Origin of the sequence: Aeromicrobium sp. Root344, from assembly GCF_001425755.1 — a bacterium.
GTDB lineage: Bacteria > Actinomycetota > Actinomycetes > Propionibacteriales > Nocardioidaceae > Aeromicrobium.
On the sequence record NZ_LMDH01000001.1, the window covers coordinates 3748279 to 3803718 of the forward strand.

A 55440-nucleotide genomic window follows, 5' to 3' on the forward strand; every position below is an offset into this window, starting at 1 on the left:
GGTCACTGCATTCGCCGCGTCGTCCAGGCGGCGCAACGCGGCCAGCGCGACCTCACGGTCGGTCGTACGCCACATGTCGGGCAACGAAGCAGCCAGGAACGATCCGTAGCGCGCCGTGACGATGCGTGGGTCGAGGATGGCGACCACACCCTTGTCGGTGGCCCGCCGGATCAGACGGCCGGTCCCTTGGGCCAGCAACAGTGCGGCGTGGCTGGCGGCGACGCTCATGAACCCGTTGCCGCCGCGCTTCTCGACCAGGCGTTGGCGGGCGCTCATCAGCGGGTCGTCCGGACGGGGGAACGGCACGCGGTCGATGATCACCAGTTGGCACGTGTCGCCCGGCAGGTCGACGCCCTGCCAGAGGCTGAGCGTGCCGAACAAGCAGGTGCTCGGTGTCTCGGCGAAGCGGCGGGCGAGCTCGGGCAGCTGGGCGTCGCCCTGGCACCAGATGTCGATGTCGGGCAGCCGGGTGCGCACCTCCTCGGCGGCCTTCTCGGCGGCGCGGCGCGAGGAGAACAGGCCGAGCGTACGTCCGCCGGCGGCCTCGACGAGTGCGGCGATCTCGGCGAGCTGTGCCTCCTCGAGCCCGTCACGCCCCGGCAGCGGCAGGTCGCGAGCGACGTAGAGCATGCCCTGCTTGCGGTAGTCGAACGGTGAACCGACGTCGAGCGAGCTCCACGAGTCGTCACCCGGCGCGAGTCCCAAGGAGCGCGCCACCGGGTCGAAGCCGCCACCCAGCTTGAGCGTCGCGCTCGTCAGCACGACGGTCTTGTCGGCGAAGAGCTTGTCGCGCAGGCTCGCCGACACGTCGATCGGCGCGATGTGGAGCTGCTTGTTGCCGCGGTTGTCGCTCATCCACAACACTTCGGTCTCACCCTTGGCGGCCATGCGCTCGGCGATCTTGCGAATGTCGTCGACCATGCCGCGGGCCTGCTGTCGCGCGGCGTCGGGCTCACCCTTGTCCTTGTCCTTGTCCTTGGGGAACGCCGAGAGGCAGGCTCGCGCGGTGTCGCGCACGAATGCCAGGACCTCCTGCAGCGGCTGCGGCGGGTCGTCGATGCGGCCTTCCTCGGTGCGGGCCAGCACGTCCGCGAGCGCGTCGGAGGCGTCGGTCAGGTCGTCGGCCTCCTTGCCATCGACCTGCGCACGCGCGCGTCGGGCGGCCCGCTCGACCACGACGGGGTCGAGCTCGTCGGTCGACGCCTGGGTCACGCGGGCGGCCAGCTCGTGCGCCTCGTCGACGATCACGGCGTCGTACTCAGGGAGCATCGGCACGCCGTCGATCGCGTCGATCGCCAGCAGCGCGTGGTTGGTGACCACGACCTGCGCGGTGTGCGCGTCCTCGCGAGCCCGCTCGGCGAAGCACTCGAGGGCATGGGCGCAGCGCGAGGCGCCGAGGCACTCGCGGTGATTGACGCTGACCTGTCGCCACGCGCGTTCGGTGTGGGCGGGGGCGGCGTCGCGGTCACCCAGGTGCGAGCCCTTGGCCTGCTCCTCGGCCCACTCGCGGAGCTCGAGCACCTCGGCACCGAGCGATCCTTCGGGTACGTCCACGAGCGTGCCCTGGTCGTCCGGAGCGCCCTCGCGTACGCGGTGCAGGCAGGCGTAGTTGCTGCGTCCCTTGACCACCGCGTGGTGAGGAACGACGTCGAGGGTCGCGCGTGCGGCGTCCTTGAGCGCGGGGATGTCACGCTCGACGAGCTGGTGCTGGAGGTTGAGCGTCGCGGTCGCCACGACGACGCGCTTGCCGTGCAGCAGGCTCGGCACGAGGTAGCCGAGCGACTTGCCGGTGCCGGTGCCGGCCTGGACCAGCAGGTGCTGGCCGCTCTCGAGGGCGTGCTGCACCGCCTCGGCCATCTCGATCTGGCCCGGCCGGTCCTCTCCCCCGACAGCCTCGACGGCGGCATGCAGGACCGCACGTACGTCAGGAGTGGAGGGCATGCGGCAAGGCTAGTCGCGTCGACGACCCGCCCCTGACGCGCGTCCACAGGCAACCTCGGTGGCTCAGGGGCGCGGTAGCGTCTCGGCATGCCTGACGTCATCCTCCGTGCCGCCACCGCCGACGACGTCGAGGCGATCGCCGGCGTCTGGCACCGCGGCTGGGCCGACGGGCACGCCGGACACGTGCCAGCCGGACTGCACGCGCACCGCACGCCAGCGCACTTCCTCGGGCCTGACGCCGTCGCGCACACCCCTCACGACCGTCGCGGTCGCCGACGACCAGGTGATCGGGTTCGTCACGGTCCACGAGGACGAGATCGAGCAGGTCTACGTCGACGCGTCAGCCCGAGGCTCGGGGACGGCTGCCCTGCTGCTCGATCACGGCGAGCAGCTCGTCGGCGCCTCGTACGAGCGGGCGTGGCTGGCGGTCGTGGCGGGCAACGCACGCGCGCGCAGGTTCTACGAACGGCGCGGCTGGGTGGACGCCGGACCGTTCGACTACTCCGCCGAGACCGACGACGGCACCTTCACCGTGCCGGCCCTGCGCTACGAGAAGGACCTGCGGCGTCAGACGGCGTAGGGCTCGAGCTCGCTGGCCAGCTGCCCGTGGACGCGGGCCACGACGTGCGTGCCGTCGGACTCGTGGTCGAGCGACTCGATCTCGCCCTGCGTGTGGATCTGGTTGAGCAGGTCACCGCGGGCATAGGGCAGCAGCACGTCGACGTGGGTCGCGGGCTGCGGCAGGTCGGCCTCGATGGCGCTGAGCAGCTCATCGATGCCCTCGCCCGTGCGGGCGCTCACCACCACGGCGTGGGGCTCGCGGGCCAGCAGGTTCTTGATCACGAGCGGGTCGGCGGCGTCGGCCTTGTTGATCACGATGATCTCGGGCACGTCGAGCGCGTCGACGTCGGCGAGCACGCTGCGTACGGCCGCGATCTGGCCACCGGGATCGGGGTGCGAGCCGTCGACGACGTGCAGGATGAGGTCGGACTCGGCGATCTCCTCGAGCGTCGAGCGGAACGCCTCGACGAGCTGGTGCGGCAGGTTGCGGACGAACCCGACGGTGTCGGACATCGTGTAGACGCGGCCGTCGGAGGTCTGCGTGCGCCGCGTCGTCGGGTCGAGCGTCGCGAACAGCGCGTCCTCGACGAGCACGCCGGCATCGGTGAGCCGGTTGAGCAGGCTCGACTTGCCGGCGTTGGTGTAGCCGGCGATCGACACCGACGGGATCTCGTGACGCTTGCGATTGGCCTTCTTGGTCTCGCGAGCCTTGCCGAGTTCCTTGAGCTCACGACGCAGCTTGGTCATCTTCATCTGGATGCGCCGGCGGTCGGTCTCGAGCTTGGTCTCACCGGGGCCACGGCCACCGATGCCCTCGCCGCCGGCGGCCTGGCCACCGGCCTGCCGGGACAGGTTGCCGCCCCAGCCGCGGAGGCGCTGGGTCTGGTACTGCAGCTGGGCGAGCTCGACCTGCGCCTTGCCCTCCTTGGACTTGGCGTGCTGGGCGAAGATGTCGAGGATCAGCGCGGTGCGGTCGACGACCTTGACCTTGCAGCGGTCCTCGAGGTTGCGCAGCTGGCTCGGAGCGAGGGCGCCGTCGCAGATGATCGTGTCGGCGCCCGTCGCGACGACGGCAGCACGCAGGTCCTCGACCTTGCCGCTACCGATGTAGGTCGCGGGGTCGGGCTTCTGCCGGCGCTGGATCAGGGCGTCAAGCACCTCGGAGCCGGCGGTCTCGGCGAGCAGCTTGAGCTCGGCGAGCGAGTTGTCGGCGTCCTCAGCGGTGCCTTCGGTCCACACGCCGACGAGGACGACGCGCTCGAGGCGCAGCTGCCGGTACTCGACCTCGGTGATGTCCTCGAGCTCCGTGCGCAGGTTGGCGACGCGCCGCAGCGAGTTGCGCTCCTCGAGCTCGAGCCCCTCGGTGCTGCCTACTTGTTCGGTCATGCAATCCAATCCATGGTGCCCTGCGCGACGATCTCGGCGGGGCCGGTGAGCACGATGTGGTTGTCGGCGTTCCAGGTGACGTGGAGCGTGCCGCCGGGCACGTCGACCCGGTAGGAGGTCGGTCGCTCGGCGCCGTCGGCCACGGCTGTCGCCACGGCGACGGCGCAGGCACCGGTGCCGCAGGAACGCGTCTCCCCCGAGCCTCGCTCGTGCACACGCATCGCGACGTGGCGCTCGCCCTGGCGGACCACGAACTCGATGTTGACGCCTTCGGGATAGACCGACTCGTCGTAGTCAGGTTGGGTCAGCAGGCTGCCCGCGTCGTCCAGCTGGTCGACGAAGGCAACGGCATGGGGGTTGCCTGTACGAACATCCTGCGCCTCCCAGGTGTTCCCGGCCGCACTGACCTTGGAGACACCGAGCACCTCGGGCGTGCCCATGTCGACGCTGAACAGGTCATCGGCGCAGGTGATGGTCTTGTCGCCGCCGCGGGTGCCGACGACGATCGGCCCCGCCGGGTCGACGAGGCCCTGCTGGACGAGGTGCAGCGCGAACACCCGGATGCCGTTGCCGCACATCTCACTGACTGACCCGTCGGCGTTGCGATAGTCCATGAACCACTCGCCAGCTGACGTCTCGCCGAGCGCCTCGGCGCGGATGACGCGCATGACGCCGTCGGCGCCGATGCCGCGCCGACGGTCGCAGAGGGCGGCCACGAAGGCACCCTCCAGCTCGCCATGGATCGTGCCGTCATGGTCCGGGAGCAGCACGAAGTCGTTCTCCGTGCCGTGCCCCTTGAGCCATGGAAAAGTCATGGGTTCCAGTCTACGTGGACACAGGGATGCGGCGTCCTTTCGACAGGCTCAAGGACCATAGGGCCAGGACATCAGGGCCGGATGACCGCCAGCGCTTGGTCGACGAGGTCGTCGGCGTCGTACGGCAGCCAGTGGATCCGCGGGTCCTTGCGGAACAGACGATCCTGGCGCCGCGCGAACTTCCGCGTGCCCGTGACCGTCGCCTCGCGCGCCTCGTCCTCGCTCATCTCGCCTCGCAGGAAGGCGAGGATCTGCTGATAGCCCAGCGCCCGGCTGGCCGTGAAACCGTCCTCGAGCCCGGTCGCCCGCAACGCGCGAACCTCGTCGACGAAGCCGGCAGCCCACATCGCATCGACCCGTGCTGCCAGGCGTACGTCGAGGACGGGGCGCGGGACGTCGAGGCCCAGCATCGTCAGGCCGCCGAACACCGACTCGTACGCCGGCATCGTCGCGACGAACGGCTCCCCCGTCAGCTCGATGACCTCGAGTGCCCGCACGAGCCGTCGTTCATTGGTCGGCAGGATCTGCGCCGCCGCTGCGGGATCGCGCGCTGCGAGCTCGGCATGGAGGGCTTCTGCGCCACGGGTGGCGAGCGCGGCCTTCCACCGGTCCCGTACGTCCGGGTCGGTGCCGGGGAAGTCGAGCCGGTCGAGGATCGCACGGACATACAGCGCCGACCCACCCACGACGATCGGCGTGACGCCGCGCCGATGGCAGTCCATGATCGCCGCACGGGCCCAGGTCTGGAACTCCGCCACCGCGGCGGACTGCGTCACGTCCAGCACGTCGAAGAGGTGGTGCGGTATGCCGCCGCGTTCGGCGACCGAGGGTTTCGCGGTGCCGATGTCCATGCCGCGATAGAGCTGCATCGAGTCGGCGTTGACGATCTCGGCACCGCCGAGGCGCTGCGCGAGCGCGACGGCCAGCGACGACTTGCCGGACGCGGTCGGTCCGACGACGGTCACGACGCGTTCGGACACAGACATGGGCAAAGTCTCGCAGTAGTGTGTGGAACCACGCGGGGGCGGCCGTCCCCCATTTCTCATGAAACAAGGAGGGAAGCCATGGGTTTCCTCGACAAGTTCAAGAAGCAGGCCCCTCAGCTCAAGGAAAAGGCAGCTGACCTGGCCAAGAGCCAGAACGACAAGATCGACGCCGGCATCGACAAGGCGGCCGACGCGGTCAACAAGGCCACCAAGGGCAAGTACGAGGACAAGATCGACGCCGCCGCCGACAAGGCTCAGGACGGCGTCGACAAGCTCGCCGAGGACGGCAAGTAGCTAGCTGAGCACCCAGTCGGCGACCCAGTAGCCGACGCCGAAGGGCGCCACGTCGACGCGCAGGTTCGCGACGATGTCGGCGCCCTTCGCCAGCTCTCCGAGGGTTCGCAGGGCCGGCACGCCCGCAGCCCACAGCTCAGCACCCAGCTCGACGTCGAGGGCGGCCAGCGCCTCCGCGTCACCGGCCGCGAGCGCAGCGGCGATCGAGGCGTCGAACGCCTCCGCCCGCTCGTCGAGGAAGCCCGGCGCCGTGGTCGACCGCTTCGCACTGCCGTCGGCCATCACCAGGAGCGCAGCACCGTCGGCATCGGGCACGCCGGTCGAGTACGTCCGCGGGCCCGACCATCCAGCCCGATCCAGCAACCAGGCTCCCACGGCGAGGCTGAGCGGCAGGTCCGAGCCCGGCCCGCCCACGTGGAGGTCGAGGCCGTACGCCGCGAACGTCCCTCCGGCGGACTCATCGGAGTCCGCCGCCAGGTCGCCGGTGCCGAGCACGACGATGCGCTCAGCCCCACGCCCGAGCAGCACCGACACCGCGGCATCGCACGCGGAGCGCAGGGCCGCCAGGTCGTCCGCCGCTCCTGAGGCAATCGCCGGGATGATCATCGGCGGGTGCGGGCACACGGCAGCTGCGAGGATCACGGGTCAGAGGCTACCCGGCCGTGACACGATGGGACCGTGTTCGACTCCCGGGGACTGCCTGACTACCCGCCCCCGCACAACGCCTGGCAGTTTCCGCCGCCCAAGGTGTCGCCACGGTGGAAATGGGTCGCGATCGGCGCGTCCGTCCTCGGCCTCGTCGCCGGCACGACCTTGCTGGTCGTGACCATCGCGGTCGGCTCGTCGGGCATGGAAGGCGTCATCGACGACCCTGACCTGATCTCCGTCATCGAGTCCCGGTGCGACACGATGACGACCAGGGTCGAGTCGCAGCCGATCCACGGCACCGCTCGTCAGCAGGGCGAGTCGATCCTGCGGCAGAATGTCGCGATCAGGGACATGATCTCGGGCATCACCGCCACGGCCGGGCCCAAGCTGCTGGCCGACGACCCGCCAAGCACCCAGTGGCTCGCCGACTGGAGCTCGCTGTCCGAAGCGCGCGAGACGTACGCCGAGGCCCTGATGGCCGGTGAGGCCGCGACGCTGGAGCTGCCGACGGACGATCGCGGCAGGGACATCGACGTACGCATGGAGGACGCGTTCCTCGACGGCTCGACGTGCCGGGTGCCCGAGGTGCTCGTGAACCCTGAGCCCGACGACGCCTCAGGCGTCTGAGCTCAGGCGCGCGCGGCGGCCTTCGCGGCCTGCTTGAACGCCCGCACCTTGGCCAACGAGTCGGCGTCGACCACGTCGGCCACGGAGCGATAGCCCTTCTTGCCGTAGTCGCCGACGACCGTGGTCCAGCCCGCCGGCTTGACGCCCAGCTGCTTGGCCACCAGCGCGGTGAAGATCTTGGCCTTCTGCTCCCCGAACCCCGGCAACGCACGGAGCCGCGCCATCAGCGCCTCGCCCGTGCGCGCCTCGGTCCAGATGCGTGAGGCGTCGCCGTCGTACTCCTCGGCGACGACCTTGGCCAGGGCCTGCAGGCGTCCGGCCATCGACCGGCCGTAGCGGTGGATCGCCGGCGGCGTGGCGCACAAGTCGGCGAACGCCTCGGGATCCGCGTCGGCGATCGCGGACGGGTCGAGCGTGCCGAAGCGGTCCAGCACCTTGGCCGGCCCGGCGAACGCACGCTCCATCGGGAACTGCTGGTCGAGCAGCATGCCGGCGAGCAGGGCGAACGAGTCGTTGGTCAGGACCTCGTCGGCGTGCGGGTCCTGGGCGATGCGGATGGCCATGCGCTCATCCTCGCACCTGCCGTGGGCTCCGTCACGATCACTCGAGCGGCTGGGTGACCGACAGCATGACGAGCGGGATCGTGACGCGGAGCAGGTCGAGGTCGAGCGGACGTCGTTCGATGAGCGCCTCTCGCAGCGCCGTGTCGTACGTGCCCATGATGATCGCCGAGGCGTGACTCGCCTGGACTGTCAGCTGCAGCCCGAGGTCGCGCAGCACCGCGACCATGATCGCCTCGAACTGCGCCCGGACCTCACGCCATGCGTCGTTGAACTCCCGGCCGACGGCATCGTCGCGCACGCCGCGCAGCTCGAACTCGGCGTGCACGAGATACCACTCGCGATCGGGCGGCTGCAGCTTGAAGAACCGGTCCATGATGACGCCGACCGCCTCGACCGGATCCATGCCGGCGTACGACTGCGGGTCGGCCGCCTCGCGCAGGATCGCCATCATCAGCTCGCGCTCGCGCCGGAACAGGGCGAGGACGAGATCGTCCTTGCTCGTGAAGTTGGAGTAGAACGCGCCGCGGGTGAAACCCGCCTCGTCGCAGATGCGCTCGACCGACGCGCCCTGGATGCCTTCGGCGGCCAGCACCGCGCGGGCAGCGTCGAGGAGCCGCTCGCGGGTCGCGGCGCGCGATCGGGGTGTGGCGGGTGCCGTGTTGCGGGTCACGCTGCACACTCTACTCGATACATTGCTGTATCGGATACAAAAGCGTATCGTCGCAGGTGTGTCGACCTCCCTGTACGCCCTGGGCCGCTGGGCCTTCCGCCACCACCGCCGCGTGCTCGCCGGCTGGGTGGCGATCCTCGTCCTCGCCGGCGCCGCCGCGCTCGGCCTCGGCTCGGGCACGCAGAACTCGTTCGACATCCCGGGCACCGAGTCGCAGGACGCGATCGACTCCCTCGGGCGTACGTTCCCCGAGCTGAGCGGCGCGGGCGCCTACGTCGTGGTGGTGGCGCCCAAGGGTCGTACGGTCGACGACCAGCGCACCAAGGAGCTCGTCGGCGACGCCATCGCGGGCATGAAGAAGGTCGAAGGGGTCAGCGAGGTCGTCTCGCCCTACTCCGACCAGACGTCGATCGGCATCTCGAAGGACCGCACCGCCGCGCAGGTCCAGGTGCAGTTCGACCGGGAGCTGACCGCGGTCACCGACGAGGAGCGCTCAGAGCTCGTCGACACCGGCGATGCGCTGCGCGACGCCGGCTACACCGCGTCGTTCGGCGGCGACGTGTTCGCCAACACCGGGCCGCAGCTGTCGATCATCGAGGTCATCGGTGTCGTCATCGCGTTCATCGTGCTCTATCTGATGTTCCGTTCGCTGCGGGCGGCGGTCATCCCGATCGTCACGGCGCTCCTGGGCGTCCTCGTGACGAGCGCCCTGACGATCGCCGCGACAGGCTTCATGACGATCTCGGCGACCGCTCCCCTGCTGGCCCTGATGATCGGGCTGGCGGTCGGCATCGACTACGCGTTGTTCATCGTCTCGAGGCACCGCGAGCAGCTCGCCGAAGGACTCGACCCCGAGGAGGCAGCGGCGCGCTCCGTCGCCACGGCCGGCTCGGCCGTCGTGTTCGCCGGTCTGACGGTCATCATCGCCCTGCTCGGCCTCGCGATCGCCCGCATCCCTTTCCTCACCGTCATGGGCGTGATCGCCGCACTGTCGGTCGTGGTGGCCGTCGCCGTGGCCCTCACGGTGCTCCCGGCGTTGCTCGGCCGTGCGGGCGGCAAGCTCTCGCCCAGCGCCGCGCACCCGCCGGGAGGGTTCTCCCGCCGCTGGGTCGCGATCACGACCCGGTTTCCCCTGATCGCGATCTCGATCGTCGTGGTGGGCCTCGGCGTCATGGCGATCCCGTCCCACGCCCTCCAGCTCGCCCTGCCGGACAACGGCACCGCCCCGGCCGGCAGCACGCAGCGTCAGGCGTACGACCTGGTCGACCGGCACTTCGGCCCCGGCTACAACGGACCCCTGCTCGTCAGCGTCGACATCATCTCGACCACGGACCCGCTCGGCGTCGTCGACGACATCGAGGCCGACCTGCGCCGCATGCCCGGCGTGGCGGCGATCGGGCTGGCGACTCCGAACCGTACGGCCGACACCGGCATCATCCAGGTCATCCCGACGACCGGCGCCACCGATGAGCGCACCACCAACTTGGTCCGCGAGATCCGCGACCGCGAGCCGCAGTGGAAGAAGGAGCACGGCGTCGACGTCTCCGTCACGGGGCTGACCGCCGGTGGCATCGACGTCTCCGAACGCCTGCAGGCAGCGCTGCTGCCGTTCGGGCTGGTCGTGGTAGGCCTCTCGGTGCTGCTCCTGCTGATCGTGTTCCGCTCGCTCGTCGTGCCGCTCAAGGCGACGCTGGGCTTCATCCTGTCGACCGGGGCGTCGTTCGGTGCCGTGGTGGCGGTGTTCCAGTGGGGCTGGCTCGCCTCAGCGGTGCACCTGGAGCAGACCGGTCCGCTCATCAGCTTCCTGCCGATCATCCTGATGGCCGTGCTGTTCGGGCTGTCGATGGACTACGAGGTGTTCCTCATGTCCCGGATGAAGGAGGAGTACGTCCGCACGGACGACCCGCACCGCGCCATCGCCGACGGGTTCGTCGGCAGCTCGCGCGTCGTCACGGCGGCGGCGGTCATCATGCTTGCGGTGTTCGCGGCGTTCGTGCCCGAGGGCGATCCCAGCATCCGGCCGGTGGCGTTCGCGCTGGCGATCGGCGTGTTCGTCGACGCGTTCTTGATCCGCATGCTGTTCGCGCCCGCCGTGCTCGAGCTGTTCGGCCGCAGGTCGTGGACGCTGCCCGCCTGGCTCGACGCCCGGCTGCCGCACGTCGACGTCGAGGGCGAAGGGCTGCATCGCCGCGTGCAGCTCCAGGCGTGGCCACGGCCCGACTCGAGCGCTGCCATCACCGCCGCCGGCGTCACGGCCTCGGGCCCCGAGGGCACGATCTTCAACGACGTCTGGGTCGAGGTCGACACCGGCGACTGGCTCGTCGTGCACGGCCCGAGCGGCTCGGGCAAGACCGCGCTGCTCCTCACGCTCGCCGGCCGGATGGCGTTCGACTCCGGGCGTCTGCGCATCGCCGGTCACCTGCTGCCGCAGGAAGCTGCTGCCGTACGCCATGCCGTCGCGCTGGCCGAGCTCCTCGGGGTCAACGACCTCGAGGACAACCTGACGATCGACCAGCACATCGCGGAGCGACTCTCGATCCGGTCGTTCGGCCTCTGGGTCTCGCGCAACCGCATCACCCCCGTCCTCGCCGAGCTCAACCACGCCCTCCAACGCGCCCACGAGGAGGCCGGGCTCACGTACGACCCCGTGCCCGGCACGACGATCGTGTCGACGCTCACGCGGCTCGAGCGCAAGATGCTCGGCGTCGTGCTCGCACTGACCGAGGACCCGCAGATCGTGGTGGTCGACGACGTCGACGACCTGCGCGCCGCCGAGGACATCGAGCTGCTCTGGGCCGCACTGGCCTGGCTGCTCGAGGAACGTCGCGTCACGCTCGTCGCGAGCGTCCAGTCCGCCTCGTCCGCCCCCGAACCGACCAACCGGCTCCACCACCTGGAGCTGGACACCTCCCGCACCCTCCGCGAGTTGATGCTCTGATGATCCCCTCCCCGACCCTCCCCTGGTTCGAGCTCGCCCGGTTCCGCCGCAGCAAGCTGACCCGAGCCGCCGTCATCGCGGTGATGATGGTGCCGCTGTTCTACGGCGCGCTCTACGTCTGGGCCAACATCAACCCGACAGGCCACCTCGACCACGTACGCGCGGCGGTGGTCAACGAGGACAAGGTCGTCGAGATCACCGGACGGGACGGCAAGAAGCAGCCCGTGGCGGTCGGCCGGCAGCTCGCCGGCAACCTCGTCAGCAACGACGACAAGGACAACTACGACTGGGTGCTCACCGACGCCAAGGACGCCCAGCGCGGCTTGGCGAACGGTCACTACAAGGCCGTCCTGACGATCCCCGCGACCCTGTCGAAGGCGGCGACCTCGACCAGCGGTGACCCCGCTGAGGCCGTGCAGGGCAAGCTGGACCTCCGGACCAACGACGCGGTCAACTACATCAACGGCACGATCGCCCAGACGATCCTGCGGGCCGCCAAGGGCGCGCTCAACGCGCAGGTCACCGAGACCTATCTCGACAACGTCTACCTCAGCTTCTCCGACATCAAGATGGCCCTGTCCGACGCCGCCGACGGAGCCGGCAAGCTCTCCGACGGAGCCGGCAAGCTTGCGACCGGGGCCAGCGACCTCGCCGACGGCAACCGGCAGCTCGCCGACGGCGCGCGCCAGCTCGACTCCGGAGCCCGTCAGCTCTCTGGCGGCCTGTCCCAGCTCGACGCGCGGACGTCCGGGCTGCCGGGACAGACGCGGCAGCTCGCCGACGGCGCCCAGCAGGTGTCCGGCGGGGTCGCCCAGATCAACACGCTCGTGCAGGGCTTCGCCTCGCAGGTCAAGGGCTCGACTGATCAGCTCGTCAGCACCCTGCGCAACGCGGCCGCACAGTGCCGCGCGGCCGCTGAACCCGACCCGCCGTTGTGCGCACAGCTGGATGCTGCGGCCGATCGAGCCGGCGACCTCGCCTCGCAGGCGGACGGCTATGCCGGTCAGACCCAGAAGCTGGCCGACGGCGCGGCGCAGGTGGCCGCCGGCAACGCGAAGCTCGCCAACGCCGTGCCTCAGCTCGTCGAGGCGATCGGCAAGGCGTCCGGCGGTGCCAAGCAGCTGACGACGGGCACCTCACAGCTCAGTGACGGCGCATCGGACGCGGCCAAGGGAGCCGACCAGCTCTCGGGCGGTGCCGATCAGCTGTCAGCGGGTGCGCTCAAGCTGGTCAACGGGCTCGACGACGGCAGCAAGCAGGTGCCGGACTACGACAAGTCCGAGCGCGAGAAGCTCGCCCGCACGGCCGCCACACCGATCACGGACGCGCCCGAACGGGTCAACCCGGTCAAGAACTACGGCGAGGCCCTCGCGCCGTACTTCATGGCCCTCGCGCTGTGGGTCGGCGCGATGGCGATCTACCTGCTGCTCCGGCCGCTGTCGGCACGCGCCATCGCGTCGACGACCGGCAGCATCCGCACGGCCCTGGCCGGGTATGTGCCCGGCGTCGTGCTGTCGTTCGTGCAGGTCGTGCTGCTGCTCGCGGTGCTGCTGGGCGTGCTCCGGATCGACGCCGCCAATCCGGCGCTGCTGCTCGGCGTCGCGCTGGCCACCGGTGCGGTGTTCACCGCGATCAACCAGATGTTCGTCGCGCTGTTCGGGGGTGCCGGGCGGTTCGCCGCGCTGGTCTTCGTCTGCCTGCAGCTCACGGCGGCCGGCGGCACGTATCCCATCGAGACCGCTCCCCCGTTCTTCAACGTGCTGCACGGCCTGATGCCCATGACGTACGCCGTGCACGGCTTCCGCGCCGCCACGGCGGGCGGCGGGACCGGCGTGGCGACGGACTTCGTCGTGCTGGCGCTGATCACGGTGCTCGCCTTGTCGGTCACCGTGCTCGCGGCTCGACGGCGGCAGACCGTCACGATGACGAGGCTGCACCCCACCCTGCAGGTGTGAACCGTCAGCGGAACGCGTCGGCGGCGGCCTGGATGCGCTGCACGTAGGTCGACCAGTCCGTCTCGCTCGTCGCGGTGTCCGAGCCCGTGCGCCCGTCGATCAGCTCACGCACGATGTCGGCGTGACCACCGTGCTGTGCGGTGTCGGTCAGGACCCACACGAGCAGGTAGCCGAGGGTGGTGTCAGGCGACGGCCAGTGCGGCACGCGCGCAGGTGCCTCGATGTCGAGCGCCTCGATCGTCGCGTCGCTGTGCGCGCAGGCCCGGTGGTAGAGGCCGAGGATGTAGGCACTCGACTCGTCGGCCGTGGCCCACATGTCGGCGCCTTGCCACACCGTGCCGTCCTCGTTCCAGGGCAGGATGTCCGGCGGTGGCCGGTCGAACGAGTCGCCGAAGTAGACGTGCTCGACGCCGACCAGGTGCTTGATCATCCCGAGCAGGTTGGTGCCGGTCGGCGACATGGGCCGGCGCATGTCGTACTCGCTGAGGCCGTCGACCTTGGCCAGCATCCCCGCTCGGCTCGCCTTGAGCTTGGCGTGCAGGTCGTGCTTGATCCCCGTCATGTGCCCCATCCTGCCCCCGGCCTACGACAACGGGCCGCCCCGAGTGCTCGGGACGGCCCATCGTCATGCGTACGACCTAGGGCCGCAGCATGTGGGTGTTGGCCTTGATCAGCAGCTTGCTGATCTGCGACTGCGGTGCTGCCTGCTTGGCGGCCGTCTCCGGTGTGGGGGTCGGCAGTGCCTTGCAGTACTTGTCCGCGTGGTTGCCCGACGTGCGCCTCGGACGTACGCCCGTGAGCAGGTAGTCCGCGATCGTGTTGTCCACGCACGCGTTGCCGTTGAGCGAGTTGGCGTGGGTCGTGCCACTCGTCACGGCCACCAGGCTCGCCTTGGCGAAGCGCTTGCGGACCTCGAGGCTGCCCGGGTAGGGCGTCGCCGCGTCGAGCGTCTCCTCGATCATCAGCATGCTCTTGACGCCGAGGTCCTTGATCCGCATCGGCACGTGCGCCGGGGCGGGCCAGTGACGGCAGCTCTCGTTGTACCAGGCGTTGGACCACGTCTCGTAGGGCGCGATCGCGTTGATCGCCGAGTTGTCCTTGTACCAGGTCGTCCACGACGTCGGCCAGGCCACGTCGGTGCACTGGACACCGAGGTAGACCGCGTAACCGTTGTCGTCGCCGTAGCCGGTGGCGTCGAGGAACGCGCCGTCGAGAGCGTCCACGTCGTTGTTGTTGATGAACGACGAGAACACGTCAGCCAGGTCGGTCCACGTCGACTGGTAGTAGCCCGCGTAGAGGAACGCGTCGGTCCACTCGGCACCGCCGAGCTTCTTGTCGGACGGTCCGACCGGGTTGGCGTAGAGGGCGTCCCGGGTCTTGTAGAAGAGGTTCTTGACGCCGGTCTTGGTCGTGCCGAGGTGATAGGCGTCGTCGTGCTTGGCGATCCAGGCGAACCAGATGTTGATGTTGCGGTCGAACGCCACGTCCTGGTCCAGGTTGTCGCCGTACCAGACACCGCGCGGGTCAACCGTGCCGTCGAAGACGACCCGGCGCAGCTGGTTGGGGAACATCGAGGCGTACACCTGACCGAGGTAGGTGCCGTAGGAGAAGCCGTAGTAGTTCATCTGGCTCCGGCCCAGGCGCTGCCGGATGCGGTTCATGTCCTTGGCGACGTCCTTGGTCGTCATGTGACGCAGGATGCCGGCGCTGTTGTTGGCCGCGCAGTCCGTCGTGTACTTGTTCGTGATCGACGGCCACGGGTCGGAGATGTTGTAGGTGCTCGTGCTGGGCACGTAGTTGGGGCGGTTGTAGCCCGCACCGGGGTAGGTGGGGTTGCACGACACGGCAGGCTCACTCGAGCCGACACCACGGGGATCGAAGCCGATCCAGTCGTAGGCACCGCCGACGTCCTTGCCGTGACGGTCGGGCACGTACTTGCCGAGGACCGAGAGACCGAGACCCGAACCGCCGGGACCGCCGGGGTTGACCAGCATGATGCCTTGGTACTGGCTCGCCGGCACGGTGTGCTTGACGCGGGAGATCGCGATCTTGATCTGGGTGCCACTGGGCTTGGACCAGTCGAGCGGAACCGAGATCTTGGCGCACTCGGCGCCCGCGTTCTTGAGCGACGTGCTCGAGCACGCGCCCCAGGAGACCGGAATGGTCGAGGCTGCTGTGGCCACCGAAGCGGTCTTGGCCGTGGCCACCGAAGCGGTCTTGGCCTGTGCCACCGTCGGCACCGCGAGCGTCAGCACGGTCAGCGAGATCGCCGCAGCCGTACAGAGCAGGGTCTTGCGCATGTAAACCCCCGATAAAGGAAGTCTGCTCGGTCGAGCAGAAGTTTTCCCATCCTGCTCTCGATCGTTGTCGGGCGCAACGGTCTGTACGTGTCGATTGTGAGTCGGTTCGATGACCTTGTCCACAGCCGATCCCAGCCAGCGACTGCCTGGGGTCAGATCGCGCATGCCTCGGCGGGCGGCAGCGGGGCCGGGACGCCGAGCGTTGGCATGCCGAGACCCACCGATCGAACCTCGGTCCTGCCCTGACGCGACTCCCATGCATCGCCCGCGGGCGTACGCCTGAAGGAGATCGGGACGTCGTCGCTCACCAGGTGGTGCGGCGCGGCGTAGGTGATGCGGACCTCGACCATGTCGCCGGGCCGCACGGCATGGTCTCCCGGCACGAAGTGGACCAAGCGGTTGTCGCGGGCCCGGCCGGTGAGGCGATGTGTGGCGCCGTCCTTCTTGCCTTCGTGGTCGGCGACGAGCAGCTCGACGACCTGGCCCTCCTGCTTGCGCGCCTCGTCCCACGCGACCTCGTTGACGACCTCGATGAGCCGGTCGTAGCGCTCCTGCACGACCGCCTTGGGCAGCTGGTCGGGCAGGTCCGCGGCCGGCGTGCCGGGGCGCTGCGAGTACTGGAACGTGAACGCGCTGGTGAACCGCGCCTTGCGCACGACCTCCATCGTCTGGAGGAAGTCCTCCTCCGTCTCACCCGGGAAGCCCACGATGATGTCGGTCGTGATCGCGGGGTCCGGCATCGCCGCACGTACGCGATCGATGATGCCCAGGAACTTCTCCTGGCGGTACGACCGACGCATCGCCTTGAGCACGCGGTCGGAGCCCGACTGCAGCGGCATGTGCAGCTGCGGCATGACGTTGGGCGTCTCGGCCATCGCGGCGATGACGTCGTCGGTGAAGTCCTTGGGGTGCGGGCTCGTGAAACGTACGCGCTCGAGTCCCTCGATCTCGCCGCACGCTCGCAGGAGCTTGCCGAACGCCTGCCGGTCGCCGAACTCCACGCCGTACGAGTTGACGTTCTGGCCCAGCAGCGTCACCTCGACGACGCCGTCGGCGACGAGCGCCTCGATCTCGGCGAGGATCTCGCCGGGGCGGCGGTCCTTCTCCTTGCCGCGCAGGCTCGGGACGATGCAGAACGTGCACGTGTTGTTGCAGCCGACGCTGATCGACACCCAGGCGGCGAACACCGAGTCGCGCTTGGTGGGCAACGTCGACGGGAACACCTCGAGCGACTCGAGGATCTCGACCTGCGACTCCTCGGCGATGCGGGCCCGCTCGAGCAGCACCGGCAGCGAACCGATGTTGTGCGTGCCGAAGACGACGTCGACGTACGGAGCGCGCTTCGTGATGGTGTCGCGGTCCTTCTGCGCCAGGCAGCCGCCGACGGCGATCTGCATGCCGGGGTTCTGCTCCTTGACCGACGCGATGTGGCCGAGGTTGCCGTAGAGCTTGTTGTCGGCGTTCTCGCGCACGGCGCAGGTGTTGAACACGACCAGGTCAGGCGTGCCCTCCTCGGCCTTGGCATAACCGGCCGTCTCCAGCAGTCCCGACAGCCGCTCGCTGTCGTGGACGTTCATCTGGCAGCCGTACGTGCGCACTTCATAGGTCTTCGTCATGACTGGTCAATCGTACGTGGAGGGCGGTTTGGGGTGGGTCTCGCCGGGTAGTCCTCACGGCGAGCTATCCGCTCACCTCGCCCGATGAGAGGGAGACCATGGCCAGCAACGAACCGCTCGATCCGCAGCGCCGTTCCGACGACGGAGACACCCGCGATCTCGGAGACCTGCGTGTCTCCACCGGCTCGCAGTCGGCGTACCTCACGATCGAGATGATCCTCTACGTCCTCGCGGTGCTCGGCGTCTTCATCACCTCGGCGATCATCGACGAGGACGGCCCCGGGCCTGGCTTCAGCGCTGCGCAGGCGTGGTTCTACGTCACGCTGCTGACCGTCGGATTCCTCGTCAGCCGCGGGCTCGCCAAGATCAACTGGCGCGGAGGCAACAACCGCACGTTCTGACCCGCCTGGCCGCTCAGGCCGGAGTCGGCACGACGTCGTTCGCACCGCCTGCGTCAGCCGGAGGCAGTACACGTGTCTCGACGAGCTGGTGGCACAGCGCCTTGAGCTTGATGTTGTGGTGCTGGGAGTAGCGGCGCAGCGTCGCGAAGGCGCGATCGGCGTCGATCTCGAAGCGTTCCATCAGCACGCCTTGCGCCTGGCCGATGACCGTTCGTGTCTCCAGCGCCTCGCGCAGGCCCTCCTCGCTCCGGGCGTAGCCCAACGCCAACGCGCCCTGGCGCGCGAACAAGGCCACCAGCGCGATGTCCTCGGGACTGAACGTCGCTTCCGACGTGCCGTAGAGATTGAGCGCGCCGATGCGTCGGCCCCGGGCATGCAGCTCGGCCGACAGGACACTGTTGAACCCCAGGGCGCTCGCCTTCGGGCCCCACTCGGGCCACCGTTCGTCGGTCGCGAGGTACGACGACACCACGATCTTGGAGTCCGCCGCGGCGTCGACGCAGGGACCCTGCCGCAGCTCGTACTGGATCCGGTCGGCCTCGATCACCGACTGATGAGTGGCTCCCACCGTGGAGTACGCCCGTCCGCCCGACTTCACGAGCGTGATGCCGCCGTAGGCCGTGTCGATCGCCTCGACCGCGAAGGCCACGATCTGGTCGACGGTCTCGGTGACACCTTCGATGTCGGCCAAGGACTCGGCGAGGCTGGCGAACACGCGCGGATCGTCGATCGGCATGCTGCACCTCCGTCAGGCGCGCCGCGACTGCAGTGCCCCCTCGCAGCATAGGGCCGCGCGGGGGCACTGGCAGAGGAACGCGAGCTAGCCGGTGATTCGCTGCACGAGGCCCTTGTGGACCTCCGACGGGCGCTCCTGCTCGCCGGCAAATGCGCTGATGACGACCAGGGCCCCGGTCACCGCGGGCACGGCCCACTGGAGCAGGCGGAGCTGACGCTGGGCGGCCGCCACCTCAGGCGGTGTCGCCGCCGCTGGCTGGGTGCCGGACTCCGCCGGTACGCGGGTCTGCTCGGACACCTTGCGACCGAGGACTCGGCTGTATGCCGTGACGCCCAGCGCTCCGGCGGTCAGGGCGGTCTTGAGCAGCGCCATGGAGGCGACGCCCTTCTGGGCGTGCAGGCGGCCCATGTTGCCCTGGATCTGGCCGATGCTGCCGACGACGTGCGCGCCGATAGCCGCAGCGTTGACCGGAGTCCAACGGTCCCAGCCCACGTTCGCCACGGCTCCGGTGTCGGAGTCTCCGTGCGCGGCCGAGGCGGCCGGGTTGAGCGCCACAGCGTTGGCCAGCGTGCCGCCGAACCAAGCGGCCAGTCCAAGGTCGTGCAGTGAGCGGGATACGGTGTCGCGGGTCATCGATGCTCCTCAGATCGGGACCCACTACATACCCGCAGTACGTCGGCGCCAAACCCGAGCGCGATGCCGATCGTGGGGACTAGCAGCCGGTTGCGTAGACGTAGCAGCGCAGCTTGGGCTCGGCCGGCACGGGCTTGACGCCGACGAGGCTGACGTACGGCAGCGGCACGCTGCCCAGGCCCGGCGCTGCGGCCAGCACCTTGAGGTACATCTGCACGTTCAGCGGGTCCACCCCCGGCTGGTAGAGCTGCAGGCACACCGAGCGGCTGATCCGCGAGACCTTCGCCGGCCCGGCATGGTTGAGCGCGTCCATCGCCAGGGCGTACGCGGTGGCGTCGATCGTGCCGACCAACAGGTGCTCGTAGAGATCCAGCGGACAGATGTCCTGGGTCGCGACGTTGCTGATCGCCCCCTCGCCCGTGCGCAGGGCCGACGACGCCGTCGCGTTGGTGCTGTTGGGCTGCACGACCTCGTCGGTACGCGTGTAGATCTGGGTGTAGGAGATGCCCTTGAACGTCTCGGCCCGGCTGTTGAGCGCCTTGACGAACTCCGCGTCGTCCTGCTGCTGCCAGACCGCCGGCAGGCACGTGGTCACCCGGACGATGCACGTCGGCAGCACGGTCGTGCCGTGATTCGACGGGGCCATCCCGATGATGTCATCGACCTTCGACCGGGTGTCGGGCCAGAAGCGCAACGCCCACCGCATCGACATGCCGCCCTGGCTGTGGCCCATCACGGCGATGTCACGCGTCGACTTCGCCCGCATCGTGCGGATCGCGTAGACGAGGTACTCCCCCGCGACCTGGATGTCGCCGAGCGTGTGGGCGGGCATGTTGATGGCACACCACGGTCGCCCCTGGGCCGTGAACGCCCGCTCGTAGTTCCACGAGAAGTTCTCCTCGACCGTGACCCCGGTGGCCGGGTTGAGCAGCACCGGCTGCAGCGGGGAGTGGGCGAAGTCGCCCCGGCACTGGAGCGCCGCCTTGAGCGTCGCGGCCGCCACGGTCAGCTTGGGTCCCGGCCGGTCCACCGGGGCGTACGGCGTAGCCGCCGTCGCGGGTGCACTGACGCTGCCGGCGGCGATGGCCACGGCGCACATGATGGTGGCGATGATCGTACGGCGCATCGTCGACTCTCCCTCGTAGGTCGGAAGATCCAACGAGCGCGTGTGACGGCCGTTACGTTCTGCGCATCCTCGGCTGCCAGGCGCGGGGTTCTAGCGCTTCGGGGTCACCCAGAGGTGGATCGTGCCTTCGACCGTCACGGTGCCGTCGCTCGTGACGGCCTTGACCTTGATGGGGACATCGGGGCCGCCCGCCCAGTCGGCCGCGGTGCTCTCCGCGGTGCAGGTCAGCGCCGTCGTCGACTTGGCGAGATAGCTGACCTCCATGCCCTTGGGCAGCCAGCGCATGTCGGGCGGGCAGGTCGCCTCGGCGAGGAGGCCCATGGCCGCCTCGAGACCGTTGCACGCCGCGATCGCGTGGATCGTGCCGATGTGGTTCTTGACCGAGCGGCGCTTGGGGATCTTGACCTGACCCAGGTGCGGCTTCATCTCCTGCACCTCGAGGTGGATCGAGGAGAAGTAGGGCGCCTTCTGGCCATAGGCGATCGAGAACAGTCGCTTGCCCTGAGGCAGCGCCGCGAACTTCTTGTACAGGTCGAATGTCGAAGGCATGCCCCGAGGTTACCAGTGAGTAACGTGGGTTGACGCGGTACGAGTCTCAGATCACGGCGGCGCGTACGCAGAGCACGTCGGGAAGGTTGTTGCGGATCTCGGCCCACGTGCCGCCCTCGTCGTTGCTGGCCCAGATCGCACCGTGCCGCGTGCCGAGGTAGAGGCCCAGCGGGTCCGCCTGGTCCGACACGAAGGCGTCGCGCAGCACGGCGGTGTGCGCCTCGGCAGGGAGCCCTGGTCCGGTCTCCTGCCACGTCTCGCCGGCGTCGTCGGACCGCCACACGGCGGGCTTGCCCGAGGGCGGGAACCGCTCGATGTCGGCGACGAGTGGGAACACGAAGACCGTGCCCGGACGATGCGGATGGGCGACGATCGGGAAGCCGAAGTCGGCGGGCAGTCCATCGGCGATCGAGTGCCAGGAGCGGCCGGCATCGTCGGAGCGGAAGACACCGCCGTGGTTCTGGGCATAGAGCCGGTCGGGGTCGCCCGCGTCGATCGCCACCTTGTGGACGCATTGGCCGTACTCCGGCGTCTCTCCGGGGATGAACTCGGCTCCGATCCCGCGGTTGTAGGGGGTCCAGCTCACTCCACCGTCCTCGGTGCGATAGACGCCCCCGGTCGACATCGCGACCGTCACGACGTCGGGATCCGTCGGATGCGGCACGACCGTGTGGATCGCCTGACCCCCTCCTCCGGGCTGCCAGGTCGGCCGGTGCGGGTGGTCCCAGAGGCTGCGCACGATCTCGAACGTCTCGCCGCGGTCGGTCGACCGGAACAACGCGGACGGCTCGGTGCCCGCATAGATCAGGTCGTCCTGGCCCTCTGGCGCCGGACGCAGCTGCCACACGCGTTCGAGTGCAGCGCCGGTGCCCTCGGGGAACCTGACAGCACCGCCCTTGGTCTCGTCCCACGTACGACCCAGGTCGTCCGAACGGAACACCTGAGGCCCCCAGTGCGGACTCGTCGCACCCGCCAGCAGGCGTGGCGCGCCGCCTCGGGTGTCGATGGCGGCCGAGTAGATCTCCTCCATGGGGAACAGCGGCTTGTCCCACGACCACGACGATCGGTCTGCGTCGGAACGGCCGATGAAGAGTCCCTTGCGGGTTCCTGCCAGCAGGACCGTGTCGGACATCTCGTTCCGCCTCCCTACATGTTCCTAATTGGAACAGTACGCTAGATCTGTGACCAGCAGCCTGTCAACGACGTCGTACGCCCTGCTGGGCCTGCTGGTCTTCGACAGCGAGACGTCGGAGAACGGTCTGACCGGCTATGAGCTGAAGCAGCGCGCCGATCGCACGCTGCGGTTCTACTGGGTCTCCCCCGCGATGAGCCAGATCTACACCGAGCTCGAGCGGCTCAGCCGCCACGACTTCGTGGGCGCCACCGATGACACCACTGGGAAGCGCACCACGCGTCGCTTCCGGATCACCGCCGCGGGCCGCGAGGCACTCACCACCTGGCTGCACACCTCGGAGCACGAGTTCCCCAACCTCAAGCACCCCATCGCGCTGCGGCTCATGCTGGGCAGCCTGATGGGACCAGGAGAGGTCGAGGCCATGCTCGACGGATACGTCACGGCTGTCGCGAACCGGCGCAAGGAGCTCGAGGCGGTGCGCGAGATGCTCGGAGACAGGGAGGCGGTCGCCTATCCGGCCCGAGTCGCCGATTGGGGCCTCGCCTACTACGACGCCGAGATCGAGATCGTCGAGAAGCTCCGCCGTACGCTTTGACCATGGGCTTCTCACGCACGGTCCCCGCGCTGCCGGTGCGTGACATGCCTGCGGCCATCGCGTTCTACGAGACGCGCTTCGGCTTCGACGTCGTTCACTCCGACGAGGGATTCGCCAAGCTCGAACGCGACGACGCCCAGGTGCACCTGTGGCTCGCCGGCGACACCGACTGGCGGGCCAGGCCCGACCTCGTCGAGCGCCCGATCGTCAGCGGTGCGGAGGACTTCCTCGCCGGCACGGCGAGCTGCCGGATCGACGTGGACTCGGCCGACGACGTGTTCGCCGAGATGCGGGCCGCCGGCGTCCTGCACCGCACCCACGGAGACGGTGCGAAGACCACCACGTGGCGGACGCGGGAGGTCGACACGCTCGACCTCGACGGCAACCTGCTGACGTTCGTGGAGCGCCTGGCCTAGCGGCTATTCGAACAGTGTGCGCGGGGCCGTGCAGACGATCTCCGGATAGTTGACCGACTCGGGCTGGATCCACAGCCCCGGCACGAAGCCGCACTTCTCGAGGACGCGGATGGACCGCTTGTTGCGCACGTCGGGACTTGCGACGAACCTCGGCGCCTCCGGATAGTCCCGGCACAGCACGTCGCGGCAGTAGGCCTCGATCATGCGCGTCCCAATCCCCCGATCGACGAGATCAGGCTCGCCGATGAGGTAGTCGAAGGCGATCGCCTCGAGATCCTGCACACGGACGGCGTAGTCGTCATAGGCCTTGACCGGATAGTCCTGCACGTAGCCGATTCGCCGTCCGTCGAGCTCGACGATCCACATGCGGGTGGCGCTGGTGCCGTCCAGCTCGTTGGCATAGATCCGACGGGCACCGTCGACCGTCCGTGGCTCGTCCCAGAACCACGGCTGGGCGTGCTCAGCCGACATCCACCGCACAAGGTCAGAGAGGTCGGCGTCGACGAGGCGCCGGAACTCGAACCCACCCATGGCTCAGAGCGTAGGAACTGGCCTACATGCTGTCGAGGGCTTGCGCCTCGGCGCCGAGCTCCTGCCGCACGACGTCGAACGCCATCTGCGGCGAATAGCCCTTGCGGGCCAGCATGCCGGTGAGCCGACGAATCTTGGTGGTGTCGTCGAACCGCGCCATCGACCGGAGCTTGGTCTGGACCAACCGATGCGCGGCCTGGACCTCCGCCTCGGGGTCGATCTCGGACAGGACCTCCTTGGAGATCTCGTCGTCGACGCCCTTGCGGCGCAGCTCCATCGCGAGTGCTCGCGACGACAATCCCTTGCCGCGCTGTCGGGCCTGCACCCAGGAGCGGGCGAACTCCTCGTCATCGATCAGGCCGGCGACCTCGAACTTGTCGAGCGTGGCCTCGACGACCCCCTCAGGCACCTGCTTCTTGGCAAGTGCCTGAGCGAGGTCGCTTCGGCTGTGCGCCCGTTCGCTGAGCTTGCGCACCACGATCTCCTTGGCGAAGCTCGTGAGCTCCTCCGGGGACATCTCCTCGACCGGTGTGCGCGGCATGGTTGCCTCTCTGAGCCTGGGGGTCCCCCCACGAGCTCTGCGAGTAGGGGAGCGAAGTATGGCTCAGAACTCGATGTCGGTCGGGGGCTCCTCGACGACCTCGAGCGCAGGCTTGTCGGCCTGGGCGCCGATGCCGTGGTGCTCCATGATCCGCTTCTCGAGCTCGTCGGCCAGGTCAGGGTTGTCGCGCAGGAACTGGCGAGCCTTCTCCTTGCCCTGCCCGAGCTGGTCACCCTCATAGGTGAACCAGGCGCCGGCCTTGCGGACGAAGCCCGCCTCGACACCGACGTCGATCAGGCTGCCCTCACGGCTGATGCCCTGGCCGTACATGATGTCGAACTCGGCCTGCTTGAACGGCGGGGCGAGCTTGTTCTTGACGACCTTGATGCGGGTGCGGTTGCCGACCATGTCGGTGCCGTCCTTGAGCGTCTCGATGCGCCGCACGTCCATGCGCACCGAGGCGTAGAACTTGAGGGCCTTGCCGCCGGTCGTGGTCTCGGGCGAGCCGAACATGACGCCGATCTTCTCGCGGAGCTGGTTGATGAAGATCGCGGTCGTGCCCGAGCCGTTGATGGCGCCGGTCATCTTGCGGAGCGCCTGGCTCATGAGGCGCGCCTGCAGACCCACGTGGCTGTCGCCCATCTCGCCGTCGATCTCGGCACGGGGCACGAGCGCGGCCACCGAGTCGATCACGATGATGTCGAGCGCACCGGAGCGGATCAGCATGTCGGCGATCTCGAGCGCCTGCTCACCGCTGTCGGGCTGGGAGATCAGGAGCGCGTCGGTGTCGACGCCGAGCCGCTTGGCGTACTCCGGATCGAGCGCGTGCTCGGCATCGATGAAGGCAGCGACCCCGCCGGCCTTCTGGGCGTTGGCCACCGCGTGGAGGGCGACCGTCGTCTTGCCCGAGGACTCCGGGCCATAGATCTCGACGACGCGGCCGCGAGGCAGACCGCCGATGCCGAGGGCGATGTCGAGCGTGGTGGCGCCAGTGGGAATGACCTCGATCGGGGCGCGGGCCTGGTCGCCCAGCCGCATGACGGCACCCTTGCCGTGGGCACGGTCGATCTGGGCCATTGCGTTCTCGAGGGACTTGTCCCTGTCCTTTGCGGTGGCGAGGGAACTGTTGGGCTGTGCCATGGTGGGCTTCCGTTTCTGCTCGTGGGCGGCGGGTCATCGACGACGTTAGAAGGACCCTCAGACATATGTGGGCCTCGTCGACCCGTCTGTGGATGTCGTCCTTCGAACGTCCAACCTGTGCACGAGATTACCCGAACGTCTGTTCGATGCCACGCAGCGACACGCCGCAAAAACGCAACTACGTGCAGCACTCCTCGGGGACCGTGGGCGGGAGTCCCACGACCGTGCTCTCGCGGACGATCAGCTCGATCGGCAGGATCTCGGTCTCGACGGTCTGGTCAGCCGCCTCGATGTGCCGCAACAGCATCTCGGCCATCCCACGGCCCAGCTCCACCAGCGGCTGGCGCACTGTCGACAGGGGCGGCTCGGTCGTCTCCGACGCCTTCGTGCCGTCGAACCCGATCACGCCGACGTCCTCCGGCACGCGCCGGTCGTGGTCGCGCAACGCACGCATCGCGCCCATCGCCATCAGGTCACTGGCCGCGAACACGCCGTCGATGTCGGGGCGTCTCGCGAGCAGCTCCTCCATGCCGGTGCGGCCGCTCAGCTCGCTGAAGCTGCCCTCGACGACGAGCTCGTCGTCGTACGGCAACCCCGCGTCGCGCAGTGCGGCGGCATAGCCTTCGAGGCGGTCACGGCCGGACGCCATGGCCCGCGGTCCCGAGATCGTGGCGATCGTACGACGGCCGGTCTTGATCAGGTGGTTCACGGCCTGGCGTGCGCCGTCGACGTTGTCCACGTCGACGAACGAACCGGCCCAGTGCGCCGACCGGCCACCCAGCACGACCGGCAGCCGTCGCGCGTCGAGGTCGACCGGGAACGCCTCGTCGTCGTGCAACGACAGGAGCAGCACTCCGTCGACGTGCTGCCGCGTGAGGTAGCTGCCGAGTCGCTGCGCCTGGTCGTTGGTGTGCACCAGCGACAGCACCAGCTGCCTCGACGCATCGTTGAGCGCCGCGGAGATCCCCCGCACGACGCCTGCGAAGAACGGCTCGCCGAAGATGCGCTCCTCGGACTCGGCGATGACGAGCGCCACCGTCCCCGTGCGCCGGGTGACGAGGGTGCGCGCTGCCTGGTTGGGGACGTAGCCGAGCTCCTCGACGGCCTTCATGACCACTTCGCGGGTGCGGGCGCTGACCTGCGGCGACCCGTTGATGACGCGCGAAGCCGTGCCGCGGCCCACCCCCGCCCGGGCCGCGACCTGCTCGAGGGTCGGTTGTCCCCCCTCGCTGTCGAGGCTCATGTTCCTAGTGTCGCTGTTCTGTGGCGCTTGATGACGTCGGCGTACCAATGGGCGCTGTCCTTGGGCGTACGCTTCTGCGTCTCGTAGTCGACGTGCACGATGCCGAAGCGCTTGGCGTAGCCCTCGGACCACTCGTAGTTGTCGAGCAGCGACCAGGCGAAGTAGCCACGGATGTCGACCCCGTGCTGGCGCAGTGTCGCGAGCGAGGCGAGGTGAGACTCGAGGAACTCGATCCGGTTGTCGTCGTGCACCACACCGTCGACAGCCACGTCGTCGAACGCGGCGCCGTTCTCGGTGAGGTAGACCGGGATGGCCGGGTAGTCGCGCTGCACCTGGCTCAGGATGTCGACCAGCCCCTGCGGATCGATGTCCCAGCCGGTGTCGGTGGTCTCGAGCCCGTTGTTGAGGTGGAACCTCACGTCCGCGCTGCCGGGCCACAGGCCGGCACCGACGACGTGCCGCGTGTAGTAGTTGACGCCGAGGAAGTCGAGCGGCTGCGCGATGACCCCGGTGTCGCCCTCGAGGATGAATGCGGCATCGGTGACGGCCGACATGTCGTGCAGCACGTCCTTGGGGTAGCTGCCCTTGAGCAGCGGGTCGAGGAACCAGCGGTTCATCAGCCCGTCGATGCGTCGCACGGCGTCGTCGTGGCGGCCCGAGTCGTCAAGCGGTGTGACCGGATAGAGGTTGACGGTGCAGCCGACCTCGGCATCCGGCACGATCTCGCGCAGTCGCTGCACCGCGAGCCCGTGACCGAGCATCAGGTGGTGCGACGCTGCGACGGCGTCAGCCGGATCCGTACGCCCGGGGGCGTGGATGCCGCTCGCGTACCCCAGGAACGCCGCACACCACGGCTCGTTGAGGGTGATCCAGTGCTTGACCCGGTCGCCGAGAGCCTCGGCGATGATCGCGGTGTAGTCGGCGAACCGCTCGGCGGTGTCGCGCACGGGCCAGCCGCCGGCCTGCTCCAGCACCTCCGGCAGGTCCCAGTGGTAGAGCGTCGTCCAGGGCGTGATGCCCTTGGCCAGCAGCCCGTCGACCAACCGGTCGTAGAACGCGATGCCGGGTGCGTTGCCCGTGCCGATCCCGTCGGGCTGGACCCGGGGCCACGCCACCGAGAACCGGTACGCGTTGAGGCCGAGGTCCGACATCAGCTCGATGTCCTCCGCGTAGCGGTGGTAGTGGTCGACCGCGACCGCACCGGTGTCGCCCTTGTCGACGCGTCCGGGCGTCGCCGCGAACGTGTCCCAGATGGACGGCGTGCGGCCGTCCTCGTCGACGGCGCCCTCGATCTGGTAGGACGACGTCGCCGCGCCCCAGAGGAAGTCGGCGGGGAATGCCGAGAGGTCGAGAGTCATGCCTTGAGTCCACCTTCCATGATGCCGCCGATGATCTGGCGACCGAACACGATGAAGACCACGACCAGCGGCAGGGTGCCCACGAGGGTGCCCGCCATGATCAGGGATTGGTCGGAGTAGTAGCCGCTCGACAGGCGCGAGAGCGCCACCTGCACCGTGGGGTGCTCGGCGTCGAGCGTGAGGAACGGCCAGAGGAAGTCGTTCCAGCGCTCCATGAAGGTCAGGAGACCCAGCACGGCAGCGGCAGGCCTGAGCGCCGGGAACACGATGCTGAAGAAGATCCGGAACGTCGACGCGCCGTCGACGCGGGCCGCCTCGATCATCTCGTCGGGAATCGCCTGCTCGGCGAACTGCCGCATCATGAACACGCCGAAGCCGGCCACGACGAACGGCAGCGTCACCGACTCGAGCCCACCGCTCAGGCCCAGCTTCGTCATCAGCATGTAGAGCGGGATCAGACCCAGCTGGACCGGCACCATCATCGTGCCGATGACGAACAGCAGCATCGCGTTGCGGCCGCGGAACTTGAGCTTCGCGAAGGCGAAGCCCGCCAGCGACGAGGTGAGCACGACGCAGACGGTGGCGACCAGCGCGACGATCAGGCTGTTGAGGAGCGCCTGGCCGAACAGCACGTCCGGGTTGTCGAACACCCGGTTGACGTTGGACGACAGCTTGCCGCCGACCCAGAACGGCGGTGGCAGCGACACGATCTCGTTGTTGGTCCGCGAAGCCATGACGAGCATGAAGTAGATCGGGCCGGCCGAGAAGATGAGCGTGGCGATCAGCCCGACGTAGAGCAGCGGGTTCTTGGTCTTCATGTCACTCCACCGACTTGATGCGACGCAGGAGCGCCACGTTGATCACCGCGAAGACCGCGATGATGAGGAACAGGACCCACGCGACCGTGGAGGCGTACCCGAAGCGTTGCCCCGTGAAGGCCTGCTGCACGAGGTACATCGCCACGGTCTGGTACTGGCTGCTGTTGCCGCCAGAGATCGCGTTGACGCCGGAGCCGAACAGCAACGGCTCGGTGAACAGCTGGATACCGCCGATCGTGGCGACGATCGAGACGAAGATGATGGTCGGCCGGAGCATCGGCACCGTGATCGACCAGAACTGGCGCCACGCCGACGCCCCGTCGATCCGCGCCGCCTCGTAGAGCTCCTTGGGCACCGACTGCAGCGAGGCCAGCAGGATCAGGGCGTTGTAGCCGGTCCAGCGCCAGTCGACCATGACGGAGATCGCGATCCAGGACGACCAGCGGTGGCCCTGCCAGTCGATCGGGTTCACGCCCAGGTGACCGAGCCCCCAGTTCACGACGCCGTAGTCCCTGGAGAAGATCAGCCCGAAGATGATGCCGACCGCGGCCACGGACGTCACGTTGGGCAGGAGCACGCCCATGCGCCAGAACGTCCTGGCCCGCAGCCTGGCGTTCAACACCTGCGCCAGCACCGTGGCCAGGATCAGCTGGGGAATCGTGGCCAGCAGGAAGATCCCGACCGTGTTGGTCAGCGCTCGCCAGAAGTCCGAGTCGTGGAAGAGCTCGCGGTAGTTGGCGAACCCGACGTAGCCCTGGTCGCCGGCCAGCAGGCTCCAGTCGTGCAAGGAGACCCACGCGGTGTAGAGCAGCGGGAAGAGTCCGAATATCGCGAAGACGATGAAGAAGGGTGACACGAATGCGTACGGGGCGACGCGGGCCTCGGTCTTGGCGAACCGATCGCGGATCCTCAAGTGAGCTCTCCTGGTGGGTCCGGTGCCTGCGCCCGCTGGAGGACAGGCGCAAGCACCGGAGACATGGGTCGTACGGGTTGGTCGTGCTCAGCCGGCGCCTCGCCTCGCGGGCGAGGCGCCGGCCGGAGCCTACTTGGCAGCCTTCTCTGCGGCCTTCACAGCCGCGGGCCAACCCTTCGACTCGGAGCGATCGCCGCTCTCCACACTGCGGAGGACGTTCTCGAACGCGTCGCGCACCGGGACGTTCTTGGCGCCGAGGTAGACCGGCTTCAGGTTCCGCGCGCCGGCCACGAACAGCTGACCGATCGGTGCGTTGTTGAAGTACGGGTTCTTGGCGTCCTTGAGCTCCGGCGTGTCGTAGAGGGCAGGCAGGGACGGCAGTCGACCCTCGCTCTTGAAGGCACCCATCTGGCCCTCTTCACTCGCCAGGAACTTGATCAGCTCGAGGGCTTCCTTCTGGTGCTTGCTGGACTTCGGCACCGCGAGCCACGAACCGCCCCAGTTGCCGCCACCGCCGGGCACCGTGGCGATGTCCCACTTGCCGGTGAAGTTGTCGCCGGCCTGGCCCTTGATGTAGCCGGTCATCCACGCGGGGCACGCAATGGTCGCGAACGAGCCGTTCTTGAAGCCGGCGTTCCACTCCTTGGTGAAGGCCTGCACCTTGGCGGTGAGCTTGGCGTCGATCATCTTGTTGGCCAGGTCCCACGCGTTCTTGACCGCCGGGTTGGAGTCGACCACCAGCTTGTTGTCGCGGTCGAAGTAGGTCTCGTCGCCGCCCTGCATCAGGATCGAGTTGTAGACGTTGGTCGCTGCGTCGATGAAGTGGATCTTGTCGTCCTTGATCCCGGTGGTGAACTTCTCGCCGGTCGCGATGAAGTCGTCCCACGTCGGCCACAGCTTGGCGACCTCGTCGCGATCGGTGGGCAGGCCCGCCTTCTCGAACAGGTCGCGGCGGTAGCACATCGCGAGTCCGCCGACGTCCGTGCCGAGTCCGATCGTCGTCTTGCCGTCGGCGCTCGTCGTCGCGTTGGCGACGTACGGCAGGTAGGCGTCCTTGAGCTTGTCGTAGCCGTGGTCCTGGAGGTTGACGAACTTGTCGGCGGCCTGCAGGAAGTTGACCGTCTGGCCCTCCTCGATCGCGACGACGTCGCCGGCCGACGCGTTGGCCGCGATCTGCTGGCTGAGCTTGGTGTTGTACTTGCCGAGGTCACCTTCGGCGGTCTCCACGATCTTGACGCCCGGGTGGTCGGCCTCGAACTGCTTGTAGAGGTCCTTGTAGCCGAACTGACCGAACAGGTTGACCCGCAGGGTCACGTCCTTCCCGCCCGAGCCTTCGCTGTCGGATCCGGATCCTCCGCAGCCGGCGGCGAGCACGCCCACCACGAGGGCTGAGGCCGCGGCGGCGGCGATGCGCTGTGTGCGATTCACGTCGTACCTTCCTCCGGCTCCCTCGGTGGGAGCGCTTCCATGGGAGTATGAGGTAGGTCACAAGGCGAAGTCAATGGATTTTTGGGAGCGTTCCCAAATTTGTTGTCCGAAATGACAAAATGGGCGGGCAGCCGCCGCGGGTCAGCGCTCCGACGCGGGGAGCTGCAGGTTGGCGTGGACCGCGCGCCACACGGTCTTGGGGCTCTCGCCCTGGTCGAGCGCCTCGCTCGCGGTGCGTCCGTCGAGCTCACGCATGACGTGGCTGTCGGCCCACACGCGGGCGTAGCCGTGACCGAACTGCTGCTCCATCCGGAGCCAGAACTCGCTGTGCTTCAACGCTCAGGCGGCCGAGGCCGAGACGTCACCGGGCGTGATCGACGAGATGCTCGCGATCTGGGCCTCGGCGGCCTCCTCGACCTCGAGGAGCGAGCTGACGTCGAGCAGCACCTTGGACAGTGGCACCTCGAGCGCGGCGGCGAGAGCAGCGAGCAGCTCGGAGCTGGCTTCCTTCTGGCCGCGCTCCACCTCGGAGATGTAGCCGAGGCTGACCCGGGCCTTGCCCGAGACGTCACGCAACGTGAGGCCCTGGGACATGCGGCGCGCGCGGAGCACCTCGCCGACGAGCTGACGCATCGCGGTCATCGGGTCCCTCCGTCCTGGCGTGCCATATGTGGTTCAACCCCGATCGGATCGGGATTCTTCCCCCAGCCTAGCGACCAGCCATGACAACAGCGTATCGACCGTGTCTCGCCGGATCGTGTCGCGGTCCCCCGCCAGCTCGAGCCGCCTCGTCCAGGCACCGCCCGGTGCCGCGATGCCGATGTGCACGGTGCCGGCCGGCCGGCCCTCAGCGGGTCCGGGTCCTGCGACACCGGTGGTCGACAGCCCATAGGTCGCGCCGAGTCGCTCTCGGGCGCCGACCGCCATCTGGAGTGCAACCTCCGGCGTCACGGTGCCGTGCTCGGCGATCAGGCCGGCGTCGACGCCGAGGAGCTCGGTCTTGAGCTCGGGCGCGTACGCCACCACACCGCCACGGACGACGTCGGAGGCGCCGCTGACGCTGACGAGCGTCGCGCAGAGCAGACCACCCGTGAGCGACTCCGCCATCGCGACCGTCGCGTTCGCCGACCTCAGCGCGTCGACGACGTCGGCCGCCAGCGTCACTGCCCCGCCGCGGCCTTGGACTCGCGCCGCAGCGTCCTGGCATCGCGTACGTACTGGACTGCCGTGGTCAGGGTGATCACCAGGGCCGCGGCCATCACGATGTTGGTCACCCAGATCATGATGTCGCTCGGGGTGTCCTTCCAGTCGCTCGGCGCGTTGTTCCACAGGTCGAACGGCAGGAGGTAGCCACCGATCGCCGCGGCTTGCAGGACGGTCTTGATCTTGCCGCCCTGACCGGCCGGCATGACGCCGTGCTTCTTGACGACGAAGCGCATCAGCGTGATGCCCCACTCGCGCACCAGGATGATGATCGCGACGGGCCAGAAGATCGGGTGGATGATCGAGATGCCGACGAAGGCCATGCCGGTCAGCGCCTTGTCGGCGATGGGGTCGGCGAGCTTGCCGAAGTTGGTGACGAGGTTGTGCTTGCGGGCCAGGTCGCCGTCGATCTTGTCCGTGACCATCAGCAGGCCGAACGTGACCCACGCGGCGATGCGGTAGTCGACGGACTCCCCGCCGTCCTTGAGCAACAGCCAGCCGAAGACCGGGACGCCGAGGATGCGCAGCACCGTCAGGGCGTTCGCGATGTTCAGGTTGCTCGGCTCTTGTGCCGCGGCCATGAGTCCCTCTCGGTGGCTTGAACCAACGCCTCAGTATGCGGCAGCCGAACGGCGCCGCGCCAACTGGACCTCGGCCTCGCCGGGTGAGACGTTCGTCGCAAGGCCGAGCGGCGAGGTGTAGAACTTCGTCCCGTCACGGCTGACGACCTTGACCCGCGGGTCGTAGCGGACGCCGATCCGGCGTTCGATGCGGATCTCCCCCATCTCGCTCCACAGCAGCCCGACCCAGCCCTCACGGGCCCGCATGCGTACACCGTGGTCGTCGGCCACGAACAGCGGCGTGCGCGCGTCGCGCAGGCCGCGCAGGTGGATGGCCCCCAGCACGCCGAACACCGCCGTGAGGAGCCACAGCAACGGCTCGTCATGATCGTAGGCCCGCCAGCCGTAGCCGACGGCGACCGCGAAGCAGGCGGCCGCCAGCACGACGTAGAGACTGGTACGCCTGCGGATCTCGAAGGGCTCGGGCATGGCTCAGCCGTTTCGGATGCTGGCGAGGACCTGCTCGAGGTCGTCGGCCTTGACCAGCACGTCGCGCGCCTTGGAGCCCTCGCTGGGGCCGACGATGCCGCGGCTCTCGAGGATGTCCATCAGGCGACCGGCCTTGGCGAAGCCGACCCGGAGCTTGCGCTGCAGCATCGAGGTCGAGCCGAACTGCGTCGTGACGCACAGCTCAATGGCCTGCAGCACGAGGTCGAGGTCATCGCCGATGTCGTCGTCGAGCTCGCGCTTGGCCGCCTGCGGAGCCGTGACGTCCTCGCGGTAGACCGGCTGCAGCTGCGTCTTGCAGTGCTCGACGATCGTGTGGATCTCGGCCTCGGTGATCCAGGCACCCTGCATGCGCATCGACTTGTTGGCACCCATCGGCAGGAACAGCCCATCGCCCTGACCCACGAGCTTCTCGGCTCCGGGCTGGTCGAGGATGACCCGGCTGTCGGTGACCGAGGACGTGGCGAACGCCAGCCGGCTCGGCACGTTGGCCTTGATGAGGCCCGTCACGACATCGACGGAAGGGCGCTGCGTGGCCAGCACCAGGTGGATGCCGGCGGCTCGGGCGAGCTGCGTGATGCGGACGATCGAGTCCTCGACATCACGCGGAGCGACCATCATCAGGTCGGCGAGCTCGTCGACCACGACCAGCAGGTAGGGATAGGGCGCCAGGACGCGCTCGCTGCCCGCCGGAAGACGTACCTTGCCGGCCCGGACAGCCTTGTTGAAGTCGTCGATGTGACGGAAGCCGAAGTTGGCCAGGTCGTCGTAGCGCATGTCCATCTCGCGGACGACCCACTGCAGCGCCTCGGCGGCCTTCTTGGGGCTCGTGATGATCGGCGTGATGAGGTGCGGGACTCCCTCGTACGCCGTGAGCTCGACCCGCTTGGGGTCGACCATGATCATGCGCACCTCTTCGGGCGTCGACCGCATGAGGATCGAGGCGATCATCGAGTTGACGAACGACGACTTGCCCGACCCGGTGGCGCCGGCGACCAGGAGGTGCGGCATCTTGGCGAGGTTGGCCACGACGTAGCCGCCCTCGACGTCCTTGCCGAGGCCGATGACCATCGGGTGGTGGTCGCTGCGTGCCTTGGCCGAGCGGAGGACGTCGCCGAGCGACACCATCTCCTTGTCGACGTTGGGGATCTCCACGCCGATCGCCGACTTGCCCGGGATCGGCGACAGGATGCGGACCTCGTTGGACGCCACGGCGTACGAGATGTTCTTGGACAGTGCCGTGACCTTCTCGACCTTGACCGCCGGTCCGAGCTCGACCTCGTAGCGGGTCACCGTGGGGCCACGCGTGTAGCCGGTGACGGTCGCGTCGATCTGGAACTGCTCGAGCACCTCGGTGAGCCGCTCGACGACCTCGTCGGACGCCTTGGAGCGCGCCTTGTGCGGCGAGCCCTCGCGCAGCATCGTGCTGTCGGGCAGCGAGTAGACGACGTCGCCGGACAGCGCGAGCTGCTCGGCACGCGCCGGGATCGGCTCGATCGGCGGCCGCTCGACCGGTCCGGTGTCGTCGTCCACCTCGTCGAACACGCGGGCGGGCACCTGACGGTCCTCGTCGGGGCCGTCGACCAGCGGGTTCTCGTAGGGCTCGTCGTCGCTGACGACGGCCGTACGCGGGTGCTTGCGCTTCTTGGGCTCCTCGGCCGGGGCCTCGTCCTTGGTGCGCCCGAGCGCCTTGTCGCGCAGCTCGCGGAGGCGACCCGGCACGGCGTACACCGGCGTGCTGGTCACGATCAACAGGCCGAACACCACGATGAGCAGCAGGATCGGCGACACGACGTAGGCGCTCTTGAGCAGGTCCATCGGGATCGCGGAGAACACGAAGCCGATGGCTCCCCCGGCCTCGCGCATCGCGTCGGGATCAGGATCGCCGGGACGCGGGACACCGTGGGAGATGTGCACGAGCCCGAGGATGCCGCCGCTGATGGCGGCCCAGCCAAAGGCTTGGCGGCCAGCAGGGCCGTTGCGGTCGGGGTGGCGCAGCGTGCGCCAGGCGACGACGACGAGCAGGATCGGGACGGCCCACGCCAGGACGCCGACCGCACCGGCGGTGACATCGCGTACGACGTTGCCGATCGCGCCGGGCATGTCGGACCACACGGAGCCCGCGACGATGACAGCAAGACCGAGGATGCCGAAACCGACGCCGTCGCGGCGCTGCTCGGGATCGAGGTCCTTGGCACTGTGGCCGATGCTGCGCGCGATCGCGCCGACCAGCCCGGCGAGGCCGAGCCACATGGCCGTCGAGGCGCGCAGGAGCGCGTTGAAGACAGCAGCAATCGGACCAGGTCCCGTGCGAGCCGCTGGACGGCGGGCTGCAGGCTTGCGTGCCTGCGGCTTGCGCTTCGTAGCGGTCTTCTTGCGGGCCTGGCTGCCGGACGGCCGCTTGCGCGGCGGGGAAGACGTTCGGGTCGCCATGGACAAAGGTTAAAGCACAGGTCGAAGGTTTCGCCGCAGGCTCGCGTGTGACGCGTGATCTCTCCGCGGGCGGTGGAAATACCACTGTTTGAGGCGGCATTGGGTGGAATGGCCACCGATCAGGTCATTCTGTGGAGAATCCACCGCTTGAGCTACTGGTGGGCCAGGCGGGGGCCGGGATCGCCGCCGATCGGCGTCCAGGCCCCTCGCGAACGGGCTCGTGCCAGCACGAGGCTCACGAGTCGCGCGTCCGGCGGACCACCGTCGAGCAGGGGCTCGGTGACCACGTCAGCGCCTGCGGCGGCGATGTGGTCGTGCACGTCGCCCGGGGTCAGCACATAGGTCGACACGACGACACGCTGGCCGTACGCCCGCGCGACGTCGACGGCGTCGGCGAGCGGCGTGTCGGGCCCCCCGAGAGTCCCGACATGCACGCGGCCGCCCCAGACGGCGCTGAGCAGCCGGGCGGCCTTGCCGATGTCGGCGATCGCCCGGTCATCGGTCGCGGAGTCGGCGGCGAGCACGATCGTGTCGTGCGAGCGGGCCCCCGCCTCAAACAGTCGGCGGACGCCGATCTCCGCGAGGACCCAGTCGGGTCCGAGCGGCGGTGTCACCGTCACCGCCGGGTCGAGGTGCGAGGCCCCGACGACGTCGACGCTGACCGGTGTGTCGTACGACAGCATGAGCGGCACGATCGCGCGGGGACCTGCGGTCTCCGCGACGATCTCCGCGATCGTCGGCTGCTGCACGTCGACGAACGCGTCGACGACGTCGAGGTCCTGCGCCTCCCGCCGCACGGCGTTCACCAGGCCGGCAAGGGCCCCGCGTCCGCGCGAGCTCTCGGCACCGTGGGCGCACAGGATCAGTGTGCGGTTCACGGGTGCCACCTGCGTCGGCCGACCGAGGAACCCGAGATGTCCGCGGTTGGCGGCCGAAGTCGGTGCGCCTCCGCCGTTGCGTGAACGGCGGAGGCTCCCGAATCTGCGGCCTGGAGGCTGCCTCCGGACGGGCTCGAGGTGTCAAAGCGCTTCATGCCTTCACACCTCTCGATCGTCGACGAGGGTTCCCCCACCAGCACCTCCACTCTCTGGCGCACCTGTTTCGCAACGGTTAACGCGGGGGCGAGGTTTGGTTACATCTGTTCTCACACGCGGCTGGAGGACGTCGCAGACGCCCAGTCGAGCACGCCTGCGCCCTCGGCGAACCTGTCGAGGACCAACGACACCATGTCGGGGTCGACGTCGAGCCCGTCGAGCAGCGGACGGGTCACGACCTCGGCGCCGCACGAGAGCAGCTTGTCGTGGAAGAAGCCCGGCGCCATGAGATAGCTCGCCACGACGACGCGGCGACCGGCGCCCGACACGTCGCGCACGATCTCGGCGATCGGTGTCCCCGTGCCTCCGACGTAGCCGACAGGCACCGGAGAGCCCCAGGCGGCGCCGAGCATGCGGGCGGCCACCTCGACGCTCTGCCGGGCTCGTGCGTCAGTCGATCCGGCGGCACCCAGCACGACGATGTCGTTCCGCGTCACGCCCGCCTCGGCGAGTCTCCCGAGCATGACACCGGTCAGCCGCGGATCAGGGCCGAGCGTGCTGGACGCGACGGCGTACGGCCGGTCGACGGCCTGCTCGATGTCGACGTGCACGTGGAAGCCGGGCGCCAGGAGCAGCGGCACGACCACGGCGAGCCCGTCGACGTGGTCCACGACGCGGGCCACCGGCGGTTCCTGCACGTCGACGAACGCCTCGCGCACGTCGAGATGTGGCGACAGGTCACGAACCGCCTCGACCAGGGCGGTGATCGAGGTGCGGGCGGCGGGGACGTCGGTGCCGTGGCTCGTCGCGATGAGCGTGATCGTCACGACGCCGACTCCGCGATCGCAAGGCGATAGCCGCGCTTGACGACCGTCTGGACGATGGGCTGGCCGATGGCCTCGCGGAGGCGTGCGACAGCGACCTCGGCCGAGTGCGGGTCACCGGAGTCGCCCGGCAGCACCGAGAGCAGCTCTTCACGCGAGCGCACGGATCCCGGTTCGCTCGCCAACGCCCGCAGGATCGCCAGGCCGCTGGGCGAGACCGGCAGGACCTCGTGGTTGAGGGTCGCTGCCGTCGCACGGACGCGGAGCTGGCCTGCGGGGGTCGCCACGTTCTCGGAGGCGTCGCCCAGATACATCACGAGCGACCGCACGAGCGCACCCAGCCTGGCGCGGTCCGGCAGCAACGGGTCGAACCCGGCAGCGCGCAGCGGATCGGCGGTCACGGGGCCGACGGCGGCGAGGACGAGGCGACGGTCCTTCTCGAGGCGTCTCAAGTCGTCGTCGACACCGGCTTCGTTGACGGCAGCCAGCCACGCGGCGGCTCCGGGCGCCGACGTGAAGACGACCGAGTCGTACGACCCGGCGGCGGCATCGCGGACGGACCGTTCGACCGCGGAGGGATCCGGTGGTGCGCCCCAGCGGTAGACGACGAGGCCGAACGGCCGGCCGCCTGCTGCGCGCAGCCGCTGCTCGAGTCCGTCGTCGCCGGCACCGTGGTGCTGCACGGCGATCGACAGTCCCTTGACGCCTTCGGTGGCCAGGAACTCGGCGATCTCGGCCGACGTCTCGGACTCGGCGACCCAGTCGGGCACCAGACCAGCGGCCTGCAGGGCACCGCGGGCCTTGGGACCGCGGGCGATGAGGCGTACGGATTCCAGCGCCTCGATCAGCTCATGCCCCATGCCGGCTGCCTCGGCGGTGTCGAGCCAGCCACGGAAACCGATACCGGTCGTCACGACCACGATGTCGGTGCCGGTCGCGATCATCTGCCGGGTCTGGGCGAGCAACGTGTCCTCGTCGATGTGCGACTCGACGCCGAGGGAGGCCGCGATCGTGACGTCGGCACCGCGGCGACCGAGGGCCAGCGAGAGGTCGGCAGCCCGCCGTTGGGCGGTCACCAGGATCTGGGTACCGGCGAGCACCGGCCCGAGTGCGGTCACGCCGCCCTGCTCCGAGCGACGACCTGGACCTCGACCCAGCCGTCGGCGACGCGTGTGGGCCAGACCTGGAGCGAGACCTCGGGGTCGTCGAGGCACTGGCCCGTGCGGAGGTCGAACGACTGCTTGTGCATCGGTGACGCGACCGTCGGCACGCCCTTGCGGCTGCCGACCAGCCCGCGGGCCATGACGTTGGCCTGGCTGAACGGGTCGAGGTGGTCGACCGCGTGGACCTCACCGCTGTCGCTCAGGCGGAACAGCGCGACCTGGTGGCCGCCGACGAGCGCCGCGGCGCCGCGGTCGGGCACCAGCGCCTCCAGCTCACAGACACGCTGCCACTCAGTCATACCGTCACCTCTGCGTCGCGTACGGGAATCGAGGCGCCCGCGATCAGCACGGCGCGCTCCTCGTCGTCGGCGGGTCGACGCTGACCCCGTTCCTCGACATATACAAGATCCGGGTCGGGTGTTTCAGGCGCGTTAACGAATGATGCGAACCGAAGAAGTTTCTTCTCGTCGGCGAGAGTCGCCGCCCACTCGTCCTCGTACGTGTCGACGTGCGCAGCCATCGCGGCATCGAGATCCGCGGCGATGCCGAGGCTGTCGTCGAACACCACAGCGCGTACGGCGTCGATGCCGCCCTCGATCGACTCGAGCCACGGCGCGGTGCGCTGCAGGCGGTCGGCGGTGCGGATGTAGTACATGAGGAACCGGTCGATCGCCCGCACCAGCTCCTCGGTGCTGAGGTCCTCCGCGAACAGCTGCGCATGCCTCGGGGTGAACCCGCCGTTGCCGCCGACGTACAGGTTCCAGCCCTTGTCGGTCGCGATGATGCCAACGTCCTTGCCCCGGGCCTCGGCGCATTCTCGGGCGCAGCCCGACACCGCGAGCTTGAGCTTGTGCGGCGACCGCAGGCCGCGATAGCGCAGCTCGAGGTCGATCGCGAGGGTCGTCGAGTCCTGCACGCCGTAGCGGCACCAGGACTGGCCGACGCACGACTTCACGGTGCGCAACGACTTGCCGTATGCGTGCCCGGACTCGAACCCGGCATCGACGAGTCGCTTCCAGATCTCGGGGAGCTGCTCGATGCGCGCGCCGAACAGGTCGATGCGCTGACCCCCGGTGATCTTGGTGTAGAGCCCGAAGTCCGAGGCGACCTGGCCGATCGCGATCAAGCCGGCCGGCGTGACCTCACCACCGGGGATGCGCGGGACGACCGAGTAGGTCCCGTCCTTCTGCAGGTTGGCCATGACGTGGTCGTTGGTGTCCTGCAGGGTCGCGTTCTCGCCCTCGAGCACGTGGCCCTTGCCGAGCGAGCCCAGGATCGAGGCGACGACGGGCCGGCAGATGTCGCAGCCGCGACCCGTGCCGTGCTTCTCGATGAGCTCGCTGAACGTCGAGATCTCGCTGACCCGCACGATGTCGAACAGCTGCGCCCGGGTCACCGAGAAGTGCTCGCACAGCGCCGTGCTGACCTCGAGGCCCTCCTCGGCCATCTGGGTCTCCATGAGCTTCTTGACCAGGGAGACGCACGAGCCACAGCTCGTGCCGGCCTTGGTGCACTGCTTGACGGCTGCGATGTCGGTGCACTGGTGGTCCGTGACGGCGCCGCGGATCGTGCCCGCGGTGACGTTGTTGCACGAGCAGACGTTGGCGTCGTCGGGCAGCGAGCTGCCGCTCGGTGGCTCCATGCCCTCGGGGAGCAGCCAGGCGGTCGGATCGCTGCCCAGGGCACGGCCGACCATGGGCCGCAGGTTGGTGTACGCGCTGGCGTCGCCGACCAGCATGCCGCCCAGCAGCGTCTGGGCGTCGTCGCTCATGACGAGCTTCTTGTAGACGCCGGCGGTCGGGTCGGCATAGACGACCTCGAGCGAGCCGTTGGTCGCGGCGAACGCGTCGCCGAAGCTGGCGACGTCGACGCCCAGCAGCTTGAGCTTGGTCGACAGGTCGGCGCCCTCGAACGTGGCGTCGCCGCCCAGCAGGCGATCCGCGACGACCTCGGCCATCGAGTAGCCCGGACCGACGAGGCCCCACACACGGCCGGCGATGTGGGCGACCTCGCCGATCGCGAAGATCGAGTCGTCGCTGGTCAGGCATGCCTCGTCGGCGAGGACTCCCCCGCGCTCGCCGAGCTCGAGCCCGGCTTCGCGGGCAAGCTCGTCGCGCGGGCGTACGCCGGTCGCGAAGACCACGACGTCGGCGGGGATCTTGTCGCCGTCGGCGAACTGCATGCGCGTGACCTTGCCGTCACGCCCCGCCCGCAGCTTGGAGGTGGCGGTGGACGTACGCACCGAGACCCCGAGCTGCTCGATGATCCTGCGCAACGCGCCGCCGCCGGCCTGGTCGACCTGCAGCGGCATCAGCCAGTCGGCGAACTCGACGACCGTCGTGTCGGCGCCGAGGGCCGTGAGCGCTCCGGCCGCCTCGAGGCCGAGCAGGCCTCCGCCGACGACCGCGCCCTTGACCTTGCGGCCGAGCACCGCCTCGCGGTCGAGCACCCAGGCGCGGAGCTCGGCAACGTCGTCGACGGTGCGGTAGACGAAGCAGCCGGGCAGGTCGGAGCCCTCGACCGGCGGCACGGTGGCGTACGAACCGGTGGCCAGCACGAGCCGGTCGTAGTCGAACGTCGTGTTGCGGGCATGGATCTGCTTCGCCTCGCGGTCGATGCCGCTCACGATCGACCCGCGATAGAGGCGTACGCCGGGGCGCTTCCAGAGCTCACCGTCGCCGAGGAGCAGGTCCTCCGGGTCGCGGTCGGAGAAGAAGGAGGTCAGCGCCACGCGATCGTAGGGCGGGCGGGTCTCGTCGCCGAAGACCTCGATGTCCCAGGCCTCGTCGGCACCCCGTTCGACCATCGCCTCGACGAGGCGGTGGGCGACCATTCCGGCCCCGACGACGGCAAGCTTCTTCTTCTGGTTCATCATGCCTTTCACGGTAGGAATCGCAGATTTCACGTCTGGGGTCTTCGTGTTACCGCGACGGAACGGTTGTCTCACGTGTGGCGTCAGTGGCCTGTGAGATCTCCGGCGGGTCGCTCTCCTGGAGCCAGTCGACGATGCCGCAGACGAGCTTCTTGCAGCCTCCGCAGCCGGTCGTCGCGAGCGTCGCGCTCGCCAGCGCGTCGACGGTCGTGGCCCCGCCGTCCCAGGCATGCACGAGATCGCCCTTGGTCACGCCGTTGCAGCGGCACACCGTCGTGGCGGCGGGCATCGTGGTCGGCGACGCGCTCTCGACGACACCCATCGAACCGCTGCCCATCAGCAGGTGCATCGGGTCGACCGGCAGCATGCCGGGCCGGTCGAACTGGGTCGACAGGTGCGCCGCCAGGTCAGGGGCACCGACGCACGTGACGCCCACGAGGGTGTCACCGCGGGCGACGAGCTCGACGTAGCGGCGTTCGCGCGGATCGGACAGCGTCACGACCCGGTCGCGCTCCGCCGCATTCGACGCGCGGACGCCCATCGTCACGACGCTCATGCCGACGGCCTTGAGCCGCATCGCCGAGCCCGAGATCGGCGGCAGCTCGAGCTCGGTGTCGTGGGCGAGGCTGCGAGCCAGAGCACGCGCCTGCGCCCAGCCCGGGGCGACGAGCCCGCTGACGCCGCTGGGCGTCTCGGCGCAGTCGCCGATCGCCGAGATGTGGGGGTCCTGCGTCGTACGCAGGTCATCGCCCACGACGATGCCGACGTTGGTCTCCAGACCGGCCGCGCCGGCGAGGCTGGTCTCCGGCGCCGTGCCGGCCGCGAGGACGACCAGACCGGCCGGGTAGGACGTGCCGTCGGCGAGACGTACGGCCGTGACCCGGCCATCGGTCACTCCCACAGAGGCGATCTGCGCGTTGCCGACGAAGTCGATGCCGAGGTCCTTGGCGGCGTCCTCGGCGACCTGCGCGACCGAGGCGTCGAGGTCTCGGTCGAGCATCGTCGGCATGATCGACATGACCGTCACGTCGACGCCACGGTGCTGCAGGCCGCAGGCGAGCTCGATGCCCAGGGGGCCGCCGCCGATGACGACAGCGGTGTCGACGTTGAGCGCAGCAGCGGAGATGTCGCGGGCGTCGTCGAGGCTGCGCAGCACGTGCGCGCCACGCGGCAGGCCGTCGCGGAGGCCGGGAATCGGGATGACCCTGCCCCGCGCGCCCGTCGCGAGCACGAGGTGGTCGTACTCGAAGTCGCCCTGTGCCGTCACGACGCAGCGACGCTCGCGGTCGATCTCGAGCGCGGCGACTCCCGGACGTACGCGGACCCGTCCTTCGTCGGGGGTCGGCAGCGCGAGACCAGCGAGGTCGACGCGGCCGGCGACCAGCTCGGTCAGCAGGACACGGTTGTAGGGCTCGTACGACTCCTCGCCCAGCAGGTCGACGTCGACGTCGGGAGCGATGCGTCCCAGCTCGTCGACGAAGCGGTTGCCCACCATGCCGGCACCGATGACCACGACCTTCATGACTCTGCCCTCCTGATCTGGACTGCACACACCTTGAACTCCGGCATGCCCGACACCGGGTCCGTCGCCGCGTTGGTGACGGCGTTGACCATGCCCTCGTCCGCGAAGTGGAACGGCACGAACACCGTGTCCGGGCGGATGTCGGGGCTGATGCGCGCCTGGGCGACCATCGACCCGCGCTTGGACGTGATCCGGATGTCGTCGATGCCCTCGACGCCGATGCGGTCGGCCAGCATCGGATGGATCTCGACGTAGGCCCGGGGCATCGACTCGTTGAGCTTGGTGACGCGCCGGGTCTGGGCGCCGGACTGGTAGTGCTGCAGCACCCGGCCGGTCACGAGCCACACGGGCGCCTCTGACCTCAGCGCGTCGGCGGGACCCACCGGGCGTACGGCGATCATCGTCGCGCGGCCGCTGGGGGTCGGGAACGACTCGGCGAACAGCCGCGGCGTGCCGGGGTGGTCCTCCGACGGGCACGGCCAGTAGAGCGCCTCGCCTGCGTCGAGCCGGTCGTACGAGATGCCGGCGTAGTCGGCACGGCCGCCAGCACTCGCGCGTCGCAGCTCGTCGTAGACCTCACGGGGCTCCGTCGCCCACACTCCGGGCGCGTCGAGCCGAGCAGCGAGTGCAGAGAAGATCTCGAGCTCAGAACGTACGCCTGGGGGCGCCTCGACAGCCTTGCGGCGGCGCAGCACGCGGCCCTCGAGGCCCGTCATGGTGCCCTCCTCCTCGGCCCACTGGGTCACGGGGAGGACGTAGTCCGCCAGCATCGCGGTCTCGGACGGGATGAAGTCGCACACCACGACGAGGTCGAGCGACTCGATGCGGCGACGGATCGCGTCGGCGTCGGGGGCGCTGACCAGCACGTTGCTGCCGTGCACGAACAGCGCTCGCGGGCCGTCTGGCATGCCGAGGCTCATGAGCAGCTCGATCGCGGGCACCCCGGGGCCGGGGATGACCTCGGGGTCGACGCCCCACACCCCGGCGACGTGCTCGCGGGCGGCCGGGTCGGCGATCATGCGGTAGCCGGGCAGCTGGTCGGACTTCTGGCCGTGCTCACGACCGCCCTGCCCGTTGCCCTGGCCCGTGATGGCGCCGTAGCCACCGCGTTCGGCACCGACGAGACCGAGCGAGAGGGCGAGGTTGATGACCGCGGTGACGGTGTCAGTCCCGTCGACGTGCTGCTCGGAGCCGCGGCCGGTCAGCAGGAACGCGCCGGCCCCTCCGCGGTGCGGGCTCGCATCGGCGAGCGTACGGGCGATGCGGCGCAGCTGGGTCTCCGCGACGCCGGTCGTGGCGGCGACCCGCTCGGGCCACCACTCGGCGACACTGCGGCGTACGGCGTCAACGCCGTCGACGCGGGCGGCGAGGTAGTCGGCATCGACGAGCGACTCGGCGTACACGATGTGCAGCAGTCCGAGCAGGAACACGAGATCGGTGCCGGGCACGAGCTGCACGTGCTCTCCGGCGCCGTCCTCGGTGAGCTTGGCGGTCGCACTGACGCGCGGGTCGACGACGATCAGGCCCCCACGCTCGCGCACGCCACCGAGGTGCTGGACCGCCGGAGGCATCGTGTCGGCGAGGTTGCTGCCGAACAGCATGACGACCTGTGCGTCGTTGAGGTCGGTCAACGGGAACGGCAGCCCACGGTCGACGCCGAGCGTACGGTTGGCGGCCGCGGCGGCCGAGGACATGCAGAACCTGCCGTTGTAGTCGATCAGCCGAGTACGCAGCGCCAGTCGGGCGAACTTGCCGAGCTGGTACGCCTTCTCGTTCGTCAGTCCGCCGCCGCCGAACACTGCGACAGCGTCCGGACCATCAGTCGCCTGGATGGCCCGCACCCGGGCAGCGATGTCGTCGAGTGCCTCGTCCCAGCCGACCGGCTCGAAGCCCTCGGGCGTGCGCCTCAGGGGTGTCGTGATGCGGTCCTGTGCCCTGAGGAGCTCGGCGCTGGTCCAGCCCTTCTGGCACATGCCGCCGACGTTGGTGGGAAACGCCCGCGGCTCGGCGGCGATGGGATCGCCGCCGAGCTTCTGGGCGCACTGCAGGGCGCAGTACGGGCAGTGCGTGTCCGTCACGGTGTTGCTACACCCCGACCTTCGCCATGTGGGACTTGGGCCGCAGGTAGAAGACCCACGTCACGGCGAGGCAGATCACGTAGAACACCGCGAACACGATGAACGCGTTCTTGACCGCCGCGACCGGGTCGTCGACCCAGGGCGAGCTGAACGTGATCGGGATCAGGAACCCGCCGAGGGCGCCGACGGCACCCGCGATGCCGATGACGGCCGAGGCCTCCTTGGTCGACTTCTTCTCGGCAGCCGCACGCTCCGGGGAGCCGTCCGTGCCGGTCTCGAGCGCGTAGCTCTTCATGATCAGCGGGATCATCCGGTAGGTCGAGCCGTTGCCGATGCCGGTCGCGGCGAAGACGAACAGGAACGCGATGAGGAAGAACGGGAAGATGTCGGAGTTGTGGTTGACCGCTGAGACGACCTCCGGGGTGAAGCCGGGGAACGACGTCGGGTCCTTGGCCCAGGCGGCGAGCTTCTCCGGCGGAGCGACCGGGACGGTCCTGAGCTGGGTCAGCGTGTAGAACACCGTCAGGGTGCCGACGATCATCACGATGAACGTCACGAACGTGACCTTGGCGCCGCCGTACTTGTCAGCCAGCCAGCCACCGAGCGGACGGGTGAGCGAACCGACCAGTGCGCCGAGGAAGGCGTAGTAGGCGAAGTTGATGCCGATGGACGCGGTCGGGACCGGCGAGCGGAAGAAGTTGATCTTGATGAGAAGCGGCATCGCAGCCGAGAAGCCGATGAACGAGCCGAACGTGCCGACGTAGAGGAACGACATGACCCACGTGTGCTTGTACTTCACGACCGCGAGCTGCTCGCGCGGCTTGGAGTAGGCGGCACTGAGGTTGTTCATGAACGCGTACGCCGTGATGGCCGCGACGACCGCGAGCGCAGCGTAGAGGTAGCCGGCCCGCTGGAGCACGATCCCGCTCTGGCTGGCCTTGACCAGGCCGAAGGCACCGGCGCCGCCAACGATGATCGGCAGGAAGAACTGGATGACCGAGACGCCGAGGTTGCCGCCTGCGGCGTTGAGGCCGAGCGCCGTGCCCTTGAGCCTGGTGGGGTAGAAGAAGTTGATGCTGGCCATCGACGAGGCGAAGTTTCCGCCGCCGACGCCCGCAGTCGCGGCGATCACGATGAACACCCAGAAGGGGGTGTCGGGCCGTTGCACGAAGAACGCGAACAGCAACGTCGGGATCACCAGCATCAAGGCACTGAACACTGCCCAGTTGCGGCCACCGAACTTCGGCACCGCGAAGGTGTAGGGCAGGCGGAGCAGCGAGCCGACGAGGTTGGGGACGGCGACGAGCCAGAACAGCTGCTGCGGGGTGAAGGCGAAGCCTGCCTTCGTCAGCATGGCGGCGCTGACGCTCCACAGGAGCCACACCGAGAAGCCGAGGTGCTCACCGAAGATCGACCAGATGAGGTTGCGCTTGGCGACCGCGCGACCGGTGGACTCCCAGAACGCGGGGTTCTCGGGCTCCCAGTCGTCGATCCACCTGCCTGTGCGGCGAGCAGAAGCCTGTGGGGTCGGCTGTTGTTCAGGAGGACTGCTGACGACACTGGTCATGGAACGCTCCGAGGTCATGGATCCGGCACCTCGCCGGATCTGGTAACCCTGAAACTAGGCAGCGCGTGTTTCAGACCAAGCGACCTCGTGATGAGAACGACGTAACACTGTCCGCACAGTCCTCATACCTGTGGTGTGAGAAGTCAGGCCTCGATGACGACCGGGAGGATCATCGGGCGGCGGCGCAGCTTGCGGCCGACGTACGAGCCCAGGACCCGGCGTACGACCTGCTGGAGCTGGCGCGAGTCGTGGTTGCCCTCGGCCATCGACTCCTCGAGTGCCGAGACGATCTTGGGCAGGATCTCGTCGAACGCCGAGTCGTCCTCGGCGATGCCGCGGGCGTGGATCTCGGGGCCGGAGACGATCTTGCCGTTGGTCGAGTCGACGACCACGACGACCGAGATGAAGCCCTCCTCGCCCAGCACGCGCCGGTCCTTGAGCTCTGAGTCCGTCAGGTCACCGACCGAGGAGCCGTCGACATAGACGTAGCCGCACTGGACGGCACCGGTGATCGAGGCATGCCCGTCGACGAGGTCGATGACGAATCCGTCCTCAGCCAGCAGCACGTTGGGCACACCCGTGGCGGTCGCGAGCTTGGCGTTGGCGTGCAGGTGGCGGATCTCGCCGTGCACCGGAAGCACGTTGGTGGGCTTGACGATGTTGTAGCAGTAGAGCAGCTCGCCCGCGGAGGCGTGGCCCGACACGTGCACCAAGGCGTTGCCCTTGTGGACGACGTTGGCGCCGAGCTTGGTGAGCCCGTCGATGACGCGGTAGATCGCGTTCTCGTTGCCGGGGATCAGCGACGAGGCCAGGAGCACGGTGTCGCCCGGCTCCAGGCTGACCTGCTGATGGCTGTTGTTGGCCATGCGCGACAGCGCCGCCATGGGCTCGCCCTGCGAACCGGTCGACATCAGCACCATCTCGTGCGGCGGCGCGGCGTCGATCTTGTCGACGACCACCCCGTCAGGCACGTGGAGGTAGCCCAGCTCACGGGCGATCTGCATGTTGCGCACCATCGACCGGCCGACGTAGGCGACCTTGCGGTTGTGCTTGGCGGCGGCGTCGATGACCTGCTGGACGCGGTGGATGTGGGACGCGAACGACGCGACGATGATGCGCCGGGTGCTGCTGGCGAAGACCGCGTCGATCGCCGGGGTGATGTTGCGCTCCGACGTCGTGAACCCCGGCACCTCGGCGTTGGTCGAGTCGGTGAGGAACAGGTCGACGCCCTGCTCACCCAGCCGCGCGAACGCCCGGAGGTCGGTGATGCGGCCGTCGAGCGGCAGCTGGTCCATCTTGAAGTCGCCGGTGTGCAGCGCGACCCCGGCGGGCGTCTTGATCGCGACGGCGAGGGCGTCGGGGATCGAGTGGTTGACCGCGACGAACTCGAGCTCGAACGGTCCGAACGCCTGCACGTCACCCTCGGACACGACGTACTTGGGCGCGTCCTTGAGCCGGTGCTCCTTGAGCTTGGGCTCGAGGAATGCCAAGGTCAGCTGCGAGCCGATGACGGGGATGTTGTCGCGCTCGCGCAGCAGATAGGGCACGCCACCGATGTGGTCCTCGTGACCGTGCGTCAGCACGATGCCGACGATGTCCTGCAGGCGGTCACGGATCGGCCCGAAGTCGGGGAGGATCAGGTCGACGCCGGGCTGGTGCTCCTCGGGGAAGAGGACGCCGCAGTCGACGACGAGCAGCTTGCCGCCGTACTCGAAGACCGTCATGTTGCGGCCGATCTCACCGAGCCCGCCGAGCGGGATGACGCGTAGTGCGCCTTCGGGAAGTGCGGGCGGCGGATCGAGCTCGAGGTGCATGTGGCTCATGAATGAGGGCTCTCAGAGAAGGCCCGAGGCCGTGAGTCCGTCGCGAACGATCGCGACTTCCTCGTCGGTGGCCTCGAGGAGTGGTGAACGCATCGTGCGGTGCTCGAGCACCCCCAGGAGCTGCAGCGCAGCCTTGGAGGTGATCGCACCTTGCGTGTGGGTCATCATCGCCTTGACGGCGGGAAGCAGCTGGTTGTTGATGGATCGTGCGGTGGTCAGGTCGCCGGCGTCGACCGCCGCGACCATCCGGGCGTACGCACCGGCGGCGGCGTGCGAGACGACGCTCACGATGCCGCTGGCGCCCATGGCGAGCCATGGGAGGTTGACGGGGTCGTCGCCGGAGTAGACCTTGATGCCGGTCTCGCGCATCAGCCAGGCACCGCGGTTGAGGTCGCCGACGGCGTCCTTGACCGCGATCACGAGCGGGTGGTCCGCAAGCCGCGCGTACGTCTCGTCGGCGATCGTGACCGCGGTGCGGCCCGGGATGTCATAGAGCATGACGGGCGTGTCGTCGCCCGCGCGGGCGACCTCCTCGATGTGCGAGAGGATGCCGGCCTGCGGCGGCTTGCTGTAGTAGGGCGTCACGAGCAGCAATCCGTGTGCGCCGGCCTTCTTGGCCTGCTCGGCCAGCTCGACGGAGTGGCGCGTGTCGTTGGTGCCCACTCCAGCTACGACGGTGGCGCGGTCGCCGACGGCTTCGAGCACAGCGGCCAGGAGCCGTCCGTCCTCGGCGACCGTGGTGGTCGGCGACTCGCCGGTCGTACCGCTGACGACGAGTCCGTCGCTGCCCTGGTCGACCAGATAGCTCGCGACCTTCTGCGCGTCGGCCGGATCGAGCTCACCCTCGCGGGTGAACGGCGTGACCATGGCGGTCAGCACGCGCCCGAAGGGCGCAGCCTCGGTGGCGAGCGGCGACGTCATACCCACGAGGCTACCGCTTGAGCCGGTATCGGCGCCGACCGGCAGGATGGAGGCGTGACCGAGGACATCTACGACATCGACACCTCGTCCGTGCCGCGGGGCGACGGCATCCGCGACCTGACCTTGACCGACCGTTGGAACACGCCGCTGGGCAAGCCCAACGGCGGCTACATCCTCGCGGCGATGCTGCGCGGGCTGGGCGAGGAGATGGGTGTCGAGGACGCGATGGTCGCGGCCGTCACCTACCTTGCATCGCCCGAGACCGGCGCGGCCGAGCTGCGCACGACCACGTTGCGTCGCGGTCGCCGGGTGCAGACCGGCGAGGCAGCGCTGTGGGAGGGCGAGCGGCACATCGCCCAGCTCCAGGCCAGCTTCGGGGCCCGCAGTGGCCGATCGCTCGAGCTCGGCACTCCCCCGGACCTGCCGGCTCCCGACGACTGCCTCGACCCCAAGGACTTCCCCGGCGCGATGCCGGCGTCGACGATCTTCGACCGGGTCGACTACCGACTGGGTGCTGCACCGGGCTGGGCCCTCGGCACACCCAGCGGCGATCCCACCTCCGAGCTGTGGCAGCGGCTCGCCGGTGGCCGTGAGATCGACCTGCCGGCTCTGGCGTTCCTGTGCGACTCGTTCGCTCCGCCCGTCCTCGAGATCGGCGCGGCCCAGTCGATGACGGTGCAGCTGACGGTCCACCTGCACCGCAAGCCTGTGCCGGGCTGGATCGCGACCCGCCTGACGACCCGTCACGTCGTCAACGGGTTCCACGACGAGGACTGCGAGCTGTGGGACGAGGCCGGCAACCTCGTCGCCCAGAGCCGCCAGCTCGCCATGCTGCTCTGAGGCGCCGCGAAGTGGCGGCCCGACCACCACCGGAGCTCGTGTGGGTGGTGGATCACCCGCCACTTCGCGGCGCTCAGGTGCGGTCGTAGGTCGCGATGTCGTAGCCGTCGTACGCTTCGCGGCTCGTCTCGGTCCATGCGGACCAGTCGAGGGCGGGGAACCACGCGTCGCCCTCGGGTGCCAGGTGCACGTGCGTCACGACCATCCGGTCGACGAGTCCCTCGGCGAGGGCCTCGGCGTAGACCTGGGCGCCACCGATCAGGAACGCCTCGTCGTCGCGCCCGAGAGCCAGGGCCAGCGCTTCGGTCAGGGTGTGCGCGACCTCGACGCCGTCGGCGTGCCAGTCGGCGTTGCGGGTCAGCACGATCGACGTACGGCCCGGCAGCGGCCGGCCGATCGACTCGTACGTCGTGCGGCCCATGACGATCGGGTGCCCCATCGTCAGCGCCTTGAACTGCTGCTGGTCACCCGTGCGCGGCCACGGCATCTCGCCGTCGTTGCCGATGACCCCGTTGGACCCGATCGCCACGACGATCGTGACCGTCATACTGCGATCGGAGCCTTGATCGCCGGGTGCGGGTCGTAGCCGGTGACCTTGATCGAGTCGAGCGTGAAGCCGTCGATCGACGTGACCTGGGGGTCGAGCCACAGCTCGGGCAGCCCGCGCGGCTCACGGGTCAGCTGCTCGCGGGCCTGGTCGAGGTGGTTGACGTAGAGGTGCGCGTCGCCCAGCGTGTGCACGAAGTCGCCCACCTGGAGCCCGGTGACCTGCGCGACCATGTGCGTCAGCAGGGCGTACGAGGCGATGTTGAACGGCACGCCGAGGAAGACGTCGGCGGAGCGTTGATACATCTGGCACGAGAGCTTGCCGTCGGCGACGTAGAACTGGAAGAACGCGTGGCACGGCATCAGGGCCATGGCGTCGAGCTCGGCGACGTTCCACGCACTCACGACGTGACGACGCGAGTCGGGGTTGGTCCTGATCTGCTCGATGACGGCGGCGAGCTGGTCGATGTGCTGGCCGCCCGGCGCAGGCCAGGAGCGCCACTGGTAGCCGTAGACCGGCCCCAGGTCTCCGTTGTCGTCGGCCCACTCGTCCCAGATCGTGACGCCGTTGTCGCGCAGATAGCCCGTGTTGGTGTCGCCCGCGATGAACCACAGCAGCTCGGCGACGACCGACTTGAGGTGCACCTTCTTGGTCGTCACGAGCGGGAAGCCCTCGCTGAGGTCGAACCTCATCTGGTGACCGAAGACGCTGCGCGTGCCGGTGCCCGTCCGGTCGCCCTTGGCGACCCCTTCGTCGAGGATCCGCTGGACGAGATCGAGGTAGGCCCGCATGACCGCAGACTATCAATCGCGGCCGACGGATCGTGTGCGAAACTCTGACCATGCCGAGCGCTGAATTCGACGCAACCCCCAAAGAGGTCCGCAACTTCGCCCTGGTGCAGATCGGCATGGTCGGCGCCTTCCTGGTGGTGCTGTTCTTCCTGTTCGGCGGGTCCGACGCCGACTACCCGCCGGCCTGGCTCGCGGTCGCGCTCGTCGTCCCGATCGCCATCGGCGCGTTCTTCGCCGAGCGCGTGTGGCTGCGGGCCTCACCGCTGTCTCCCGACGAGCCGGTCCACGAGCTGCGCAACCAGGCCATCGGGGTGTTCGCGGCGCAGACCGTGCGCAAGTTCTTCTACTGCTTCTTCGCGATGATCATCCCGTCGTGCGCCGTGACGTTCGCCGGCGACTACGGCGGCTGGCCCCTGGTCATCGCCGGATTCCCGGGCCTGTTGGTGATCGGCTGGGAGACCTGGCCGACCCTGCGCAACACGTCGATGACCGCCGCGATGCTCGACTCCCAAGGCGCCGAGTCGCACCTCGTCGAGAGCTTCCTGGACGCGTGACCAGCGCTGACGTCAGCGCTCGTCTGGCCTGGCCCGACGACGCCACCTCGATCGTCCGTGTGCAGCTGGCCCGATGGCGCGAGAGCTACACCGACCTCGTCCCGGCCGACGATCTCGAGGCCGCCGACGAGCTCGCCGAGCGATGGGCCACGGTGATCTCCTCCCCCAAGGATGCCCGCATGCGGGTGCTGGTGGCGCTGGAGCGGGCCGACGTACGCGGGTTCGCGCTCGTGCACCCGTGCTACGACCCCGACGCCGACCAGGTCGCCGACGGCGAGATCGGGGAGTTCGTCATCGACCCCGGCCACCAGCGTGCGGGCCACGGATCCCGCCTCCTGCAGGCTGCCGTCGACACTCTCGCCGCTGACACCTTCACCCGCGCCGTGTGGTGGGTCGGCTCGACGGACGACGTGCTGCGCGGGTTCGTCACCGAGTCGGGCTGGGAGCCCGACGGCGCCCACCGCGAGCTCGCGGCCGAGACCGGGGAGACCCTCAAGCAGATCCGGCTGCACACCACGATCGGATGACGGCAACCGACCGCTCCGTCATCGTCGACTCGTTGGGCGTCGGCCTGGCCACCGGTGCGTACGGCGTGTCGTTCGGCGCGATCTCCACCACCTCCGGCCTCGACGTGCTGCAGACCTGCGTGCTGTCGCTCCTCGTGTTCACCGGCGCCTCGCAGTTCGCCTTCATCGGCATCATCGCGTCGGGCGGCAACCCGGTGACCGGTGCATTGACCGCGGTGCTGCTCGGCAGTCGCAACCTCTTCTACGGGCTGAGCCTCGCCCAGAAGCTCGACCTCAACGCCCCTCAGCGACTGGGGTCGGCCCACTTCGTGATCGACGAGTCGACCGCGATGGCCGTGACCCGCGAGACCAGGCGGCAGACCCGGCTCGGCTTCTACTGGACCGGCATCTCGATCTTCGTCCTGTGGAACCTCATGACGTACGTCGGTGCCGTGGCCGGCGAGAAGATCGGCGACCCCCAGACGTACGGGCTGGACGCTGCCGTCGGTGCGGCGTTCCTCGGTCTGCTGTGGCCCCGCCTGACCTCGTGGCACGCCCGCCTCGTGGCGCTGTTCGGCGCGGCCGTCGCGCTCGGTCTGGTCCCCGTCACGGCCGCCGGGCTGCCGATCATCCTCGGTGGCGGTGCTGCGGTCGTGCTCGGCATGCTGTGGCGCCCGAAGGTGTCATCATGACGGCCTTGTGGACCGGCATCGTCGTGATGATCGTGGGCTGCTTCGCGCTCAAGTACGCCGGGCTGTCGGTGCCTGAGCGGGTGCTCAACCATCCCACCACGGTGCGCGCCGCCGACCTGATCCCCGTGGCCCTGCTGGGTGCGCTGATCGCGGTGCAGGTGTTCGCCGATGACGGATCGCTCACGATCGACGCCCGCCTGCTGGGCCTCGTCGTCGCCGCGGTGCTGCTGTCGTTGCGTGTGCCGTTCCTGCCGGTCGTGGTCGCTGCGGCTCTGGTCGCCGCGCTCGTACGCCTCTAGAGGCCGAGCACCGCGTCGAGACCAACCGTGACGCCGAGACGTCCGGGCACGGCGCGTACGGCGGCGACGACGCCGGGCATGAACGAGGCCCGGTCGATCGAGTCGTGGCGGATCGAGAACGTCTCACCAGCCCCGCCGAACAGCACCTCCTGTGACGCCGTGAACCCGCGCGCACGCACCGAGTGCACGGGGATGCCCGCGACCCTTGCGCCGCGGGCACCGTCGGGGTCGGTCGTCGTGGCGTCCGGCAGCGGCGCGGAGCCGGCATCGGCCCGGGCCGCGGCGATCATCTCCGCGGTACGTGTCGCGGTGCCGGACGGCGCGTCGATCTTGTTGGGGTGGTGGAGCTCGATGACCTCGATAGACTCGAAGAACGGTGCCGCCGTGGCGGCGAAGCGCATCATCAGCACCGCACCGATCGAGAAGTTGGGCACGATCAGCACGCCGGTCGACGGCGCATCGCCCAGCAAGGCGCGTACGCGGGCGATCTTGGCATCGTCGAAGCCCGAGGTGCCCACGACCACGTGGATGCCGTGCTCGGCGCACCAGGTCACGTTGCCGAGCGCTGCCTCCGGCTGGGTGAAGTCCAGGGCGACCTCGGCGCCGGACTCGGCGAGCAGGTCGAGGGAGTCGTCGACGTCGACCTCGGCGACGACCTCGACGCCGTCAGCCTCGTTGAGCGCCCGGACGGACTCCGAACCCATGCGCCCCTTGGCACCCAGCACCGCGACCCGTGTCATGGCGCCAGCCTATCGGCGGGCGTCGCCGACGCAGTCGACGAGGATGCGTACTCCCGCCTCGACCTCGGCGAACGACGTCGTGAGGGGTGAGAGCCCCAGCCGGATCAGGTCGGGCTCGCGGAAGTCCGGCACGACACCGCGCGCGATCATCTGGTCCGTGATGTTCCGCGCGTCCGCGTGGCGCACCGTCACGTGGCTCCCCCGCAGCGCCGGTTCGCGGGGCGTCACGATCTCGAGCCCGGCCTCGTCCAGCAGCTCGATCGTGTACGCCGTCAGGGCCTCTGACTTGGCCCGGATTGCTTCGGTGCCTGCCTCGGCGATCAGGCGTACGCCCTCCTGCACCGCGACGATGCCCGCCACCGACGGCGTGCCGCTGAGCATCCGCCGGATCGTCGGCGCCACCTCGTACGTGTCGGACATCGCGAACAGGTCCGACGCGCTCCACCAGCCCGCGATCGGCTGGGTCACCGCCGTCAGGTGCCGCTCGGCGACGTACAGGAACGCCGGCGCGCCCGGGCCGCTGTTGAGGTACTTGTAGGTGCAGCCCACGGCGAAGTCGACCTCGGCCGCGTCCAGCGCGATCGGCAGCACACCGGCGGAGTGGCAGAGATCCCACACGACCACCGCTCCGTGCTCGTGCACGAGCTGGGTGACCGCATCAAGGTCCACGAGCGTGCCTGAGCGGTAGTCGACGTGGCTCAGCACGACCACAGCCGTACGCTCCCCGAGCACGTCGGCGAGTGCTTCGACCGTGACGTTGTCGACCAGGTCGGGTCGCAGCCAGCGGACCGTCAGACCGCAGGAGGCCGCGACGGACTCGACGAGGTAGCGATCGGTCGGGAAGTTCGTCGCGTCGATCACGATCTCGTCGCGGCCTGGACGCACGCCGATCGCGGCGTGCAGCAGCTTGTAGAGGTTGACCGACGTCGAGTCGGCGATCACGGTCTGTCCGGCACCGGCGCCCAGGAGCGCTTCGCCGAGCTCATCGCCCACCGTGACGGGCAGGTCGACCCACGCGTCCTCCCAGCCGCGGATCAAGCGGCTGCCCCACTCATCTCGTACGAACGCGGCCAAGCGCTCGAGCGTCGCCTGCGGCACGCG

The 55440-nt window shown here is 69.1% G+C and carries 56 protein-coding genes (2 of these 56 cut by a window edge); 13 read left to right on the forward strand and 43 right to left on the reverse strand.

Going from position 1 to position 55440, the window contains the following annotated elements; translation table 11 throughout:
- Positions 1-1941, reverse strand: the 5' portion of a protein-coding gene (locus ASC61_RS18575) for an ATP-dependent DNA helicase (protein WP_056214710.1). Its footprint begins 15 nt before the window's first position; 1941 of the gene's 1956 nt are visible here — the first part of the coding sequence; its start codon is at positions 1939-1941; its stop codon lies beyond the left edge, outside the window.
- A gap of 106 nt (positions 1942-2047) precedes the next feature.
- On the opposite strand from ASC61_RS18575, the gene ASC61_RS18580 reads away from it, so the two are divergent.
- Positions 2048-2521 (forward strand): GNAT family N-acetyltransferase, encoded by a 474-nt coding sequence (locus ASC61_RS18580; protein ID WP_235503596.1) that lies wholly within the window; start codon positions 2048-2050, stop codon positions 2519-2521.
- Here ASC61_RS18580 and hflX read toward each other — a convergent pair.
- The 3 genes from hflX to miaA all read right to left on the reverse strand — a co-directional run bounded on the left by hflX (position 2509) and on the right by miaA (position 5689).
- Positions 2509-3888 carry a GTPase HflX gene (hflX, locus tag ASC61_RS18585; protein ID WP_056214713.1) on the reverse strand — a complete coding sequence of 460 codons (1380 nt, stop codon included), beginning with the start codon at positions 3886-3888 and terminating at the stop codon, positions 2509-2511. The genes ASC61_RS18580 and hflX overlap by 13 nt on opposite strands.
- Positions 3885-4703 (reverse strand): diaminopimelate epimerase, encoded by an 819-nt coding sequence (dapF, locus tag ASC61_RS18590; protein ID WP_056214715.1) that lies wholly within the window; start codon positions 4701-4703, stop codon positions 3885-3887. Before dapF ends, hflX begins: the two co-directional genes overlap by 4 nt.
- A gap of 71 nt (positions 4704-4774) precedes the next feature.
- Entirely contained in the window at positions 4775-5689 is a 915-nt protein-coding gene (miaA, locus tag ASC61_RS18595; RefSeq protein ID WP_056214718.1) for a tRNA (adenosine(37)-N6)-dimethylallyltransferase MiaA, read from the reverse strand.
- A 78-nt stretch (positions 5690-5767) separates the two neighbouring features.
- Between miaA and ASC61_RS18600 the strand changes: the two genes are divergently transcribed.
- The gene (locus ASC61_RS18600) at positions 5768-5983 is read left to right on the forward strand and encodes an antitoxin (RefSeq protein WP_056214722.1); all 216 of its coding nucleotides are present in this window, start codon (positions 5768-5770) and stop codon (positions 5981-5983) included.
- Here ASC61_RS18600 and ASC61_RS18605 read toward each other — a convergent pair whose 3' ends face one another.
- The gene (locus tag ASC61_RS18605) at positions 5984-6625 is read right to left on the reverse strand and encodes a hypothetical protein (RefSeq protein ID WP_056214724.1); all 642 of its coding nucleotides are present in this window, start codon (positions 6623-6625) and stop codon (positions 5984-5986) included.
- Between the two features lie 36 nt (positions 6626-6661).
- Here ASC61_RS18605 and ASC61_RS18610 point away from each other — a divergent pair, with 36 nt between their 5' ends.
- A complete protein-coding gene (locus ASC61_RS18610; protein ID WP_056214727.1) occupies positions 6662-7258 on the forward strand; it encodes a hypothetical protein in 597 nt (198 codons plus the stop codon).
- Positions 7259-7260: 2 nt separating this feature from the next.
- Here the strand turns inward: ASC61_RS18610 and ASC61_RS18615 are convergent, their stop codons facing one another.
- Entirely contained in the window at positions 7261-7821 is a 561-nt protein-coding gene (locus ASC61_RS18615) for an HhH-GPD-type base excision DNA repair protein (protein ID WP_056214730.1), read from the reverse strand.
- 37 nt (positions 7822-7858) lie between these two features.
- Complete coding sequence (locus ASC61_RS18620; protein ID WP_056214733.1) at positions 7859-8491, reverse strand: TetR/AcrR family transcriptional regulator; 633 nt, start codon at positions 8489-8491, stop codon at positions 7859-7861.
- A gap of 58 nt (positions 8492-8549) precedes the next feature.
- Between ASC61_RS18620 and ASC61_RS18625 the strand changes: the two genes are divergently transcribed.
- Positions 8550-11429, forward strand: coding sequence for an MMPL family transporter (locus ASC61_RS18625; RefSeq protein ID WP_056214738.1), 2880 nt, complete (start codon positions 8550-8552; stop codon positions 11427-11429).
- Positions 11429-13384 (forward strand): YhgE/Pip domain-containing protein, encoded by a 1956-nt coding sequence (locus tag ASC61_RS18630; protein ID WP_056214740.1) that lies wholly within the window; start codon positions 11429-11431, stop codon positions 13382-13384. The genes ASC61_RS18625 and ASC61_RS18630 overlap by 1 nt, the downstream gene beginning before the upstream one ends.
- Positions 13385-13388: 4 nt before the next feature.
- Here the strand turns inward: ASC61_RS18630 and ASC61_RS18635 are convergent, their stop codons facing one another.
- The 3 genes from ASC61_RS18635 to miaB form a co-directional block, all read right to left on the reverse strand.
- Positions 13389-13946 carry a DinB family protein gene (locus tag ASC61_RS18635; protein WP_056214743.1) on the reverse strand — a complete coding sequence of 186 codons (558 nt, stop codon included), beginning with the start codon at positions 13944-13946 and terminating at the stop codon, positions 13389-13391.
- Between the two features lie 76 nt (positions 13947-14022).
- Positions 14023-15684, reverse strand: a complete 1662-nt coding sequence (locus ASC61_RS18640; RefSeq protein WP_056214747.1) for an alpha/beta hydrolase — start codon at positions 15682-15684, stop codon at positions 14023-14025.
- A 152-nt stretch (positions 15685-15836) separates the two neighbouring features.
- On the reverse strand, positions 15837-17300 hold the full coding sequence (gene miaB, locus ASC61_RS18645; RefSeq protein ID WP_056214750.1) for a tRNA (N6-isopentenyl adenosine(37)-C2)-methylthiotransferase MiaB: 1464 nt from the start codon (positions 17298-17300) through the stop codon (positions 15837-15839).
- 98 nt (positions 17301-17398) lie between these two features.
- Between miaB and ASC61_RS18650 the strand changes: the two genes are divergently transcribed.
- Complete coding sequence (locus tag ASC61_RS18650; RefSeq protein WP_056214753.1) at positions 17399-17701, forward strand: hypothetical protein; 303 nt, start codon at positions 17399-17401, stop codon at positions 17699-17701.
- Between the two features lie 13 nt (positions 17702-17714).
- Here ASC61_RS18650 and ASC61_RS18655 read toward each other — a convergent pair whose 3' ends face one another.
- The 5 genes from ASC61_RS18655 to ASC61_RS18675 form a co-directional block, all read right to left on the reverse strand.
- Positions 17715-18437, reverse strand: a complete 723-nt coding sequence (locus tag ASC61_RS18655) for a GAF and ANTAR domain-containing protein (RefSeq protein WP_056214756.1) — start codon at positions 18435-18437, stop codon at positions 17715-17717.
- Positions 18438-18521: 84 nt separating this feature from the next.
- Entirely contained in the window at positions 18522-19070 is a 549-nt protein-coding gene (locus tag ASC61_RS18660) for a hypothetical protein (RefSeq protein ID WP_056214758.1), read from the reverse strand.
- Between the two features lie 79 nt (positions 19071-19149).
- On the reverse strand, positions 19150-20196 hold the full coding sequence (locus tag ASC61_RS18665) for an esterase/lipase family protein (protein WP_200935487.1): 1047 nt from the start codon (positions 20194-20196) through the stop codon (positions 19150-19152).
- Positions 20197-20286: 90 nt separating this feature from the next.
- Entirely contained in the window at positions 20287-20745 is a 459-nt protein-coding gene (locus ASC61_RS18670) for a hotdog fold domain-containing protein (protein WP_056214764.1), read from the reverse strand.
- Positions 20746-20791: 46 nt separating this feature from the next.
- Positions 20792-21877, reverse strand: coding sequence for a WD40/YVTN/BNR-like repeat-containing protein (locus tag ASC61_RS18675; RefSeq protein WP_056214766.1), 1086 nt, complete (start codon positions 21875-21877; stop codon positions 20792-20794).
- Positions 21878-21926: 49 nt separating this feature from the next.
- On the opposite strand from ASC61_RS18675, the gene ASC61_RS18680 reads away from it, so the two are divergent.
- Both ASC61_RS18680 and ASC61_RS18685 read left to right on the forward strand, forming a co-directional pair.
- Positions 21927-22475 (forward strand): PadR family transcriptional regulator, encoded by a 549-nt coding sequence (locus ASC61_RS18680; RefSeq protein WP_056214769.1) that lies wholly within the window; start codon positions 21927-21929, stop codon positions 22473-22475.
- Between the two features lie 2 nt (positions 22476-22477).
- Positions 22478-22891 (forward strand): VOC family protein, encoded by a 414-nt coding sequence (locus ASC61_RS18685; protein ID WP_056214772.1) that lies wholly within the window; start codon positions 22478-22480, stop codon positions 22889-22891.
- A 3-nt stretch (positions 22892-22894) separates the two neighbouring features.
- Here ASC61_RS18685 and ASC61_RS18690 read toward each other — a convergent pair whose 3' ends face one another.
- From ASC61_RS18690 to dapA, 24 genes are all read right to left on the reverse strand, one after another.
- Positions 22895-23422, reverse strand: a complete 528-nt coding sequence (locus ASC61_RS18690; protein WP_056214774.1) for a GNAT family N-acetyltransferase — start codon at positions 23420-23422, stop codon at positions 22895-22897.
- Between the two features lie 22 nt (positions 23423-23444).
- Positions 23445-23963 carry a regulatory protein RecX gene (locus ASC61_RS18695; protein WP_200935488.1) on the reverse strand — a complete coding sequence of 173 codons (519 nt, stop codon included), beginning with the start codon at positions 23961-23963 and terminating at the stop codon, positions 23445-23447.
- A 63-nt stretch (positions 23964-24026) separates the two neighbouring features.
- Complete coding sequence (gene recA, locus ASC61_RS18700) at positions 24027-25103, reverse strand: recombinase RecA (protein ID WP_056214777.1); 1077 nt, start codon at positions 25101-25103, stop codon at positions 24027-24029.
- Positions 25104-25281: 178 nt separating this feature from the next.
- On the reverse strand, positions 25282-26346 hold the full coding sequence (locus tag ASC61_RS18705) for a LacI family DNA-binding transcriptional regulator (protein WP_056214780.1): 1065 nt from the start codon (positions 26344-26346) through the stop codon (positions 25282-25284).
- Positions 26343-27704 (reverse strand): GH1 family beta-glucosidase, encoded by a 1362-nt coding sequence (locus tag ASC61_RS18710; RefSeq protein WP_056214783.1) that lies wholly within the window; start codon positions 27702-27704, stop codon positions 26343-26345. The genes ASC61_RS18705 and ASC61_RS18710 overlap by 4 nt, the downstream gene beginning before the upstream one ends.
- A complete protein-coding gene (locus ASC61_RS18715) occupies positions 27701-28522 on the reverse strand; it encodes a carbohydrate ABC transporter permease (protein WP_056214786.1) in 822 nt (273 codons plus the stop codon). The genes ASC61_RS18710 and ASC61_RS18715 overlap by 4 nt, the downstream gene beginning before the upstream one ends.
- Before the next feature lies 1 nt (position 28523).
- Complete coding sequence (locus tag ASC61_RS18720) at positions 28524-29435, reverse strand: carbohydrate ABC transporter permease (RefSeq protein WP_082530770.1); 912 nt, start codon at positions 29433-29435, stop codon at positions 28524-28526.
- Between the two features lie 129 nt (positions 29436-29564).
- Positions 29565-30863, reverse strand: coding sequence for an extracellular solute-binding protein (locus ASC61_RS18725; protein ID WP_056214790.1), 1299 nt, complete (start codon positions 30861-30863; stop codon positions 29565-29567).
- A 141-nt stretch (positions 30864-31004) separates the two neighbouring features.
- Complete coding sequence (locus tag ASC61_RS18730; RefSeq protein ID WP_056214793.1) at positions 31005-31199, reverse strand: DUF3046 domain-containing protein; 195 nt, start codon at positions 31197-31199, stop codon at positions 31005-31007.
- A gap of 3 nt (positions 31200-31202) precedes the next feature.
- Positions 31203-31505, reverse strand: coding sequence for a helix-turn-helix domain-containing protein (locus ASC61_RS18735; protein ID WP_056214796.1), 303 nt, complete (start codon positions 31503-31505; stop codon positions 31203-31205).
- A gap of 33 nt (positions 31506-31538) precedes the next feature.
- Positions 31539-32027 (reverse strand): CinA family protein, encoded by a 489-nt coding sequence (locus ASC61_RS18740; protein ID WP_056214798.1) that lies wholly within the window; start codon positions 32025-32027, stop codon positions 31539-31541.
- Entirely contained in the window at positions 32024-32647 is a 624-nt protein-coding gene (gene pgsA, locus ASC61_RS18745; RefSeq protein WP_056214801.1) for a CDP-diacylglycerol--glycerol-3-phosphate 3-phosphatidyltransferase, read from the reverse strand. The genes ASC61_RS18740 and pgsA overlap by 4 nt, the downstream gene beginning before the upstream one ends.
- Before the next feature lie 30 nt (positions 32648-32677).
- Positions 32678-33115 carry a hypothetical protein gene (locus ASC61_RS18750; protein ID WP_056214804.1) on the reverse strand — a complete coding sequence of 146 codons (438 nt, stop codon included), beginning with the start codon at positions 33113-33115 and terminating at the stop codon, positions 32678-32680.
- A 3-nt stretch (positions 33116-33118) separates the two neighbouring features.
- Positions 33119-35566: an FtsK/SpoIIIE family DNA translocase gene (locus ASC61_RS18755; RefSeq protein ID WP_200935489.1), complete on the reverse strand. Its 2448-nt coding sequence runs from the start codon at positions 35564-35566 to the stop codon at positions 33119-33121.
- Positions 35567-35718: 152 nt separating this feature from the next.
- Positions 35719-36444, reverse strand: coding sequence for a sirohydrochlorin chelatase (locus tag ASC61_RS18760; RefSeq protein ID WP_056214810.1), 726 nt, complete (start codon positions 36442-36444; stop codon positions 35719-35721).
- 266 nt (positions 36445-36710) lie between these two features.
- Positions 36711-37427: a sirohydrochlorin chelatase gene (locus tag ASC61_RS18765; RefSeq protein ID WP_056214818.1), complete on the reverse strand. Its 717-nt coding sequence runs from the start codon at positions 37425-37427 to the stop codon at positions 36711-36713.
- The gene (locus ASC61_RS18770) at positions 37424-38542 is read right to left on the reverse strand and encodes a uroporphyrinogen-III synthase (protein WP_157439561.1); all 1119 of its coding nucleotides are present in this window, start codon (positions 38540-38542) and stop codon (positions 37424-37426) included. Before ASC61_RS18770 ends, ASC61_RS18765 begins: the two co-directional genes overlap by 4 nt.
- A complete protein-coding gene (nirD, locus tag ASC61_RS18775) occupies positions 38539-38886 on the reverse strand; it encodes a nitrite reductase small subunit NirD (protein WP_056214821.1) in 348 nt (115 codons plus the stop codon). The genes ASC61_RS18770 and nirD overlap by 4 nt, the downstream gene beginning before the upstream one ends.
- The gene (gene nirB, locus ASC61_RS18780) at positions 38883-41462 is read right to left on the reverse strand and encodes a nitrite reductase large subunit NirB (protein WP_056214824.1); all 2580 of its coding nucleotides are present in this window, start codon (positions 41460-41462) and stop codon (positions 38883-38885) included. Before nirB ends, nirD begins: the two co-directional genes overlap by 4 nt.
- Positions 41463-41508: 46 nt before the next feature.
- Positions 41509-42981, reverse strand: a complete 1473-nt coding sequence (locus tag ASC61_RS18785; protein ID WP_056214827.1) for an FAD-dependent oxidoreductase — start codon at positions 42979-42981, stop codon at positions 41509-41511.
- Positions 42978-45059, reverse strand: a complete 2082-nt coding sequence (locus tag ASC61_RS18790) for a molybdopterin oxidoreductase family protein (protein WP_056214829.1) — start codon at positions 45057-45059, stop codon at positions 42978-42980. The genes ASC61_RS18785 and ASC61_RS18790 overlap by 4 nt, the downstream gene beginning before the upstream one ends.
- A gap of 7 nt (positions 45060-45066) precedes the next feature.
- On the reverse strand, positions 45067-46626 hold the full coding sequence (locus ASC61_RS18795) for an MFS transporter (protein ID WP_082530771.1): 1560 nt from the start codon (positions 46624-46626) through the stop codon (positions 45067-45069).
- A gap of 143 nt (positions 46627-46769) precedes the next feature.
- Positions 46770-48449: a ribonuclease J gene (locus ASC61_RS18800; protein WP_056214832.1), complete on the reverse strand. Its 1680-nt coding sequence runs from the start codon at positions 48447-48449 to the stop codon at positions 46770-46772.
- Between the two features lie 12 nt (positions 48450-48461).
- A complete protein-coding gene (dapA, locus tag ASC61_RS18805) occupies positions 48462-49370 on the reverse strand; it encodes a 4-hydroxy-tetrahydrodipicolinate synthase (protein ID WP_056214835.1) in 909 nt (302 codons plus the stop codon).
- A gap of 54 nt (positions 49371-49424) precedes the next feature.
- On the opposite strand from dapA, the gene ASC61_RS18810 reads away from it, so the two are divergent.
- Positions 49425-50210, forward strand: a complete 786-nt coding sequence (locus ASC61_RS18810; RefSeq protein WP_056214838.1) for a thioesterase family protein — start codon at positions 49425-49427, stop codon at positions 50208-50210.
- A 73-nt stretch (positions 50211-50283) separates the two neighbouring features.
- On the opposite strand, the gene ASC61_RS18815 is transcribed toward ASC61_RS18810, so the two are convergent.
- Positions 50284-50757 (reverse strand): dihydrofolate reductase, encoded by a 474-nt coding sequence (locus ASC61_RS18815; protein ID WP_056214841.1) that lies wholly within the window; start codon positions 50755-50757, stop codon positions 50284-50286.
- Positions 50754-51548 carry a thymidylate synthase gene (locus ASC61_RS18820; protein ID WP_056214844.1) on the reverse strand — a complete coding sequence of 265 codons (795 nt, stop codon included), beginning with the start codon at positions 51546-51548 and terminating at the stop codon, positions 50754-50756. Before ASC61_RS18820 ends, ASC61_RS18815 begins: the two co-directional genes overlap by 4 nt.
- A gap of 50 nt (positions 51549-51598) precedes the next feature.
- Between ASC61_RS18820 and ASC61_RS18825 the strand changes: the two genes are divergently transcribed.
- The 4 genes from ASC61_RS18825 to ASC61_RS18840 are packed head-to-tail and all read left to right on the forward strand — an operon-like array spanning position 51599 to position 53599.
- A complete protein-coding gene (locus tag ASC61_RS18825) occupies positions 51599-52102 on the forward strand; it encodes a hypothetical protein (RefSeq protein WP_056214847.1) in 504 nt (167 codons plus the stop codon).
- Complete coding sequence (locus ASC61_RS18830; protein WP_056214849.1) at positions 52099-52629, forward strand: GNAT family N-acetyltransferase; 531 nt, start codon at positions 52099-52101, stop codon at positions 52627-52629. The genes ASC61_RS18825 and ASC61_RS18830 overlap by 4 nt, the downstream gene beginning before the upstream one ends.
- Entirely contained in the window at positions 52626-53300 is a 675-nt protein-coding gene (locus tag ASC61_RS18835; RefSeq protein WP_056214853.1) for an AzlC family ABC transporter permease, read from the forward strand. Before ASC61_RS18830 ends, ASC61_RS18835 begins: the two co-directional genes overlap by 4 nt.
- The gene (locus tag ASC61_RS18840) at positions 53297-53599 is read left to right on the forward strand and encodes an AzlD domain-containing protein (protein ID WP_056214855.1); all 303 of its coding nucleotides are present in this window, start codon (positions 53297-53299) and stop codon (positions 53597-53599) included. The genes ASC61_RS18835 and ASC61_RS18840 overlap by 4 nt, the downstream gene beginning before the upstream one ends.
- Here the strand turns inward: ASC61_RS18840 and dapB are convergent.
- Both dapB and kynU read right to left on the reverse strand, forming a co-directional pair.
- Positions 53596-54339, reverse strand: coding sequence for a 4-hydroxy-tetrahydrodipicolinate reductase (gene dapB, locus ASC61_RS18845; protein ID WP_056214859.1), 744 nt, complete (start codon positions 54337-54339; stop codon positions 53596-53598). The genes ASC61_RS18840 and dapB overlap by 4 nt on opposite strands.
- Positions 54340-54348: 9 nt before the next feature.
- Positions 54349-55440: the 3' portion of a kynureninase gene (gene kynU, locus ASC61_RS18850; protein ID WP_056214862.1), read on the reverse strand. It continues 108 nt past the right edge of the window; only the last 1092 of its 1200 coding nucleotides appear in the window; its start codon lies beyond the right edge, outside the window; its stop codon occupies positions 54349-54351.

What these genes read in the sequence shown, in the direction of transcription:
- hflX (WP_056214713.1), bottom strand. Translation starts at nt 3,888, where the DNA reads ATGACCGAACAAGTAGGCAGCACCGAGGGGCTCGAGCTCGAGGAGCGC.
- dapF (WP_056214715.1), bottom strand. Translation starts at nt 4,703, where the DNA reads ATGACTTTTCCATGGCTCAAGGGGCACGGCACGGAGAACGACTTCGTG.
- miaA (WP_056214718.1), bottom strand. Translation starts at nt 5,689, where the DNA reads ATGTCTGTGTCCGAACGCGTCGTGACCGTCGTCGGACCGACCGCGTCC.
- ASC61_RS18600 (WP_056214722.1), top strand. Translation starts at nt 5,768, where the DNA reads ATGGGTTTCCTCGACAAGTTCAAGAAGCAGGCCCCTCAGCTCAAGGAA.
- ASC61_RS18615 (WP_056214730.1), bottom strand. Translation starts at nt 7,821, where the DNA reads ATGGCCATCCGCATCGCCCAGGACCCGCACGCCGACGAGGTCCTGACC.
- ASC61_RS18630 (WP_056214740.1), top strand. Translation starts at nt 11,429, where the DNA reads ATGATCCCCTCCCCGACCCTCCCCTGGTTCGAGCTCGCCCGGTTCCGC.
- ASC61_RS18635 (WP_056214743.1), bottom strand. Translation starts at nt 13,946, where the DNA reads ATGACGGGGATCAAGCACGACCTGCACGCCAAGCTCAAGGCGAGCCGA.
- ASC61_RS18640 (WP_056214747.1), bottom strand. Translation starts at nt 15,684, where the DNA reads ATGCGCAAGACCCTGCTCTGTACGGCTGCGGCGATCTCGCTGACCGTG.
- miaB (WP_056214750.1), bottom strand. Translation starts at nt 17,300, where the DNA reads ATGACGAAGACCTATGAAGTGCGCACGTACGGCTGCCAGATGAACGTC.
- ASC61_RS18650 (WP_056214753.1), top strand. Translation starts at nt 17,399, where the DNA reads ATGGCCAGCAACGAACCGCTCGATCCGCAGCGCCGTTCCGACGACGGA.
- ASC61_RS18655 (WP_056214756.1), bottom strand. Translation starts at nt 18,437, where the DNA reads ATGCCGATCGACGATCCGCGCGTGTTCGCCAGCCTCGCCGAGTCCTTG.
- ASC61_RS18660 (WP_056214758.1), bottom strand. Translation starts at nt 19,070, where the DNA reads ATGACCCGCGACACCGTATCCCGCTCACTGCACGACCTTGGACTGGCC.
- ASC61_RS18665 (WP_200935487.1), bottom strand. Translation starts at nt 20,196, where the DNA reads ATGCGCCGTACGATCATCGCCACCATCATGTGCGCCGTGGCCATCGCC.
- ASC61_RS18670 (WP_056214764.1), bottom strand. Translation starts at nt 20,745, where the DNA reads ATGCCTTCGACATTCGACCTGTACAAGAAGTTCGCGGCGCTGCCTCAG.
- ASC61_RS18675 (WP_056214766.1), bottom strand. Translation starts at nt 21,877, where the DNA reads ATGTCCGACACGGTCCTGCTGGCAGGAACCCGCAAGGGACTCTTCATC.
- ASC61_RS18685 (WP_056214772.1), top strand. Translation starts at nt 22,478, where the DNA reads ATGGGCTTCTCACGCACGGTCCCCGCGCTGCCGGTGCGTGACATGCCT.
- ASC61_RS18690 (WP_056214774.1), bottom strand. Translation starts at nt 23,422, where the DNA reads ATGGGTGGGTTCGAGTTCCGGCGCCTCGTCGACGCCGACCTCTCTGAC.
- ASC61_RS18695 (WP_200935488.1), bottom strand. Translation starts at nt 23,963, where the DNA reads ATGCCGCGCACACCGGTCGAGGAGATGTCCCCGGAGGAGCTCACGAGC.
- recA (WP_056214777.1), bottom strand. Translation starts at nt 25,103, where the DNA reads ATGGCACAGCCCAACAGTTCCCTCGCCACCGCAAAGGACAGGGACAAG.
- ASC61_RS18705 (WP_056214780.1), bottom strand. Translation starts at nt 26,346, where the DNA reads ATGAGCCTCGACAGCGAGGGGGGACAACCGACCCTCGAGCAGGTCGCG.
- ASC61_RS18710 (WP_056214783.1), bottom strand. Translation starts at nt 27,704, where the DNA reads ATGACTCTCGACCTCTCGGCATTCCCCGCCGACTTCCTCTGGGGCGCG.
- ASC61_RS18715 (WP_056214786.1), bottom strand. Translation starts at nt 28,522, where the DNA reads ATGAAGACCAAGAACCCGCTGCTCTACGTCGGGCTGATCGCCACGCTC.
- ASC61_RS18735 (WP_056214796.1), bottom strand. Translation starts at nt 31,505, where the DNA reads ATGACCGCGATGCGTCAGCTCGTCGGCGAGGTGCTCCGCGCGCGCCGC.
- pgsA (WP_056214801.1), bottom strand. Translation starts at nt 32,647, where the DNA reads ATGGCCGCGGCACAAGAGCCGAGCAACCTGAACATCGCGAACGCCCTG.
- ASC61_RS18750 (WP_056214804.1), bottom strand. Translation starts at nt 33,115, where the DNA reads ATGCCCGAGCCCTTCGAGATCCGCAGGCGTACCAGTCTCTACGTCGTG.
- ASC61_RS18755 (WP_200935489.1), bottom strand. Translation starts at nt 35,566, where the DNA reads ATGGCGACCCGAACGTCTTCCCCGCCGCGCAAGCGGCCGTCCGGCAGC.
- nirD (WP_056214821.1), bottom strand. Translation starts at nt 38,886, where the DNA reads ATGACTGAGTGGCAGCGTGTCTGTGAGCTGGAGGCGCTGGTGCCCGAC.
- nirB (WP_056214824.1), bottom strand. Translation starts at nt 41,462, where the DNA reads ATGATGAACCAGAAGAAGAAGCTTGCCGTCGTCGGGGCCGGAATGGTC.
- ASC61_RS18785 (WP_056214827.1), bottom strand. Translation starts at nt 42,981, where the DNA reads ATGAAGGTCGTGGTCATCGGTGCCGGCATGGTGGGCAACCGCTTCGTC.
- ASC61_RS18795 (WP_082530771.1), bottom strand. Translation starts at nt 46,626, where the DNA reads ATGACCAGTGTCGTCAGCAGTCCTCCTGAACAACAGCCGACCCCACAG.
- ASC61_RS18800 (WP_056214832.1), bottom strand. Translation starts at nt 48,449, where the DNA reads ATGAGCCACATGCACCTCGAGCTCGATCCGCCGCCCGCACTTCCCGAA.
- dapA (WP_056214835.1), bottom strand. Translation starts at nt 49,370, where the DNA reads ATGACGTCGCCGCTCGCCACCGAGGCTGCGCCCTTCGGGCGCGTGCTG.
- ASC61_RS18815 (WP_056214841.1), bottom strand. Translation starts at nt 50,757, where the DNA reads ATGACGGTCACGATCGTCGTGGCGATCGGGTCCAACGGGGTCATCGGC.
- ASC61_RS18820 (WP_056214844.1), bottom strand. Translation starts at nt 51,548, where the DNA reads ATGCGGGCCTACCTCGATCTCGTCCAGCGGATCCTCGACGAAGGGGTC.
- ASC61_RS18825 (WP_056214847.1), top strand. Translation starts at nt 51,599, where the DNA reads ATGCCGAGCGCTGAATTCGACGCAACCCCCAAAGAGGTCCGCAACTTC.
- ASC61_RS18835 (WP_056214853.1), top strand. Translation starts at nt 52,626, where the DNA reads ATGACGGCAACCGACCGCTCCGTCATCGTCGACTCGTTGGGCGTCGGC.
- ASC61_RS18840 (WP_056214855.1), top strand. Translation starts at nt 53,297, where the DNA reads ATGACGGCCTTGTGGACCGGCATCGTCGTGATGATCGTGGGCTGCTTC.
- dapB (WP_056214859.1), bottom strand. Translation starts at nt 54,339, where the DNA reads ATGACACGGGTCGCGGTGCTGGGTGCCAAGGGGCGCATGGGTTCGGAG.